Source organism: Rhodococcus sp. WS3, assembly GCF_003797085.1.
GTDB lineage: Bacteria > Actinomycetota > Actinomycetes > Mycobacteriales > Mycobacteriaceae > Rhodococcus_F > Rhodococcus_F globerula.
This window is the reverse complement of record NZ_RKMA01000002.1, coordinates 173,014-229,944: the sequence shown is the minus strand read 5'-3', so window position 1 is coordinate 229,944 and position 56,931 is coordinate 173,014. Positions and strand designations below refer to the sequence as shown.

General features: G+C 63.4%; 55 protein-coding genes and 3 pseudogenes (2 of these 58 cut by a window edge). 22 read left to right on the top strand and 36 right to left on the bottom strand.

The annotated features are described in order from the left end of the window. A protein-coding gene (locus tag EEB13_RS15255; RefSeq protein WP_187328570.1) for an acyl-CoA dehydrogenase family protein crosses the window boundary here: on the bottom strand, positions 1-1,032 show its 5' portion. 153 nt of this gene lie to the left of the window's left edge; only the first 1,032 of its 1,185 coding nucleotides appear in the window; the start codon lies at positions 1,030-1,032; the stop codon falls past the left edge of the window. Further along, on the bottom strand, positions 1,029-1,415 hold the full coding sequence (locus EEB13_RS15250) for a nuclear transport factor 2 family protein (protein WP_033232014.1): 387 nt from the start codon (positions 1,413-1,415) through the stop codon (positions 1,029-1,031). Before EEB13_RS15250 ends, EEB13_RS15255 begins: the two co-directional genes overlap by 4 nt. A gap of 201 nt (positions 1,416-1,616) precedes the next feature. On the opposite strand from EEB13_RS15250, the gene EEB13_RS15245 reads away from it, so the two are divergent. The 3 genes from EEB13_RS15245 to EEB13_RS15235 are packed head-to-tail and all read left to right on the top strand — an operon-like array spanning position 1,617 to position 3,199. Continuing rightward, positions 1,617-2,183: a VOC family protein gene (locus EEB13_RS15245; RefSeq protein ID WP_141485708.1), complete on the top strand. Its 567-nt coding sequence runs from the start codon at positions 1,617-1,619 to the stop codon at positions 2,181-2,183. 36 nt (positions 2,184-2,219) lie between these two features. Beyond that, on the top strand, positions 2,220-2,858 hold the full coding sequence (locus tag EEB13_RS15240; RefSeq protein ID WP_141485707.1) for a carboxymuconolactone decarboxylase family protein: 639 nt from the start codon (positions 2,220-2,222) through the stop codon (positions 2,856-2,858). Positions 2,859-2,902: 44 nt separating this feature from the next. Further along, positions 2,903-3,199 carry a putative quinol monooxygenase gene (locus EEB13_RS15235; RefSeq protein ID WP_141485706.1) on the top strand — a complete coding sequence of 99 codons (297 nt, stop codon included), beginning with the start codon at positions 2,903-2,905 and terminating at the stop codon, positions 3,197-3,199. 63 nt (positions 3,200-3,262) lie between these two features. Here EEB13_RS15235 and EEB13_RS15230 read toward each other — a convergent pair whose 3' ends face one another. After that, the gene (locus EEB13_RS15230; protein WP_141485705.1) at positions 3,263-4,477 is read right to left on the bottom strand and encodes a CaiB/BaiF CoA transferase family protein; all 1,215 of its coding nucleotides are present in this window, start codon (positions 4,475-4,477) and stop codon (positions 3,263-3,265) included. A gap of 132 nt (positions 4,478-4,609) precedes the next feature. Here EEB13_RS15230 and EEB13_RS15225 point away from each other — a divergent pair, with 132 nt between their 5' ends. Next, positions 4,610-5,383, top strand: coding sequence for a GntR family transcriptional regulator (locus tag EEB13_RS15225; protein WP_141485704.1), 774 nt, complete (start codon positions 4,610-4,612; stop codon positions 5,381-5,383). Here the strand turns inward: EEB13_RS15225 and EEB13_RS15220 are convergent. Beyond that, complete coding sequence (locus tag EEB13_RS15220; RefSeq protein ID WP_141485703.1) at positions 5,309-6,193, bottom strand: hydroxymethylglutaryl-CoA lyase; 885 nt, start codon at positions 6,191-6,193, stop codon at positions 5,309-5,311. The genes EEB13_RS15225 and EEB13_RS15220 overlap by 75 nt on opposite strands. A gap of 257 nt (positions 6,194-6,450) precedes the next feature. Between EEB13_RS15220 and EEB13_RS15215 the strand changes: the two genes are divergently transcribed. Together EEB13_RS15215 and EEB13_RS15210 are read left to right on the top strand one after the other, a co-directional pair. After that, positions 6,451-7,986, top strand: coding sequence for a class I adenylate-forming enzyme family protein (locus tag EEB13_RS15215; protein ID WP_141485702.1), 1,536 nt, complete (start codon positions 6,451-6,453; stop codon positions 7,984-7,986). Between the two features lie 71 nt (positions 7,987-8,057). Continuing rightward, positions 8,058-8,996, top strand: a complete 939-nt coding sequence (locus EEB13_RS15210) for an SMP-30/gluconolactonase/LRE family protein (protein ID WP_141485701.1) — start codon at positions 8,058-8,060, stop codon at positions 8,994-8,996. Positions 8,997-9,634: 638 nt separating this feature from the next. Here EEB13_RS15210 and EEB13_RS15205 read toward each other — a convergent pair. Next, positions 9,635-9,952 (bottom strand): hypothetical protein, encoded by a 318-nt coding sequence (locus tag EEB13_RS15205; protein WP_141485700.1) that lies wholly within the window; start codon positions 9,950-9,952, stop codon positions 9,635-9,637. Between the two features lie 189 nt (positions 9,953-10,141). On the opposite strand from EEB13_RS15205, the gene EEB13_RS15200 reads away from it, so the two are divergent. Both EEB13_RS15200 and EEB13_RS15195 read left to right on the top strand, forming a co-directional pair. Continuing rightward, positions 10,142-11,143, top strand: coding sequence for an LLM class flavin-dependent oxidoreductase (locus EEB13_RS15200; protein WP_141485699.1), 1,002 nt, complete (start codon positions 10,142-10,144; stop codon positions 11,141-11,143). A gap of 69 nt (positions 11,144-11,212) precedes the next feature. Beyond that, positions 11,213-11,833, top strand: coding sequence for a TetR/AcrR family transcriptional regulator (locus EEB13_RS15195; RefSeq protein ID WP_187328569.1), 621 nt, complete (start codon positions 11,213-11,215; stop codon positions 11,831-11,833). Between the two features lie 555 nt (positions 11,834-12,388). Here the strand turns inward: EEB13_RS15195 and EEB13_RS15190 are convergent. Both EEB13_RS15190 and EEB13_RS15185 read right to left on the bottom strand, forming a co-directional pair. Next, entirely contained in the window at positions 12,389-12,574 is a 186-nt protein-coding gene (locus EEB13_RS15190; protein WP_141485697.1) for a hypothetical protein, read from the bottom strand. Between the two features lie 238 nt (positions 12,575-12,812). Beyond that, positions 12,813-13,661, bottom strand: a complete 849-nt coding sequence (locus EEB13_RS15185; RefSeq protein ID WP_141485696.1) for an enoyl-CoA hydratase/isomerase family protein — start codon at positions 13,659-13,661, stop codon at positions 12,813-12,815. A gap of 250 nt (positions 13,662-13,911) precedes the next feature. On the opposite strand from EEB13_RS15185, the gene EEB13_RS32330 reads away from it, so the two are divergent. Continuing rightward, complete coding sequence (locus EEB13_RS32330; RefSeq protein WP_315985030.1) at positions 13,912-14,301, top strand: hypothetical protein; 390 nt, start codon at positions 13,912-13,914, stop codon at positions 14,299-14,301. 529 nt (positions 14,302-14,830) lie between these two features. Here the strand turns inward: EEB13_RS32330 and EEB13_RS15175 are convergent. From EEB13_RS15175 to EEB13_RS15090, 18 genes are all read right to left on the bottom strand, one after another. Further along, positions 14,831-15,607, bottom strand: coding sequence for an SDR family NAD(P)-dependent oxidoreductase (locus EEB13_RS15175; RefSeq protein ID WP_141485695.1), 777 nt, complete (start codon positions 15,605-15,607; stop codon positions 14,831-14,833). A gap of 54 nt (positions 15,608-15,661) precedes the next feature. Then, positions 15,662-16,402: an enoyl-CoA hydratase/isomerase family protein gene (locus EEB13_RS15170; protein WP_141485694.1), complete on the bottom strand. Its 741-nt coding sequence runs from the start codon at positions 16,400-16,402 to the stop codon at positions 15,662-15,664. Then, complete coding sequence (locus EEB13_RS15165; protein ID WP_141486176.1) at positions 16,402-17,568, bottom strand: acyl-CoA dehydrogenase family protein; 1,167 nt, start codon at positions 17,566-17,568, stop codon at positions 16,402-16,404. The genes EEB13_RS15170 and EEB13_RS15165 overlap by 1 nt, the downstream gene beginning before the upstream one ends. A gap of 14 nt (positions 17,569-17,582) precedes the next feature. Then, positions 17,583-18,341, bottom strand: coding sequence for an SDR family NAD(P)-dependent oxidoreductase (locus tag EEB13_RS15160; protein WP_141485693.1), 759 nt, complete (start codon positions 18,339-18,341; stop codon positions 17,583-17,585). Next, positions 18,341-19,546, bottom strand: coding sequence for a thiolase family protein (locus EEB13_RS15155; RefSeq protein ID WP_141485692.1), 1,206 nt, complete (start codon positions 19,544-19,546; stop codon positions 18,341-18,343). Before EEB13_RS15155 ends, EEB13_RS15160 begins: the two co-directional genes overlap by 1 nt. A 234-nt stretch (positions 19,547-19,780) precedes the next feature. After that, positions 19,781-20,587 (bottom strand): enoyl-CoA hydratase-related protein, encoded by an 807-nt coding sequence (locus EEB13_RS15150; RefSeq protein ID WP_141485691.1) that lies wholly within the window; start codon positions 20,585-20,587, stop codon positions 19,781-19,783. A gap of 72 nt (positions 20,588-20,659) precedes the next feature. Continuing rightward, a complete protein-coding gene (locus tag EEB13_RS15145) occupies positions 20,660-21,466 on the bottom strand; it encodes an ABC transporter ATP-binding protein (protein WP_141485690.1) in 807 nt (268 codons plus the stop codon). Next, positions 21,463-22,545, bottom strand: coding sequence for an ABC transporter ATP-binding protein (locus tag EEB13_RS15140; protein ID WP_141485689.1), 1,083 nt, complete (start codon positions 22,543-22,545; stop codon positions 21,463-21,465). Before EEB13_RS15140 ends, EEB13_RS15145 begins: the two co-directional genes overlap by 4 nt. Beyond that, positions 22,538-23,458, bottom strand: coding sequence for an ABC transporter permease (locus tag EEB13_RS15135; protein WP_141485688.1), 921 nt, complete (start codon positions 23,456-23,458; stop codon positions 22,538-22,540). The genes EEB13_RS15140 and EEB13_RS15135 overlap by 8 nt, the downstream gene beginning before the upstream one ends. Next, the gene (locus EEB13_RS15130; RefSeq protein ID WP_141485687.1) at positions 23,451-24,410 is read right to left on the bottom strand and encodes an ABC transporter permease; all 960 of its coding nucleotides are present in this window, start codon (positions 24,408-24,410) and stop codon (positions 23,451-23,453) included. Before EEB13_RS15130 ends, EEB13_RS15135 begins: the two co-directional genes overlap by 8 nt. Before the next feature lie 105 nt (positions 24,411-24,515). Beyond that, entirely contained in the window at positions 24,516-26,036 is a 1,521-nt protein-coding gene (locus EEB13_RS15125) for an ABC transporter substrate-binding protein (RefSeq protein ID WP_187328568.1), read from the bottom strand. Positions 26,037-26,250: 214 nt separating this feature from the next. After that, entirely contained in the window at positions 26,251-27,822 is a 1,572-nt protein-coding gene (locus tag EEB13_RS15120; RefSeq protein ID WP_141485685.1) for a sulfatase, read from the bottom strand. A gap of 84 nt (positions 27,823-27,906) precedes the next feature. Further along, positions 27,907-29,034, bottom strand: a complete 1,128-nt coding sequence (locus EEB13_RS15115; RefSeq protein WP_141485684.1) for an acyl-CoA dehydrogenase family protein — start codon at positions 29,032-29,034, stop codon at positions 27,907-27,909. Positions 29,035-29,087: 53 nt separating this feature from the next. Next, a complete protein-coding gene (locus EEB13_RS15110) occupies positions 29,088-30,620 on the bottom strand; it encodes an AMP-binding protein (protein ID WP_141485683.1) in 1,533 nt (510 codons plus the stop codon). A gap of 189 nt (positions 30,621-30,809) precedes the next feature. Then, positions 30,810-32,021: an alpha/beta fold hydrolase gene (locus EEB13_RS15105; protein ID WP_141485682.1), complete on the bottom strand. Its 1,212-nt coding sequence runs from the start codon at positions 32,019-32,021 to the stop codon at positions 30,810-30,812. Between the two features lie 50 nt (positions 32,022-32,071). Further along, positions 32,072-33,166: a homogentisate 1,2-dioxygenase gene (locus EEB13_RS15100; protein ID WP_141485681.1), complete on the bottom strand. Its 1,095-nt coding sequence runs from the start codon at positions 33,164-33,166 to the stop codon at positions 32,072-32,074. 37 nt (positions 33,167-33,203) lie between these two features. Continuing rightward, on the bottom strand, positions 33,204-34,391 hold the full coding sequence (locus tag EEB13_RS15095) for an acyl-CoA dehydrogenase family protein (RefSeq protein ID WP_141485680.1): 1,188 nt from the start codon (positions 34,389-34,391) through the stop codon (positions 33,204-33,206). A 1-nt stretch (position 34,392) separates the two neighbouring features. Next, the gene (locus tag EEB13_RS15090; RefSeq protein WP_141485679.1) at positions 34,393-35,778 is read right to left on the bottom strand and encodes a 4-hydroxyphenylacetate 3-hydroxylase N-terminal domain-containing protein; all 1,386 of its coding nucleotides are present in this window, start codon (positions 35,776-35,778) and stop codon (positions 34,393-34,395) included. A 66-nt stretch (positions 35,779-35,844) separates the two neighbouring features. On the opposite strand from EEB13_RS15090, the gene EEB13_RS15085 reads away from it, so the two are divergent. Together EEB13_RS15085 and EEB13_RS15080 are read left to right on the top strand one after the other, a co-directional pair. Then, entirely contained in the window at positions 35,845-36,621 is a 777-nt protein-coding gene (locus tag EEB13_RS15085; protein ID WP_315985029.1) for a TetR/AcrR family transcriptional regulator, read from the top strand. 123 nt (positions 36,622-36,744) lie between these two features. Beyond that, positions 36,745-36,936 (top strand): annotated as a pseudogene (locus tag EEB13_RS15080) (tRNA-dihydrouridine synthase); the annotation flags it as partial. On the opposite strand, the gene EEB13_RS31530 reads toward EEB13_RS15080, so the two are convergent. The 4 genes from EEB13_RS31530 to EEB13_RS15065 form a co-directional block, all read right to left on the bottom strand. Beyond that, positions 36,867-37,031, bottom strand: a complete 165-nt coding sequence (locus tag EEB13_RS31530; protein WP_187328600.1) for a hypothetical protein — start codon at positions 37,029-37,031, stop codon at positions 36,867-36,869. The pseudogene EEB13_RS15080 and the gene EEB13_RS31530 overlap by 70 nt on opposite strands. Positions 37,032-37,352: 321 nt before the next feature. Further along, a complete protein-coding gene (locus EEB13_RS31525; RefSeq protein WP_187328567.1) occupies positions 37,353-37,610 on the bottom strand; it encodes a hypothetical protein in 258 nt (85 codons plus the stop codon). A gap of 48 nt (positions 37,611-37,658) precedes the next feature. Further along, on the bottom strand, positions 37,659-37,898 hold the full coding sequence (locus EEB13_RS15070; RefSeq protein WP_141485678.1) for a hypothetical protein: 240 nt from the start codon (positions 37,896-37,898) through the stop codon (positions 37,659-37,661). 195 nt (positions 37,899-38,093) lie between these two features. Further along, the gene (locus EEB13_RS15065; RefSeq protein ID WP_187328566.1) at positions 38,094-38,282 is read right to left on the bottom strand and encodes a hypothetical protein; all 189 of its coding nucleotides are present in this window, start codon (positions 38,280-38,282) and stop codon (positions 38,094-38,096) included. Positions 38,283-38,362: 80 nt separating this feature from the next. Between EEB13_RS15065 and EEB13_RS15060 the strand changes: the two genes are divergently transcribed. The 4 genes and pseudogenes from EEB13_RS15060 to EEB13_RS15045 all read left to right on the top strand — a co-directional run. Next, a complete protein-coding gene (locus EEB13_RS15060) occupies positions 38,363-38,779 on the top strand; it encodes an enoyl-CoA hydratase-related protein (protein ID WP_141485676.1) in 417 nt (138 codons plus the stop codon). Between the two features lie 172 nt (positions 38,780-38,951). After that, on the top strand, positions 38,952-40,031 hold the full coding sequence (locus EEB13_RS15055; RefSeq protein WP_141485675.1) for a hypothetical protein: 1,080 nt from the start codon (positions 38,952-38,954) through the stop codon (positions 40,029-40,031). Between the two features lie 215 nt (positions 40,032-40,246). After that, positions 40,247-40,998, top strand: a pseudogene (locus EEB13_RS15050) (transposase family protein); the annotation flags it as partial. 204 nt (positions 40,999-41,202) lie between these two features. Then, positions 41,203-41,547, top strand: a pseudogene (locus tag EEB13_RS15045) (integrase core domain-containing protein); the annotation flags it as partial. Between the two features lie 5 nt (positions 41,548-41,552). On the opposite strand, the gene EEB13_RS15040 reads toward EEB13_RS15045, so the two are convergent. Beyond that, positions 41,553-43,097 carry a class I adenylate-forming enzyme family protein gene (locus tag EEB13_RS15040; protein WP_141485674.1) on the bottom strand — a complete coding sequence of 515 codons (1,545 nt, stop codon included), beginning with the start codon at positions 43,095-43,097 and terminating at the stop codon, positions 41,553-41,555. 417 nt (positions 43,098-43,514) lie between these two features. Here EEB13_RS15040 and EEB13_RS15035 point away from each other — a divergent pair, with 417 nt between their 5' ends. The 3 genes from EEB13_RS15035 (at position 43,515) to EEB13_RS15025 (ending at position 46,229) form a co-directional block, all read left to right on the top strand. Next, the gene (locus EEB13_RS15035) at positions 43,515-44,546 is read left to right on the top strand and encodes an LLM class flavin-dependent oxidoreductase (RefSeq protein WP_141485673.1); all 1,032 of its coding nucleotides are present in this window, start codon (positions 43,515-43,517) and stop codon (positions 44,544-44,546) included. A gap of 103 nt (positions 44,547-44,649) precedes the next feature. Continuing rightward, positions 44,650-45,294 carry a TetR/AcrR family transcriptional regulator gene (locus tag EEB13_RS15030; RefSeq protein WP_187328565.1) on the top strand — a complete coding sequence of 215 codons (645 nt, stop codon included), beginning with the start codon at positions 44,650-44,652 and terminating at the stop codon, positions 45,292-45,294. 227 nt (positions 45,295-45,521) lie between these two features. Continuing rightward, positions 45,522-46,229 (top strand): flavin reductase family protein, encoded by a 708-nt coding sequence (locus tag EEB13_RS15025; RefSeq protein ID WP_261984557.1) that lies wholly within the window; start codon positions 45,522-45,524, stop codon positions 46,227-46,229. Between the two features lie 52 nt (positions 46,230-46,281). Here the strand turns inward: EEB13_RS15025 and EEB13_RS15020 are convergent, their stop codons facing one another. The 4 genes from EEB13_RS15020 to EEB13_RS15005 form a co-directional block, all read right to left on the bottom strand. Continuing rightward, positions 46,282-47,349 (bottom strand): nuclear transport factor 2 family protein, encoded by a 1,068-nt coding sequence (locus EEB13_RS15020; protein ID WP_141485671.1) that lies wholly within the window; start codon positions 47,347-47,349, stop codon positions 46,282-46,284. Positions 47,350-47,364: 15 nt separating this feature from the next. Continuing rightward, on the bottom strand, positions 47,365-48,222 hold the full coding sequence (locus EEB13_RS15015) for an aspartate/glutamate racemase family protein (protein WP_141485670.1): 858 nt from the start codon (positions 48,220-48,222) through the stop codon (positions 47,365-47,367). A gap of 188 nt (positions 48,223-48,410) precedes the next feature. Continuing rightward, a complete protein-coding gene (locus tag EEB13_RS15010) occupies positions 48,411-50,069 on the bottom strand; it encodes a long-chain-fatty-acid--CoA ligase (RefSeq protein WP_116103315.1) in 1,659 nt (552 codons plus the stop codon). Between the two features lie 280 nt (positions 50,070-50,349). Beyond that, positions 50,350-51,189: a TetR family transcriptional regulator gene (locus EEB13_RS15005; protein WP_141485669.1), complete on the bottom strand. Its 840-nt coding sequence runs from the start codon at positions 51,187-51,189 to the stop codon at positions 50,350-50,352. 263 nt (positions 51,190-51,452) lie between these two features. Between EEB13_RS15005 and EEB13_RS15000 the strand changes: the two genes are divergently transcribed. The 4 genes from EEB13_RS15000 to EEB13_RS14985 all read left to right on the top strand — a co-directional run bounded on the left by EEB13_RS15000 (position 51,453) and on the right by EEB13_RS14985 (position 54,813). Beyond that, positions 51,453-51,821, top strand: coding sequence for a nuclear transport factor 2 family protein (locus EEB13_RS15000; protein WP_033232003.1), 369 nt, complete (start codon positions 51,453-51,455; stop codon positions 51,819-51,821). Positions 51,822-51,988: 167 nt separating this feature from the next. Then, entirely contained in the window at positions 51,989-52,558 is a 570-nt protein-coding gene (locus tag EEB13_RS14995) for a VOC family protein (RefSeq protein WP_051730321.1), read from the top strand. After that, positions 52,555-52,923, top strand: a complete 369-nt coding sequence (locus tag EEB13_RS14990; RefSeq protein ID WP_141485668.1) for a nuclear transport factor 2 family protein — start codon at positions 52,555-52,557, stop codon at positions 52,921-52,923. Before EEB13_RS14995 ends, EEB13_RS14990 begins: the two co-directional genes overlap by 4 nt. Before the next feature lie 450 nt (positions 52,924-53,373). Beyond that, positions 53,374-54,813, top strand: coding sequence for an ABC transporter substrate-binding protein (locus tag EEB13_RS14985; RefSeq protein ID WP_187328564.1), 1,440 nt, complete (start codon positions 53,374-53,376; stop codon positions 54,811-54,813). Between the two features lie 160 nt (positions 54,814-54,973). On the opposite strand, the gene EEB13_RS14980 is transcribed toward EEB13_RS14985, so the two are convergent. Together EEB13_RS14980 and EEB13_RS14975 are read right to left on the bottom strand one after the other, a co-directional pair. Next, on the bottom strand, positions 54,974-55,753 hold the full coding sequence (locus EEB13_RS14980) for an IclR family transcriptional regulator (protein ID WP_033232001.1): 780 nt from the start codon (positions 55,751-55,753) through the stop codon (positions 54,974-54,976). Further along, on the bottom strand, positions 55,750-56,931 hold the 3' portion of the coding sequence (locus EEB13_RS14975) for a long-chain-fatty-acid--CoA ligase (RefSeq protein WP_141486173.1). It continues 384 nt past the right edge of the window; 1,182 of the gene's 1,566 nt are visible here — the last part of the coding sequence; the start codon falls outside the window, past its right edge; the stop codon is at positions 55,750-55,752. The genes EEB13_RS14980 and EEB13_RS14975 overlap by 4 nt, the downstream gene beginning before the upstream one ends.

Genomic DNA, 56,931 nt, shown 5'->3' with positions numbered 1-56,931 from the left:
CACCTGGATCGCGCGATCGACGACGTCGTGCAGCATCCGAGCACCCCAGAACTTCACCAAGCCGATCTGGATGCGAGCATCCTCGCCGGCATCCATCACACGGGCCGCGTCGAGGGTCATCAGGCGGGCTGCGTGTATCTGCGCTGCGGATTCCGCGATGTACCGGTGAATCTCGCCCTTCTCGGCGAGCAGTGACCCGTGTACGTAGCGGGTGTTCGCGCGCTCACACATCAATTCGAATGCGCGCTGCGCCTGGCCGAGCCAGCGCATGCAGTGGAAGATCCGGCCGGGGCCCAGTCGGTCCTGAGCGACGACAAACCCCTTACCCCGTTCACCGAGGAGGTTGGCCGACGGAACGCGGACATCGGTGAGACGAACCTCGTAGTGATCGCTGGGATCGTGCCCCATGGTCGGTATCGAGCGGACGATCTCGAATCCTGGCGTGTCGGTCGGCACGATGATCGCGCTGATCCGGGAATGCCGCGGCGTCGACTCCGGCTCGGTTCGAGCGAATACCGAGCAGTACCCCGCATCTGCCACCCCGGTGGTGAACCACTTGTGCCCGTTGATTACCCACGTCTCGCCGTCGAGTTCCGCGTGGGTCTCGATCAGCGTGGGATCGGAGCCGGCAGTGTCTGGTTCGGTCAAACCGACCGACGGCAGGAACTCCCCCGCGACGATCGGCGGGATCCATCGCTGCTTTTGTTCTTCGGTTCCATGCTTGTGCAGCATCAGAGTGTCCTGCATCGACACCGAGCCGACTGCCAGCTGGCCGAATTCGGATCTGCCGATGACTTCGTTGAGGAACACGAAGTCGAGGAAGGGAACTCCCCCACCGCCGACGTCTGCCGGGTGCCCGAGCGCCCACAGGCCCAGTTCTTTTGCGCGCGAGCGAATTTGCCCGAGTGTTTTGTGTGCAACCTCGTCCTCGTTCGCGAGGACGGGTTCTGCGGGGACCACCTCGTCGTCGATGAATGCGCGCAACCGAGTGCGCAGTTCGGCGATATCGCCTTCGGGTTGGTTCACAGTCATGGGTGCCTCCTTGTGGCAGCAGCGAGTTGCAGGGGCCGGGTGGCGGCCGAGTCGACGTACTCGTCGATCCGAGAGATCCGCCCATTCTCGACGCGGACGAACAGACTGGCCGGCACCTCGAGGGGGCCGTGTCCGGGGAGGGTGCCGCGTACGACGTGCTGTTGCGCGAATCCGTCTGGCAGTACGTAGCGTCGGACGTCCTCGTAGCGAAAGTCTGCGAGAGTGCGGGAGAGCCACCGCAACGTGCGGAGGTTCTCCTCGACGGTCTGCTCCTGTCCGTCGTCGTTGTGCCAGATGCGCGCGTCCGGCGCATACAGTTCGGTGAGTGTCGCTTCATCGCCACCGGAGACTGCGGCGAAGAACCGATCTGCGAAGTCTTTCATGCGAAAATGATTCTCCTCGAGGCAGTTACAACACACAAGCCATAACCGGGACGGAGAAATCCGTACGGTCTCCCACCTCGCCCGCCCGGAGTGAGATGTTGACAGATGACTTACTCATGGACAAACTATCCAAGAACATGACATGACTGTCAAGTCACTTTATGGTCCCGCTCTCACCGATTCACCCCAGAAAGGCCCGCAATGACCGTCACCAATCCGAAGTTCGAATTCCGCGGAATCAACCATCTCGCGCTTGTGTGCTCGGACATGCAGCGCACCGTCGACTTCTACTCGGGAACCCTGGGTATGCCGCTGGTCAAGACGCTCGATCTTCCCGGCAACCTCGGACAGCATTTCTTCTTCGATTGTGGAAACGGCGACACGCTGGCGTTCTTCTGGCTGGCGGATGCACCCGACGCAGTTCCCGGAATCTCCGCCCCCGCCGGACTGCCTGACCGGGACGAGCTCGTCAGCGCTGTCGGGTCGATGAATCACGTTGCGTTTGCCGTCCCACCGGAGAAGTTCGACGAGTACCGCAAGCGGCTCAAGGCCGACGGCGTGCCACTGAGCATCACGCTCAACCACGACGACAGCCCGGAGGGTGCGTCGCGAGAGATCCATGAAGGCACCTTCGTCCGATCCTTCTACTTCCAGGACCCGGATGGTGTCCTTCTCGAATTTGCTTGCTGGACCAAGAAATTCACCGAAGCAGATGTCGCACACACGCCGAAGACCGCTGCAGACCGCACCGTTCCCAGCGCTTCCTGATACCCCGAGCTTCCTGAAAGCCCGAAAGGACCTTCCATGCCGCGTCTTCGCGAAATCCCCCGCGCCGAGGTAACCGACGAGAAGATCCTCTTCTTCTACGACCGTCTGTTCGGCACCGACAAGGACCCCGCCGTCGATCACGGCACCATCCATGCAACCCCCGGCGACTGGTGGACCGTCTTCGCTCAGTCCTCCGACGTTTTCCGTCATGCCGTCACGGGATTCACGCTGTACCGCAACGCAGACCTCGATCCCCTCCTGCGTGAACTCGGCCAGGCCCGCGCCGGGTACGCACGAGGCAGCCAATTCGTCTTCTCCCAGCATTGCAAGCAGATGCGCTCCCTGGGCATGACCGAAGAGAAAATCGCGGCCCTCCCTCACTGGCAGGTCAGCGACCTGTTCAGCGACATCGAACGCGCCGTTCTCGCGTACGCCGACGGACTCGTCTACGACGGCGGCCGCGTACCCGACGAGGTATTCGCAGTCCTGAAAACGCACCTGTCCGACAAGCAGATCTTGGAGCTGACGTACATCACCTGCATGTACGACATGCACGCCACCATCTGCCGAGCTCTGAAACTCGAATTCGACGATCGCCCCGAACTCATCGAGGAAGTTCGAATTCCCGACGGCGTCGTTGTCGCTGACCTGTCCGCCGACCTCTCCGGGGAATGACCCGCTAGTCTTCATCAAGACCACCCACTATGTAAGGACTGAACATGGAACTTGTTGCCATCCTGGAACTTTCATTCAAGCCTGATTCCCTCGACGCCGCACGTACGGTGATGACGCGAGTGCTCGAGGAAACACGAGCATTCCCCGGTTGTATTTCCGTGACGACGGTCGTCGACGGCAAAAGCCCCACCAAGTGGCGATTCATCGAAACCTGGGAATCGGCCGAGCACGACGCCGAATACCGCAAGTTCCGTGCCGGCGAGGGAGCTATCACCGATCTCGGCCCGCTGCTCGCAGGTGCACCTTCGCTGACGACGGGAACCATCGACCCACAGGTCTGATCGAACCTGTTCAGACGAAGGCCTCCTGTCGCGAAGTCACGACGCGAGGCCTTCGTCGTCATGTCAGCTGGTCGCTTGAACGGCGGTACCGGCCGACTTCAAGTCGGCCCATTGGCTGTCATCGACTCCGGCCAGTGCGGCGAGAACTTCGCGGGTATGTTCACCCAGACCCGGCCCCGGCACCGGAGTCGCCGGCTGCGACCTGGAGAACTTGGGCACGACACCGGCAGCGGGGACTGCAACACCGAATTGATTGACGAGACGGACCACCATGTCTCGCGCGGCATACTGCGGATCGGCGAGCATGTCCGGGGCCGTGTAGATTCGGCCGGCCGGAACACTGTGGTCCTCCATGGTCTTCAACAGCACATCGCCGCTCATCGCCGATGTCCACTCACCGATGACGGCGTCGATCTCGGCCATGTTGTCGCCGCGCGGGCCATGGGTTGCAAACTTCGGATCGTCAGCCAACTCGGGACGACCCATTGCAGTGCAGAGACGACGGAAGACGGTATCGGCATTGGCGGCGATGATGACCTCAGCTCCGTCCGACGTGGGATACACATTCGATGGCGCCACGCGGGGCAGCACGGATCCCGTACGACCGCGGGTGATTCCGCCGATTTCATGGTCGGCCATCGTTGATTCCATCAGGGCCGCCACTGCCTCGTAAATCGCGACGTCCACTTCCTGGCCGCGGCCACTGACCGACCGCTCATGGACCGCTGCAAGCGTTCCTATCACCGCGAACAATGCTGCCAAGGAGTCCCCGAGACTGATGCCTACACGGGTCGGAGGCAGTCCGGGGTTGCCCGTCGTATGACGAATTCCGCCCATCGCCTCACCGACGCTACCGAAACCGGCATCCGTCGAGCGCGGCCCGTTCTGACCGAACCCCGAGACGTGAACAAGGATGATGCGCGTGTTGATTTCCGAGAGGGTCGAGTAGTCCATCCCCCACTTCGCAAGCGTGCCGGGCCTGAAGTTTTCGAGGACGATGTCAGCTTCGGCGACCAGCTTGCGCACCAACTCGCGCCCGTCAGGCTGGCGCAGGTCGATCGCAACCGACTTCTTGTTCCGCGCAATCGAGGGCCACCACAGGCTTTCGCCGTCAACCGTGACGCCCCACCGCCGCATCGAGTCACCGGATTCGGGTGCCTCGATCTTGAACACCTCAGCCCCGTAATCGCCCAATAACTGCCCTGCGAAAGGACCGGCGATGAAGTTTCCCAGTTCGAGGACACGCAGGCCGCTGAGCGGGCCGGAAGATGTAATCATGGCAAAATTGTACACAATCTTACGTCAAGTCTCGGCAATATCCATGAAACAAGTCACTCCTGCATACAAAGACAGAAAGTTCGTCGGGATAGGCTTGTTTCGCATCAAACCCACATCAAACGAAGAGGCACCGTGGCAACCACACCGCAGGCACCGGGTCAGGTCGCGTACTCCCAGATCCGTCAGGCGATCGTCGAAGGACGCTACAAGCCTGGACAGCGTCTGATCGAACAACGAATCGCCGAGCAGTTCTCACTGTCCCGCACACCAGTGCGTGAGGCGCTTCGGAGACTCGAGGCCGAAGGTCTTGTGCTCAGCGAGCCAAACCGGGGATCTATCGTCCGAACCCTGTCCGTGGAGGATGTCTCGGACCTGTACGGACTTCGGGCCCGCCTCGAGGCGTATGCCGCTGAACTGGCTGCCTCGCGCATCGACCCCGCCACTCAGAAGGTTCTCGACGCAGGGATCGAAGCTTTTGCGCTCGCCCTGACACTCACTTCGGTTGACCCTGTCGAGCAAGTTCGAGCAGTGGACACAGCAAACAGCCAGATCCACCGGGCCATCATGGCCGGCGCAAAGCACGAGCGGCTGAGTCGACTGCTCGAACGGACCACCGACGTTCCGTTGGTCTTCCAGGCATTCCGTCAGTACGACCGCGCCCAGACCGAGCGGTCACACCTGTTCCATCAGCTGATCCGCGACGCGATCGTCGCCGGCGACGCTCGCCGAGCATCTGCCCTGATGCACGAGCACGTCCTTCAGGGCCGCGATGTGCTTCTCGCCCACCTCGCAGCAACCAGCAGCGACGAGGTGGACGAGTTGTTCGGCGTCTCAGCGTGGGAAACCGCCGGCGCGGGCGAGCTGGCCGGGAACCTGAGCCCCGAGTACCCCGCCGAGCCAGTCTGACGCCCTGATCAACTCGGGAAGCAGAGCACCCGTGGCGATTCCACTGCGGTCGAGGAGATAGACCAGATCCTCGGTCGCGATGTTGCCGGTGGCATCCGGAGCGAAGGGGCATCCGCCAATTCCACCGATCGACGAATCCAGCACCGTCACACCGGAATCGATGGCCGCGACAGCGTTCGCGTAGCCGGTGTTGCGTGTGTTGTGAAAGTGGGCGCGCAACCGAATTCCGGGTGCGATCGCCGCGGTCCCCGCGACCAGTCGGGCGACCTGCGCGGGCACTCCCACCCCGATCGTGTCGGCCAGCGCGATCTCGTCCACCCCCAACTCGGCCATCTGCCCAGCCAAGGCAAGGACCGCAGACTCGGACACCTCTCCCTCGAATGGGCAACCGAATGCGGTGGCGATAGTGGCCGACACCCCGATGCCGGCGGAGCGGGCATCGTCGACGAGATCACGCACTATGTTCACCGAGTCCGCGACCGACATGCGCTGGTTGCGCTGACTGAAGGTTTCGGACGCCACGACGACGACGTTGACCTCGTTCACGCCTGCTGCCACCGCGCGATCGAAGCCGCGGCGATTGAGTACGAGACCGCTGTACGAGACATCGTCACGACGCGGCACTCCTGCCATGACGGCCTCCGCATCGGCCATCTGCGGCACCGCGGCCGGGTGCACGAAACTGGTGGCCTCGATTCGGCGCAGACCGGACGCGATGGCGTGCTCGATCAGCGCAATCTTGTTTGCAGTCGAAACGTGCACTGCCTCGTTCTGCAGCCCGTCACGCGGGCTCACCTCGACGATCTCCATGGCATATCCCCTTCCTTGCAAGACTGCTCGGCGAACTACACACCGATCACGATTATTGTATACAAAAGAATTTTGCCTGGCCGAGACGGCAATTCCGCAAAATCTAGCCGTCTTCCATGCGCCTTCGCCATTGCACCTGCAATCAAGCGAGCCAGACCATTCAACCGCCTCCAGTCGGCGCTTGTGATCCATGGCACTCTTGAGTTAGATTGTGTGCAATTCACGGCCGCTTGATCTCGTTTCGACTGGAGCCCCACATGTTGTACAGCGATCTTCTACGGCGGAACGCCACTCGCTTCCCCCACAAGACTGCACTCGCAATGGATGACGGATCCGCTACCCGGACCTATGCCCAACTCCACCAGCGCGCACTACGCCTGGCCAACGGTTTGAGCGGTCTTGCAGCTCCCGGCGACCGAGTGGCCCTGCTGTCCGAAAACAATCTAGAGTACGTCGAGGCCTACTACGGTGTCCCGGCTGCCGGAATGGTCCTGACCCTGCTCAACTACCGGTTGCACCCCAAAGAGTGGGTCTGGATCCTCAACGATTCAGGGGCTCGGGTGCTGATGGTCGAATCGAAGTACCTCGAAGTAATCGCCGATTATCGATCCGAACTCACGAGCGTCGAGCACATTGTCGTGATCGGCGAGGGCGCAACGGGTTTCACGACCTACGAAAACGTCCTCCAGTCCACGTCGACGATTGCCTCACAGCTTCAAATCAGCGATGATGACGATGCCTGGATCCTGTACACGAGCGGAACGACGGGCAAGCCCAAGGGCGCCCGGTTGAGCCATCGCAACCTCAACACCGCCCTGATCCAGTCCGCAATCGAGTACGACCCGCGTCCGGATACCTGCTTCCTCAACGCAATGCCCTTGTGCCACATCGCGGGCTATCTGACCCCGCTACACCAGTTCCACGGCGGATCAGTGGTGATGATGTCTGGCTGGGACCCCGAACGCTGGATGCAGTTGGTGCAGGACAACCACGTAACCAGCGGCGGCTTCGCGCCGACCATGATGCAAATGCTTCTCGCACATCCGAAGATCAACGACTACGACCTGAGCAGCCTCGAGTGGATGGGCTACGGGGCGTCGAAGATCCCGGCAGATGTGTTGCGCCAGACCATTGATCGGTTCGGGCCTGTTGTCTATGCGGGCATGGGAATGACAGAACTCGGCGGCAACATGCTCACACTCGACAAGGCCGCACATGTCCGGGCAGCCAACGGCGAGGAGCACCTGCTCGACGCCGTCGGCAAGCCGATGTCCCTCGTCGATGTACGCGTCGTCGACCCGCTCGAAAATGACTGCCCCACCGGAGAAATCGGTGAGATCGTCGTTCGAGGCGACCAGGTGACCAACGGCTACTTCGGCAATCCGGAGGCGAATGCCCAGAGTTTCGAGGGCGGCTGGTTCCACACCGGCGACCTGGCACGTCAGGACGAGGAGGGCTTCCTCTACATCGTCGATCGAGCCAAGGACATGATCATCTCCGGCGGCGAGAACGTGTACTCGAGCGAGGTCGAGAACGCGATCTACACCAACCCTGATGTCCTCGGAGCTGCGGTCATCGGAACTCCCGATGAAAAGTGGGGCGAGATCGTCACCGCCGTCGTGGTCCGCAAGCCCGGCACCGCACTGACCGCCGACGACGTTGTCACCAGTTGCAAGTCGCAGCTCGCCGCCTTCAAGCAGCCCCGCAAGGTCATCTTCATCGACGAAATGCCCCAAACCGTCAGCGGCAAGATCCGGAAGAACGTCCTGCGCGATCAGTTCACGACCAACTGACGCTAACTCCTGCATTATCAGAACTCCTGCAGTACACGAACTCCCGCAGTACACGAACCGAGGAGAACCCGATGTCATTCACAGTTGTCACTACCGGACTCAAGTTTCCGGAGGGGCCGGTAGCACTGCCCAACGGCGATGCATTGGTCGTCGAGATTCACCGCGGGACGCTCACTCACATAACCCCGGACGGCACCAACACTGTGGTCGCAGAGGTCGGCGGTGGCCCCAACGGTACCGCTATCGGCCCCGACGGCCGCGCGTACATCGCTAACTGCGGCGGGATGATCGCCACCGAGGTGTATGGCTACGTCTTCGCTGGAGGTACCCCCGAGGATTACACCGGCGGCAGCATCCAGGCTGTCGATCTCGAAACCGGCGAGGTCGAGACGCTCTACACCGAGTGCGATGGCGTCCCACTCCGCGGGCCCAACGATATAGTCTTCGACGCGCATGGCGGCTTCTACTTCACGGACCATGGCAAGAGCAACGAACGCGGTACCGACCACGGCCGCCTCTACTACGGCACAAGCGACGGTTCATCCATCCGCCTGGTCGCCTCAGAAATGAATGGCCCCAACGGAATCGGACTCTCCCCCGACGGCACGCGCCTCTACGTCAGTGAGACCTACACCGCGCGTGTCTGGTGGTGGGACGTTACCGGTCCCGGCGAAATCGTCGGTGGCCAGACACTCGCCGGCTCCGGCGGTGGCAACTTCCTCTGGGGTTCGCCCGACTTCCGCTACTTCGACTCGCTCGGTGTCGAAGCCAATGGCAATATCTGCGTGGCATCACTGGCTACGCCTGGCATTTGCGTGATCAGTCCGGACGGCGAACTGGTCGAGTTCGTCAGCATCGACACCGACGGCGACCCCGGCATCACAAACATCTGCTGGGGCGGAGAGGACATGCGAACGGCGTACGTCACCGCATCGAGCACCGGCAAACTGCTCCGATTCGACTGGCCCCGAGCCGGTCTCGTTCTCAACAACCAGGGTTCCCTGGTTTGACGGACGCACCATCGGAAACGTGATGGCGTGGACTTGGCATAACAGCTGCCGCGGCCACGCCATCACGTCTATCCAGACCTACGCGGCTTAAATGCCCGTCACTGCATCGGTCACCACCAATCGCAGCGACGATGCGGCGTGGAGATGTCATCGAATACTGCGTTGTCTCCGATTCGCCAACGCCGAAAATCGGCCGAGATCCGAGATACCGTGCGGCGCCGCTCCCGCCGAAGGTCACGCCGGCGACCGTTGCCGTCGTAGCAGAGCGAGCAGGAGCAGATCCGGGTTCCCGTGAAAGTGAATGTCCAGCAGCAGGTTCCCTGTGACTGCGACGACCAATCGAACGACGACCAATCGAACACAGGGATAGGCGGAAGATCGCAGAGTCCACCGCGATGATCATGGGCAGCTTCGATACCCAACTCACGGAGAGTCAGGCGAACCCACAGCGGTGCGTGTGAATCAGTACGGGACAAGGCAGTGCCTTTCGGGCTCGTGCGCCCCGACCCGCTATCCCCGAATGAGGACGGACCGGGGCGACGGTTGGTCACCCGCGTCCAGTGCCTGCCGCAGCATGCACGTCCGTCCGAGTTGGGTCATGTCACCGATTCTGGCACAGTCCCCCGACAGATGACCTGTCAGCCGAACTCGATGTGCGCGCGAATCGCGCCGTCCTCTCGAAGCCAACCCTTCACGCCCGCGTACTTCACGCCCGCGTACTTCACCATCGCTTCGAAGCCGACCCGCCAGTCGTCCCCAGCGCCGGCCTCGCCCGCAAGCCGCGTAACCGCAGCCGCGGATATCCACGCATGACCATCCTCAACCTCACCCGCCGCAACAGCTCCGAGAGCCTTTCCCACCCTCTCGACGTCGTAGCCGATGGGAGCATGCACTGCGAAGGCCTTGAAAGTATCCCGATTCGCCAATCGAACACCACCGTGTTCATCTACCGTCACCTGCACGAGCATTCCTCCATTCAGAATATTTTCGACTCGCCGGGATGCGAGAAATCCACTGCCCCAACGTGTTAATTACTCACTCGCCTCGACGTCCGTTCGCGAACTTCGTCATCCTAGGTCTTGACGAACACAAAAACTGAAACTAACGTCAGTTTTAGTTTTTATTGAATCCGGAAGGAACATCGCATGGAAATCGGCATTCTGAGCCTCGGCGACCACGTACCCAATCCCCACACGGGAGTCCGGAACTCGCAGCAGGACCGTCTGCGCTCCATCGTCGACAGCGCCGTCGCAGGCGAGGGCATGGGCTTCTCCATGATCGCGCTGGGCGAGCACCACTTCAACGACTACATCATTTCCTCGCCCGAACTGATGCTCGCCGCGATCGCGGAGCGCACGGAGCGAATGCGTCTGGCTACCGCGGTGACCCTGCTCGCCACCGCGGACCCCGTCAAAGTTGCCGAGGATTTCGCGACCCTCGACCTGCTGTCCAACGGTCGTGCCGAGATCGTCGTCGGCCGCGGCATCAACCCGGAAACCTATGCGGCATTTGGCGGTCTGGACCCCAAGCAAGGTCACGCCATCATGGCTGAGAAGATTCAACTGCTCGATCAGCTCTGGAGCTCGAAGGAACCCTTCAGTTGGTCCGGCGAGTTCCGCGGCCCGTTGGACAACGTGCAACTCAAGCCCTCGCCACTCGCGGGCGCACCCCGCCTGTGGATGGGGACCGGCACCACCGAGGAGTCCGTGCGCCGCACTGCCACACAGGGATTGCCGTTGATGTTGCCGAGCATCTTCGCTCGCATCGATACCTGGGGACCGCTTGTGAATATCTACCGCGAGCTCATGGAGGAGCAGGGTAAGCAGCCGATCGTGGGCTCCTGCAGCTACATTCACGTAGCGGAGGACGGCCAGACCGCGCGCGAGCAGTGGCGCCCTTACCTGACCGGCTACGTCTCGTGGGCGCGCAATCTGCTCGGCAGCAAGGCTCCCGTCGACTACCAAGACCTGATCGAGGGAACCGCACTGTGCGGCAACCCGGAAGAGGTCCTTGATCGCATGGGCACGTTCAAGGACGTCATAGATCCCGACATCCACCTCGCCGCCTTCGACTGCGGTGCACTCCCCCACGAGATGCTCATCGACACGATGGCGCTGTTCGCCTCCGAGGTCATGCCCAAGCTGTAAGGGCATCGCCGTCAGCGATATCGCTACAATCCAGGCCTGCAGCGACAAGATCCAAAAGGGGCCATCAAGGTGCATACAGCGAGTACCGAGCATGTGGGCACGAAGGGGCAGCAGACCGAGCAGCTCATCAAAGCCGCGGCGCGCACCGTCTTCAAACGCGACGGTTACCTCAACGCCCGGATGACCGATATCGCTGACGAGGCCGGAAAATCTCCGGGAACGCTCTACAACTACTTCGACAACAAGCGGGAGATCCTCCACGCAATGTTGGAGGACTTCCTCAACCGAGTCCTCGCGGATGGGAACCCCGATCCGCAGGGCGTGTACACCTCGGAATCACTGAGATCCGCCGTCGCTGTGTTCTGGCGAACCTACACCGAGTTCATTCCTGAACTGGTCGGAATCACACACGCGGCGGCAGTCGAGGACGAATTTCTGCAAGCGTGGATGCAGATTCGCGGGGTCGGTGTCCGACAGATTGCCGGACGTATCAAAGTACTTCAGCGCGAAGGAATAACGGATCCAAGTGTGGATCCGTACGTTGCCGCGTCAGCTCTCTCGTCCATGCTCGAACACAGTTGTTATCTCTGGCTCGGTATGAACGCGCAAGGGATAGGCCGACCTAAGTCCGATGACGAGGCGATCGACACCATCACCTACCTATGGTCGCGTGCGCTGGGGATCGAATGACCTTCACAACGAATGAGCGCCGGTGATTTACCGGCGATCATTCGTTGCTCACCCCGTGTGCTCGACGGAGGCTTGGCCAACGAGCCTTACTCGACGGCATGGTCATGACGCCACTCGACAAAGGTTCGGTGCTCAATCAGAGAGAACCTCTGGCCTTTCGGCCAACATGGTTGCATCGGCTATCGATTGAACTATGTTGGCAATCAGATGGTTTCCGAGAGTGAATTCGTTTGCATGCGCCTGTTCATCACCCAATTCCCGCGCCCGGGGACCAACAACATCGATAAGCGAGTCGATTCTCGCAATCGCCGCGGAATCCCAAACACGTACACAGCCCGGATCACCAGGGAGCGCGCCCTTGATCAGTCGCTGACACGATTTCGATCGGTTCAGCCTGCGCGACAACATTCTAGATTGCTCATAGTATTCCAATCTGTCAAGACGGAACTGTGTCAAGCGATTTGGGGACACCTTGACTGGAATCGATTGAGATACAAACGGAATGGTGGCAACATCCGGCTAGTCGGAGCCGTCTCGCTGACAACTGCCTGGATATCATCGAGGACCTGACGTCGATTCATCGTCGGACTGTGCGTCCATCTCGGGGTTCATGTATCCGAGGACGTTCGACGTCGATTCGCTGTAGAAGTTGCCGTACATCCGTACGAAGTGGGACTCGCCGAGGACGTTGAAGCTGGTGTTTCCGATGTCGTAGTCGTGCTGGACGTACATCTGCTTCACGAGTTACAGGCACTGAAAACTCCATCAAATATCAACGGGCCGACGCACGCACCACCAAGGTCAGCTGGCACCGCACCCCGGCAGTGCACGCTACGTCGTCGAATAGTTATTCTGCACTCTCGAGCAGTAGCGGGCACTTGCAACTCGTTACGGCGAACTGGCCCTTATTTATCGGGCCGGCGTGTGTTTTCGGCTGTGTGCATCTGGCTTAAGCACCTGGCGGATCAGGAGACACGACTTAGTCACCCAGCCCCCACCGTGGTGTTTCCTTCTGACCGAAAGCCCTCAGCGCTTCGCGGTGATCGGCGGAATGGAAGCTCAAACCCTCCATAGCGATCGACGCTGTGAGAACCTGCTCGACCGACTGGCGTAGCAACAGGTTGACCGATGCCTTGGTCATCTCGACCGCCAGTCGCGGTCCGGACGCCAGTCGCGTTGCCATGTTGTGGACGGCATCAGCGAGTTCTGCTGATGGAAGTGCATGGTTGACCAGGCCCATCATCTCCGCCTGACGTCCCTTCACACGGTCGCCCGTCATCAGGAATTCCTTGGCCCGATGCGGACCGACCAACAGTGGCCAGAGCGCTGCTCCGCCGTCGCCGGCGACCACCCCGATCCCAACGTGTGGATCAGCGAAGACAGCGTTCTCGTCGATATACACGATGTCGGCCAGTAGGGCGATCGTGGCACCGAGACCGATCGCGGCGCCGTTGACCTTGGAAATCACCGGCTGACGCACCGCGAGCATGGACCGGACCAAATCGATCCCGCCCCGCAGGATCACCTCGTACCCCTCGCCCGTCGGCGCCTGCTCAGAAAGCCAGTCGAAGTTGCCGCCAGCGCAGAACGCACCGCCAGCTGGATCGCCGGTGAGCACGACAGCGCGTACCGCCGACTCCCTGTGGATTGCAGTGAAGACGTCGGCGATTTCCTCGTGCATATGGCCGTCGACAGCATTGCGATGCTCGGGATTGCTCAGGATCACCGTGGCAATCGCGTCGGCGAACTCCAAGCGCAACCGCTGGTAATGATCGCGCTCCAGCCGACGGGCAAAGGACGGTGAGACTGTGGAGGTCGCTGTGCTCATCAAGAAACTCCTCGTGTGTGACCCGACCAGTGACGTTCTCGCAGCTCTCGCTCGAGAATCTTTCCGCTGGCATTCCGGGGAAAGTTGCTCGACCAATTCGATCGAGCGTGGTCGTTTGAATCCGGCCAGATGACTCCTGCACCACGACGATCGAGTCCCGCGGATACCCTGCGAGACAAGACCTTTACGGCCGTAATACTTTCGTAGGCATCGTCGATTTATTGGGCTGTGAGTCAGGGATGATGGTCGGATGAGTCGTGGTGACGCCGCGTTCGATGTACAAACGGCACCGCTTTCCCGGGAGACCATCGCGCACTGTGTGTGGCTGTACTACAGGTTCGCTTTGAGCTTGCGCGACGTCGCCGAACTGATGCTCGCCCGCAGCATCGGCGTCTCGCACGAGACGATCCGCACATGGTGCGCGAAGTTCGGGTCCGCATACGCGCGTGGCCTGCGCCGCCATGCTCCCGAACCTGGCGATAAATGGTTTCCCGGCGAGGTGTTCGTCAAGATCGGCGGCATCTGGCACTACCTGTGGCGGCGGTCGATCGGGACGGCAACGTCCTCTTTCGTCCTGATCCAGTCCCGCCGCAACGCGAAGGCGGCGAAATGCTGCTTCGGCAAACTGATGCGCAAGTAGGCTCGTACGCCAAGGGTGCTGGTGACCGACACGCTCGCCAGTTACGTTGTGGCGCAAAAGACCTGATGCCATCGGTTGAACATCGCCGCTCGAAGTATCTGAACAATCGCGCCGAACTCCAATCAACCGACCAGGCAGCGCGAACGCGCCATGAAGTAATTCGGCTCACCGGGTGTTGCGCAACGATGCCTGGCGGTGTTCAGTGCGATTTCGCCGCATTTCCGGCCTGGCAGACACCGACTGACGTCCGCCGACTACCGCTCCGAAATGACCGACCGATTCGCCACCTGGAACGATGTGACCGGCGTACCCGCCGCCGCCTGAACCGGTGTCCCACCAACAGGATCCGCCCAAGCATACCCGAATGCTGTTGATTCTTAGTTGCGTTCAGCTAAGTTGACAGAGCCCGCGCGGATCCTGATCGCGATCCTTTCACCGCGCCAGCGCCGTCGCGAGCGGGCCGCATTCGGCTAGTCGCCAATGCCGAACACGACCCGGGCAACAATACGGTCCCGGCGGTGCTAGCTGCCTACTTCGGCTGGAGGCGTACACCCGCGTCGATGCGGACAACCTCACCGTTCATGTAGTTGTTCGAGACAAGCTCCCACGCCAGGCTCGCAAACTCCTCCGCGTGGCCCAGGCGACGGGGGAAGACCACGTCCTTGGCGAGATTCTTCTTGAACTCGACGGGGTCCGGCACCGTGTTGTAGATCGGGGTGTCGATCAGGCCGGGCGCGATGGTGTTGACGCGGACGCCGACAACCGCGAGGTCGCGGGCCAGCGGCAGCGTCAGGCCGACGACGCCGCCCTTCGAGGCGCTGTACGCGACCTGCCCGACCTGGCCGTCGAACGCCGCGATCGACGTGGTGTTGATGATCGCGCCGCGGGCACCGTCCGAGTCGGCCTCATTGTGGGACATGGCGGTCGCCGCGAGACGAACCACATTGAAGGTGCCAATCAGGTTGACCTCGACCACCTTCCGGAACGCGTCGAGGTTGTGCGCGGAGCCGTACGTGCCGTCCCTGCCGACTGTGCGCGCGAGGCTGGGGATGCCGGCGCAGTTCACGACCACCTTCAGGGGGCCTGTGGCCACGGCCGCGTCGACCGCCGCGATGACCTGGTCGGCGTCCGCGACGTTGGCCGCCATGAACTGGCCGTCGATGTCCGCGGCGACGCGCTTGCCGTTCTCCGCGTCGAGGTCCAGGATCGTGACCTTGAGGCCCTTCTCCGCGAGCAGTCGGGCGGTCGCCTCGCCGAGGCCGGAGCCGCCGCCGGTGACGATTGCTGAGCTTCCTGCGAATTCCATGATCAATTCTCCTTGTTCGCTATCGGTGTGAGTTGTGCTGAATTACCGGCCTGGTCATTTGCCGAAGCCACGGATCGCGTCCTGCGCCTCGGCGGACAGGATCACCGCGACCTGGTTGGCGATCTCGTCCCCGAGCGCCGTCGGCAGATCGACCGCCCAGGCGTTGCACAGGAGCTCCTTGGTACCGGCGACTGCCCGCGGTGCGAGTTTGCGGAAGCGGTCAGTCAAGGCCGCCACCTCCTCCATGAGCCGCTCGACGGGCGCCACCGCGGTGACCATGCCCCACTCCAGCGCCGTTGCGGCGTCGAGCGAGTCGCCCAGGATCGCCAGCTGCCGGGCCCGCCGGTCGCCGACCAGCCGCGGCAGCAGCCAGCTGGCCCCGCTGTCGAGGGAGAGCCCGCGTCGGATGAACAGCTGTAGGAACTTCGCGCGCTCGCTGACCACCACGAAGTCGCAGGCCAGGGCGAGGTTGGCGCCGGAGCCGGCGGCGATGCCGTCGACCATTGCGACGGTCGGGAACGGGGCCGAGTGCACGCGCTCGACGCACCGGTTGGACACCCGGATCCGGTCGGGCAGCCCGTCGAGGTCGTCCAGCAGCCCCTCCACGTCGGACCCGCCGCAGAAGACCCCGCCGGCGCCGGTGATGACGACGGCCCTGGTGTCGGGGTCTACGACCAGCTCGGCCAGCAGAGCGTCGAGCGTGCTCCACATCGCATCGGTCATCGCGTTGAGCTTCTCCGGCCGGTTCAGCGTGATTGTGACGACGCCCTCATCGCGCTCACAGTCGACGCTCATTAGTTCCCCGCCGGGACGGGAGTATCGATCGACCGGCCGATGATCTCCTTCATGATCTCGTTGGTGCCCGCGTAGATCGTCTGCACCCGGGCGTCGAGGAAGGCCTTGGCCACCGGGTATTCCTCCATGAAGCCGTACCCACCGTGCAGCTGCAGGCAACTGTTGACCACCCGCTGCTGCAGGTCCGTCGTCCACAGCTTCGCCTTGGACGCGTCCTCCGCGGTGAGCTCGCCCGCGACGTGCTTGCGGATCAGGTGGTCGACGTATACCTGCGCGACCTCGGCGGCCGTCGTCAGCTCTGCGAGCACGAACTTTGTGTTCTGGAACGAGGTCAGGCGCTGGCCGAAGGCCTTGCGCTCGCGGCAGTAGTCGATGGTCCAGCCCAGCACGGCCCGCGATCCGGCGATCGCGGAGACGGCCAGCGCAATCCGCTCCTGGGCGAGGTTGCGCATCAGCGTCGCGAACCCGGTTCCCGGCTCGCCGAGCAGGTTCGCCGTGGGCACCCGGGCGTTGTCGAAGAACAGCTCGGCGGTGTCTTGGCTCTTGAGCCCGATCTTGCGCAGCGCCCGGCCGCGCTCGAATCCAGGCGTGCCGGTCTCCACCACGATCAGGCTCAAGCCGCGATGCCGCTGCGTCGGGTCCGTCTTGGCTGCGACGATCACGAGGTCCGCGTTGATGCCGTTCGTGACGAAGGTCTTGGACCCGTTGATCACGTAGTCGTCACCGTCAAGCAGCGCGGTGGTCGCGATCGAGGCGAGGTCCGAGCCGGTGCCGGGCTCGGTCATCGAGATCGCGCCCATCAGCTCGCCGGTCACCATGCCCGGCAGCCAGCGCGCCCTCTGCTCATCCGTCGTGGTGCTGAGCAGATACGGCAGCACGATGTCGTTGTGCAGGGTGATGCACATGCCTGAGCTGATCACGTTGGCGCGCTGCAGCTCTTCGGAGATGATCGCGTTGTAGCGAAAATCCGGCTCGCCCAATCCCCCGTACTCGGGGGGCACAGCCATGCCCAGGAAGCCGTTGTCGCCGGCCGCCCGGAACATCGATTTGTCGATGCGCCCCTGAGACTCCCACCGCTCGTGATGCGGCACGATCTCGGCGGCGACGAAGGCCCGGAAGCTGCTGCGGAAGTCGTCATGAGTTTGGTCGAAAATCTCACGCTGCATTGCCATAGTTGCGGTCATCGGGCCGTCCAGCCGCCGTCAACCGCAATGTTCTGGCCGGTAATGAAGGATCCGGCCGGACCGGCGAGCAACAGCAAGGCGCCGTCGAGCTCCCCATTTTCCCCCGGTCGCCCCAGGGGCGTATTGCGCCTGATCCAGCCGCTGGCGGACTCGTCGGCGAGCATCTTGTCGGTGAGCTCGCTGGGGAACCAGCCGGGCGAGATCGAGTTCACGCGCACGCCCTGCCTGGCCCATTCGCAGGCCAGATGCCGGGTCATGCTGATCACCGCGCCCTTAGCCGTGCCATAGGCGGCCTGCGGGACGGGTGCCGACGCCACCATGCCCAGAACGGACGCGATGTTGACGATCGAGCCGCCGCCGCGTTCCGCCATAGATTTACCGGCCAGTACGCTGAGTTCGAACAGCGCGGTGACGTCGATGTCGAACGTCTTGCGGAAGTCTGCCATCGGCTGCGTCATGGCGGGAACCGCGTCGGCCCAGCCTGCATTGTTGACGAGGATGTCGATCCCGCCGAGCTCGTCGGCGCGCGTTATCAGAGCCTCAAGGTCTGCTGTCTGGGTGATGTCGCAGCGGTGCGCAAGAATCCCGGCCTGCTGCTCCGCAAGCGACGCAAGCAGTTCGGTGCGCCGGGCTGCAGCGATCACGGTAGCGCCAGCGGCAGCGAGCACAGCGGCGAAGTTGCGCCCCAGCCCACTCGACGCACCGGTAACGACGGCAATCTTGCCGGTCAGGTCGACGATATGACTGGCGCTCATCACAGAGCCTCGATGATGGTCGCGTTCGCCATGCCGCCGCCCTCGCACATCGTCTGCAGGCCGAAGCGCCCACCCGAGCGCTCAAGCTCGTGCAGCAACGTGACCATCAGCTTCGCGCCCGAGGCACCCAGCGGGTGGCCGAGGGATATGCCGCCACCATTGACATTGAGTTTGCTGGAATCGACGCCCATCTCGCGTTGCCAGGCCAGGACCACCGGCGCGAACGCCTCGTTGACCTCAAATAGATCGATGTCGTCGATGGTCAGGCCGGCGCGGTCGAGCACCTTGCGGGTGGCGGGGATCGGCGCGGTGAGCATCTCGACGGGGTCAGAGCCGACGACGCTCATGTGCCGGATGACGGCGCGCGGGCGCAGCCCGAGGTCGCGGGCCTTGGCCGCCGACATGATCAGGACCGCGGCGGCGCCGTCGACAATCTGCGAGGAGTTGCCGGCGGTGACGCGGCCCTCGGGGATGAAGGACGGCTTGAGCCCGGCCAGCGCCTCAATTGACGTGTCGCGGATGCACTCATCGGCGGCGAGGGTCTCCTCGGACACGGCCACCTCGCCGGTCTCACGGTCACGGACCTTGCGGGCCACCGGCACGATTTCGCGGTCAAACCGACCCTCGTCCCGCGCACGCGCCGCATTTTTGTGGCTGGCCAGCGAGTAGGCGTCGATCTCGGAGCGGTCCAGCTCCCATCGGTCGACTACCATTTCTGCCGAAATACCTTGCGGCACAAGGCCAGTGTGGCCGTGAGCGGTGCGGTCTGCGTAGCGGGCCTGGGCCGCGTCGCCGTAGACCGCACGGATGTCGCCGCCCGGCGCGTTGGAGAACATCGGCACGGTGGACATGCACTCGACGCCGGCCGCGACGACTACGTCGCAGCTGCCGGACATGATCGCCTGTGCCGCGAAGTGGATCGCCTGCTGCGAGGAGCCGCACTGGCGGTCGACGGTAGTCGCCGGGATCGTCTCGGGCCAGCCGGCGGCCAGCACGGCCGTGCGGCCGATGTTGGTGCTCTGCGGGCCGTTCTGCGTAACACAGCCCATGATCACGTCGTCGATGATCGCAGGATCGATCCCGCTGCGTTCCTGCAGCGCGACGAGGGTCTGTGCGACAAGCTCGGCGGGGTGCCAGCCCGAGAGTGAGCCGTTGCGCTTGCCGGCTGCGGTCCGTACCGCGTCAACGATGACTGCTTCCGCCATGAGTTCTCTCCAATGTCTCGATCAGCCGGGGCCGCAGCCCGTTCCGGCGGGGTGAATAGAAAAGCAAGGTGACGAAAAGGGGCGGGCCGGAAAATGCTCCGCAATCGCGGGGCCGCGCCCGGGATGTCACCTCGCTCCAAAATGTAACTGAATTCAGTTTCAGTATTGGACAGCCGTGACTTTATCGTTGACGCGTCGATCCGTCAACCCCTGGGGAGGGTGCTCGCCGGCGACTCAGCTACCCGTCCACTGGGCGGGGCGTTTGTCCAGAAATGCCTGCACGCCCTCGACAACATCGTTGCTGGCCAGAACCTTTTCCATCGCGGCGTCAGATAGTGCCCACGCCGCGCTTTCCGAGCCCGCACTGCGCACCGCGACCTCACGAGACTCCTGCACCGCTAACGGCGCATTGGCGCAAATCTGCTCCGCCAGCTCTAGCGATCGCTCCAGTACGGTGCCGGGCTCGCACAGCACATTCACAAGTCCGAAGCCTGCCGCCCGCTCCGCGGAGATCGGCTCGCCGGTGAGCAACGCCTGCATCGCGATGTTGGGCGGCACCTTCTGCCCCATTCGGAACAGTCCGCCCGCGCCGGCGACCAACCCGCGCTTGACCTCGGGCAACGCAAACGATGCCGAGGTAGAAGCCACCACCAGGTCGCAGGCGAGCACCAGCTCGCAGCCGCCGGCAAAGGCCGGGCCGTCGATCGCGGCGATCACCGGGGTGCGGCGGTCACGCCCGACCAACCCCGCCAGGCCGGCGTCGCCGATGTTGAGCTCGGAAATACGGCCCTCGTTGATCACGCGCAGGTCCGCCCCCGCGCAAAACACCGGCGCAGTCGCCGCGAGAACAACCGCCCACACGGAGGGGTCTGCCTCGATGGCGTCGATGGCGTCATTCAAGCACTGAGCCAGCTCGATGTTGATGGCATTGCGTGCATGCGGGCGGTCGAGGGTCAGCACGACGACGTTGCCGACGCGCTGCTCCCGCAGCCCGTCCACCGAGACGCCCTCGTCCAGAGTTGTCGTGGCCTGCGTGTTCATAGGTTTTCCTCTCAAAAATTCGTAAATGTCAGGGGCGGGCCGCGTGCAGGAAGCTGCTGTCGAGGCGTGGCTCTAGACCTGCACGGCGCCGACGTGTGGGACGGCGATGCGCGGCACGGCGGAGAGCAGAGTACGGGTGTACTCGGTCTGCACCTTGTCGACGGTGAGCTGGTCCGTCGGGCAAATTTCCATCGCCTGTCCCCGGTTCATCACCAGCACACGGTCGCTGACCAGCCGGATCACGCCGATGTCATGGCTGATGAAGATGTAGGACAGGCCGATATCCTGCTTGAGGTCCCGCAAGAGCTCGAGGATCTGCGCCTGCACCGACACGTCGAGCGCCGAGACCGACTCGTCGAAAACCATGAGCTTCGGGGCTACCGCGAGTGCGCGGGCGATGGAGATGCGCTGGCGCTGCCCGCCCGAGAGCTGCGAGGTCCGCGAGTCTCCCGCCGCCGGATCCATCCCGACGCGTTCGAGTAGCTCCGGCACCCGGGCCTTGGCCTCGGCCTTTGCGACACCGTGCCAGAGGCGGAGCGGCTCGGCGATGATCTCGCCGATCGACATCGCCGGGTTCAGCGACGTGTACGGATCCTGGAAGATCATCTGGACGTCCCGCCACAGCTGGCGGTCGACGGACCAGTGCTTGTAAACCTCCCGGCCGGCGATCGTCACCGAGCCGGAGTCCGGTCGCAGCAAACCGCAGATGATGCTGGCCAGAGTCGACTTCCCCGAACCCGACTCGCCCACAATCCCAAGCGACTCGCCGGCTGCGACAGACACCGAGATGTCCTGGACCGCCTTGGTGACCTTGCCGCCACCGAGGCGGAAGGTCATGTGGACCGAGTCCACGGTGAGCAGGGGCGCGTCCGTGGTCATCGGTTTCCGCCAATCAAGATCGGGGACTCGAGGAAGGTCAGGTCTAGCCCGGCGCGCGAGTTCGCCAGGTGGCACCGCGCGCTGCGTCCGGTCAGCACCTCGATCAACTGCGGTGCGTCTGCCTCGCACTTGTCGAAGCGCAGGTCGCAGCGGCCGGCGAACTTGCAGCCGTGCTCAACCTCTCCGGGCTGCGGGACTCGGCCGGGCAGCGCGCGCAGCTCGTCGATGCTGGCGACTCGGTCCGGCGCGCAGCCGAGCAGCCTGCCAACGTAGGGGTGCAGCGGCACAGCCAGCACCTCATCGACCCCGCCAGTCTCGACTATCTCGCCCGAGTACATGACCATCAGGCGATCGCAGCGCTCGCTCACCACAGCCAGGTCGTGCGAGACCAGGAGGACGCCCAGGTCCAGCTCGGTGCACAGCCGCTGCAGCAAATCCATCACGCCGCGTTGGACCGTCACGTCCAGCGCCGTCGTCGGCTCGTCCGCGATCAGCACCGCCGGGTTGCAGGCCAATGCGATGGCGATCATCACGCGCTGGCGCATGCCGCCGGAGAACTCGTAGGGGTACTGCTTCGCCCGGGCGGACGCGTCGGGGATCTCCACCCGCTCGAACAGCTCGACGGCCCCGAGAGCCGCGGCGCGACGGGACAGGCCCGGCTGGTGGATGCGCAGCGCCTCGGCAACCTGGGCGCCGACCCGCATCGACGGGTTCAGACTCGTCATCGGGTTCTGGAACACCACCGCAATGCCGTCGCGGCGTGAGCCCCTCCCGATGTTGGCGGCGGCACCCTCGACTAGCCTGCCAGCCACCTCGATATCGCCGGACACGCGCCGGATCTTCGTCGGCAGCAGGCCCGCCATCGCGAGCCCGGTCAGGGTCTTGCCCGATCCGGACTCGCCGACCAGGCCCACGATCTCGCCCCGGCCGATCGACAGGGACACATCACTGACCACCGGGACGGGCCCGCCGGGCCTGTCGACCACGAGGTTCAGTCCGCGGATCTCGGCCGCGCTGCCCTGGCCGGAGCTCACGGCCCCAGAGCCCATGCCCCCGTCCCACATGCGAATGTCACTCATCGGACTTTCCTTTCACAGCCAGGTCGCCCAACATGTTCAGAGCGAGGATGAGCAGGATCAGCACGGCTGCGGGTACGAGGACTACCATGGGCTTGCTGGCGAGCATCGCTGTGCCGCCGGTCAGCAGGGTACCCAGGCTCGAATTAGGCTGCTGCACACCGATTCCGAGGAAGCTGATGCCGGTCTCGACCACCAGTGCGAGCCCCAGCAGATAGCTGATCTGCACCAGAACCTGCTCACGGACGTTCGGCATCACGTAGCGCCACAGGATCCTCGTGTGGGAGCAGCCCGAGAGCCGGCCCGCCGCCATATACGGCGCGGCCACCACCGAATCTGTCGCGGAGCGCACCACCCGCAGGATCCGCGGCGCGAACAGGACGCCCAGCACCACCATCTGGCCGTAGATCCCCGTCTTGAGCGAGGACTGGACCGTGATCAGCATGACCAGGGCCGGCACCGTCAGCACGACGTCGGCGAACCGGCCGAGAAACCAGTCGATCCAGCCCTTGCGGTAGCCGGCGATGAGGCCGAGCGGGATCCCGACCACCGCCGCGACAGCGATCGCGGTCATTGCGGCGAACAGGGAGGTTCGCGTGCCCCAGACGAGCCTGCTCAATTGGTCCCGGCCGAGCTGGTCCGCGCCGAGCCAGTGCTCGCCGGACGGGCCGGCGAGCACGCTCGTCAGGTCCTGGGCGTTCGGGTCCTGCAGCGGGAGGAGCGGCGCGAGGATAGAGAACAGCAATGCCAACCCGACGAAGCCGATCACGATCGGGGCCCCCGGTCGCAGCCACGCCGATTTGCGGGCGCGCGGCGCGGGCCGCACCGTACGGTCGGGCGGACCGCTCCCCGCGCTCTGTCCGGCGGCGGCCGGGTTCAACGAGATCTCGCTTGTGGATATCTTGGTCTCAGGCATTTTGTGCCTCTCCCACTGGGTTGAGCCAGGTCGAGATCACGTCGGCGATCAGGTTCGCCCCGATCACCACAAGTGCGGTGATCGCGACCAGCGCCTGCACGATCGCGAAGTCCTGGCTGTTGATCGAGCTGATCGTCAAAGTGCCGACCCCCTGGATCGCGAATACGGCCTCGACCAAGATCGCGCCGGTGACCAGCGCGCCTATCTCGATGCCGATCACGGTGATCAGCGGCGCGGCCGCGTTGCGCACGACGTGCTTGAAGAAGATCGCTGGCTCGGAGAGATTCTTCATCCGCGCGGTCCGCACATAGTCCGCCTCGTACTCCTTGAGCAGCGACGCGCGGAACGTGCGGACCTGCTGGCAGATCAGGGCCAGGCTCAGCGCGAGCACGGGAAGCGCCAGGTACTTGACTGCCTGGCCGACTCCGTCCCCCAGCATCCGGTAGCCCGCGGCGGGGAAGATCTTCAGCCACACCGAGAAGACCAGCACCAAGATCAGGCCCAGGAGGAAATTCGGAATGGCCATGCCGACCATCGCGATCGCCCGGAACACCCGGTCCAGCCAGCCGTCCGGCCGAAGTCCGATCACGAGGCCCATGATCACCGAGCAAAGGACAGAGATGGACATCGCGGAGCCCACCAGCAGCACCGTCGGCGGCAGGTAGTCGGCCAACAGCGAGGTCGTGGTCCCCTTCTGGTGTAGCGAGGCGCCCAGGTCACCCTGCAGCGCATTGCCCAGCCAGGAGAAGTATTGCGTGAGGACCGGTCGGTCCAATCCCAGATCCGAACGGATCGCAGCGATCTGCTCCGGCGTCGCCGTGTCGCCCGCGATGGCGCTGGCGGGGTCGCCGACCTGGAACATCATCACGTAGGTGAATAGCGTGACGACGAGGAGAATGGGTACCGCGATCAAGCTTCTAGTAACGACTTTGCGCAACAGGAGTAATTTCATTTCCGCACTTCCGTAATTCGGGCTGGCCGGCGGTTCCGAACTGGTCTAGCCGACCGGCCCCTAAGCGAATCTGCGTGTGCCGCTAACGACGCGTCCGCAGCGAGATCACCCGTTAAAGACCCCGCGCAGGGACACGAAGTTCAGGCCCCAGGGCTGCGACCAGCCCTTGATCGACGGCGCCACAGCGAAGGCGTTGAACTGTGAGACCAGCGGGATCATCTGGCCATTGCCCACGGCGTCGCCCGAGATCTGGCGGTAGGTCTTGACGCGGGCGTCGTGGTCGGTCTCAATTTTTCCCGCGGCGGCGGCGGCCTCGACCTTGGGATCGGGCAGCTGCGCGACGTTGTACAGACCCGTCGGGAGGAGGATCCGCTCGACGTCCAGGGAGGGGTCGAACGCGTTTCCGGTCGCGCTCAGCATCATCGCCGCGTTCTTCTCACCGGTGAATCGGCCCACGGCCTGCGCCGGCGCCAGCGGCGTCAGCGTGACATCCAGCCCGATCTTCGCCCACTGGCTCTGCGCATAGCCGGCCAAGTCGGACATCTGCGCGAATCCCGCATTGTGGATCAGCTCGAACTTGGAGCCGACAGCCCCGGCCTCCTCCACGAGCTTCTTCGCCTTGTCCACGTCGAAGGGCGTCAGGCTCAGGCCCAGCGCGGGATCGCTCATCACCGATCCGGGTGCGAAGAACTGGCCCACCGCGTCGCACTGGCCCTCCCACACTCCATCGCAGAAGGACTTGCGATCAAGCGCCATGCTCATTGCCTGACGTACGCGAAGGTCGTCGAGCGGCTTGATATCCGAGTTGAGCAGGAAGACGAAGTTCTGATTGCCCTTGCCGACGTCCGCATTTTTGCCCGCATTCTCGGCGGTCTGCATCATGCGGGTGGGCAGGGTGGTGATGTCCATGTTGCCGGCGAGCACCGCGTTGAGCCGCGCGTCGTCCGGCATCATCTCGATCACGAGGCTCTTAGCCCCGATCGCCTCCGGATTCCAGTAGCCGTCGTTGGCCTTGTAGACGACGCGGCTGGGCTGCACGCTCTCCACCGAGTACGGGGAGATGCCGACGGCAGACTTCGTGAGATCAACCTTCCCAGCGATCGCGTCCTGGGAGATCATCATGCCCTCGGGCCCGGCGAGGGTGGCCGGCAGCGCGCCAACGCCTGCGGCCGAGCGGAACCTGACGTGACTGTCGTCGAGCTTCTCAACGGCCACGCCAGCGAAGCCGGTCTTGTTGGTGCTGCCGGGCAGGTTTATCGACCGGTCGACATTCGCCAGCACGGTGTCGGCGCCGAACTTCGCACCGTCCGGGAACGACAGCCCCTCGCGGAGAGTGAAATCGATGTAGAAGCCGGCGTCATCCTTGCCACCCACCCACTCGGTGGCCAGCTGCGGGTTGATTGAGCCGTCGCCATCCTTAAGGGTCAGGCTGTCGTAGATGGGGTCCGTGTACGTCCACTGATGCCGGAACGCCAACAGGTCCGGGTCCAAGGTCTCGGCCGCGTACGACATGCCGAGCACGACCTGCCCCTCACCGCCCCCGCTGCCGCCGTCCGCGGTGGATCCGCAGCCCGCGGCCAATGCCAATACCGCCGCCGAGGCTGCCGTGGTTACAAGTTTTTTCATCCTGATCCTCTGATCAATTCCGCCGGGTAGCGGCGCCTGCAACCGGTCGGCTGGAGGCTCGCGCGTCATATGTGATGACCCTCACACAACATTTCTGATTCTAACTTCATTTTCAGTTTCGTCAATGGGATTGGGCCAATTCGCCAAAACTGAACACTCGTCTAGCTCAAAGAGCGCTGCCGCCGGCGTCTGGCACAGGGGGTATGAGGCGTGGCTACGCCATCGCCTGCACCGTCAGCCCGGGTATCCGCGGGGGCACCAAGCTGTCGTACAGGTCCGCCACGAGGTCCGACCGCAGGCCGACCAGTGCCGGATCGTTCCAGCGGTTGCGCCACTGGTGCGGATCATCGACAAGGTTGTACAGCTCACCCTCGGTGCCGTCGTACACGATCCGCTCCTGGGGCGGTGCCACGCCGAAACGGTGATATCGCTGCACCGAAGACAACCCCCAGCCCTGGAGCGAGGCTTCGTAGACGGTGCAGATCCACCCGTCGCGGATGATCGTCCGCATGCGATAGCCGTTGTCCAACTGGCTATCCCACTCGCACAGCGCCCGCTCCCGGCCCGATCCCGGCGCGGTAGGCAGCGGCTCGCCCTCCATCCACTCCGGCACCGCCACCCCCGCAATCTGGCAGAAGGTGGCGGCCAGGTCCACCTGGCCGACGGGCTCGGACACCACGGCCGGGACGACTCCCGCGGAGGGCGCGGGCCGCCAGATCAGGGGCAGCCGCATCAGCGAGTCGACGTGGTACGGGCCCTTGTAGAGCAGCCCGAAGTCGCCCTGGAACTCGCCGTGGTCCGTGGACAGCACGATGTCGGTGTCCGCGCCCCAGTCCCGGCTCTCGACATGCCCGATGATCCGCGCGCAGGCCTCGTCGAGCATCTCGTTCTCGATGTGGATCAACGCGGAGATCTCTCGCAGTTGATTGCCGGTCAGCTGCGCCGGGATGAAGTTCCCCGGCGCCGCGTCGACATTCGGCACCCGCCCCTCGTACCAGGCCAGCCAGTGCGCGGGCTTGTCCGCGAGCACCTCGCGCACACGGTCGGCGGAGCCCGGATGCCCGGCCGGCAGGTCCAGGTCCCGCCAGTCGACCCGATGCCGCTCCGACGCCGGCGGATCCCACGGGTGGTGGGGGTCCGGAAAGCTCACCCAGCAGAACCAGTCGTCGTCGGGATCCAGCGTGTCGAGCCAGGCGACGACGCGTTCCGCGATCCAGTCCGTGTGATAAGCCTCGCGCGGGACGGGGTTGTAGTTGATCTCTGGGGCCCCGGTCTCCCCGCCCGGGCTAGCGTCGAAGGTGGGGACGAAACCGTCGAGTTTGTCCGGATGCTCCAGAGTGAGCCAGTTGTTGTAGTGCGAGCTGCCGTAGGGCCCGTGGCCCGCGAACTCGACATGCTCAAACCCGCGATAAGGCCCGGTCCGCCCCTCACGGGAGAGCCGATTCTCCTCCCATTTTCCGTCGGGGTCCTGGACCGGCTCGAAATGCGCCTTGCCGATCAGCGCCGTCCGATAACCCGCGTCCCGCAGCACCGCGGCAACGCTGGGCGCGTCAACCGGCAGCGGGATCCCGTTGGCGATCACGCCGTGCGTCCTCGGGTACTGGCCCGTCAATATCGTCGACCGGGCCGGCATGCAGACGGTGTTCTGCGCGTACGCCCGCTCGAACCGCACCCCCGCGGCGGCGAGGGCATCTGCCGCCGGGGTGCGCGCGATCAGCCCGCCGTTGCACCGGAGCGCGTCATAACGTTGCTGGTCCGTTGTGATGAAGAGGATCTTTCGTCCCATATCGACACCCATTCCTTGTGAGTAACGCTACGTCCCCCCATATCCGAGATCCCCCGCGCACCTCGGCGCCGAGACCCCGCGGCGTCAGGCTGTGAGCAAATCCTGGCAGCCGCGCGCGGTCGCCGCGTCCTCCATGTCCCGGACGGAGCCGAACCAGGCTGCCGAGGACCTCGCCCGACGGAAGTACAGGTGCGCGTCGTGCTCCCAGGTGAAGCCGATGCCACCGTGGACCTGGATCAAGGTGTCGGACGCCGCGAGGGCCGCGCGCGATGCGACCGCTCGAGCCAGCGGAGCGAGCCTGGCAAGGTCCTCCGAGTTCCCCGCGGCCGCGGCCTTGCCGCATAGCCCCACCAAGCCGCGCGCCGCCTCGACATCCACGACGGTCTCCGCCAGCCGATGCGAGATCGCCTGGTAGGTGCTGATGATGCGCCCGAACTGAGTGCGTTCGGCCGCGTACGCGGCCGCGCGGGAGAGGCACCCGGCCGCCACGCCTGCACTCTCCGCGGCCAGATGCAGCAGGGTGATGTTCTGGATCCACTCCCAGTCAGCCTCCGCACCAACCTCGGTGAGCGCCACACACGGCACCGACCGCAGTGCGACATCCGCAAACGCCTGAGAGAAGTCCGTCGCGGCGAGGGGCGTCCGGGTGATGGACGAACCCTGAGCGGGCAGGTCCACCGCCACCAACTGCGAACCGCCATCCGCACCGGCCCACACCACCACCACGTTCGCAGCCATGCCATCCGGCACAGCCCGCAAATCCGCGGTGATCGTCAAGCGCTCGCCGTCACGATTCACCCGGCCCTGCCCGTCGGAGGATGGCCCTTCCGGGTTCACGGAAACGGTCGCCACGAGGCCTTCGGTCGCGATCTGGCGGAGCCACTCTTCCCGTTCGGGCGCGGCCGAACGGCTGACCTGCAACACATGCGCGGCGGTCAGGGTCGAGCGCACCGGCGCTGGAGTCAACGCGGTCCCTGCCTCCTCAAGAACCGTGCATGCGTAGTCCGCGGTCAAACCCATGCCACCAAGGCCATCTGAGACCCCAATGCCCGCGACCCCGAGATCGCTCGCCAAAGACTGCCAACGCACGGCATCGAAACTGTCGGCGCCGCCCTCCGCGATGGCCCGAACCTCGGCCAATGCCTCCCCATCTGCAAAATAGTTGCGAAGTGCCGCGCGAATCTCACTATGTTGAATATCAGGCTGTTCCATGTTTGTCCCTAAATCTCAAGAAACGCATTCGAGTCAAGCTTCGATTTCTCCGGCTACACGGAGACCTGCTTCAGCCGACCCCGCAGGATCTTCCCGGTCGCGTTGCGCGGCAGCTCGTCCAAAATACGAATATCCTTGGGGCACTTGAAGTGCGCGAGCCGCTCCCGGCAATACAGCCGCACCTCCTCCGGATCCATCGACTCGGAGACGACGACGGCCGCGGAGACCCGCTGGCCCCACACCTCGTCCGGCAGCCCGAACACCGCGCATTCGACGACGCCCGGCATTTCCAAGAGCACCGCTTCGACCTCTGCAGGCTGGACGTTCTCGCCGCCGGTGATGATCATGTCGTCAGCGCGGCCGACGACGTAGAGATAGCCCTCGTCGTTCAGATAGCCCATGTCCCCGGTGGCCACCCATTGGTCGGGGCTGATCGGATCCGCAGTCAAGCCGTCGCCCTGCCAGTAGCCGAGCATCACCGACGGCGATTTGATCATGATCTGGCCCTCGACCCCGGCGGGCACCGGCACACCGCTGAAAAGATCCCAGATCTCAATCTGATTTCCCGCGAACGGACGTCCGGTCGCAAGGTATCGGGTGGGGTGCGGCCCCTCCAGCTCATGATCGGCCGGCTCGAGTTGCGCCACCACGCCGCCAGCCTCCGTCAATCCATAGATCTGGGAGAATCTGCACTTGAAGACCTCGAGGGCCGCGCGCAGGATCTTCTCCGGAATCGGAGACGTGCCGTACCCGATGTGCTCGAGCGAGAGCTTCGCGGCCGTCTCATCGTTCATCGATTGCAGGACCATCTGGATGAGGGTCGGCACCATCAGCGCATGGGTGACGTTGTTGCCTTCGAGAGCGGTCAGCAGTCCCTGCGGAGTCGAATCGCTGGTGAACACCACCTTCGCTCCGCGGGATAACCCGTACTGCACCCAGCAAGAGCCCGCGACATGGAACACCGGGGGGACGACGAGCGCCGTGGTCTCCGTCGTCATCTCACACGACGTTCTCTCGTACTGCGCTAGCTCGTTGCGCGCCCGGCCGATCGCGGCCGCCTTCGGCAGCCCCGTCGAACCGGATGTGAACCAAAACAGCGCCACGTCGTCGGGTTCGGGGATTAGCGTCGCGTCGTCGGCCACCGACGAGGAGGACCACGGGATTTCCGTGCGTGGGCCGAGCACCAGGATCCGCGACTCGTCCGCCTGGAAAGACCGAGCCAGCTCACCCAGAGCGACATCGGCAATGACCAGATCCAACTCGACATTCTCGATAGTACGGCGCAGCTCGTCCGCCGTCAGCCGCCAGTTGAGCCCGGCCAACGCAGCGCGCCTGCGCCAGGCCGCTAGCAACAGGATCGGGAATCCGATGTCATTGCTGCCTAGCCAACCAACCCGGCTGCCGACACCGATGCCGCGGCGGGCAAGGTCACTGGCCGCGCGATCGGCGGCGTCGTCGAGCTGTGCCCAGGTCAGCTCTCGGCCCAGGCCAACGAACGCGACCGCGTCAGGCCGTTCCCGACGGTATCGTCGCACGCTGTCATCGATGGTCTCGGCCACACCGAGCCATGGATCTGCTGTGTTCATTCACACTCCCGATTCATGCCAGCCCGTCGCCGGCGGGTGCATGCCGCCGACTCCGTGAGGGCACTGATGATTGGCACCCATCCACAATGCGGTGTCACACGTCACTTTCTAAAACTAAATTTAGAATTACCGGCTGCGCGGTGGCCGTCAAGTGCGACCCAATTGCCACTGACGGCCACCGCCCGTCGGCTACGAAAAATCGTGCCGCGCTAACCAGTCCCCCACCACGCCGACAGCCTGGTTCAATGGGCCGCGCTGCGCCGGTCCGTCGTAGTAGTGCGTCGCGCCCGCAATCGTGTGGCACTCCTTGTCGGGGTGACCAATGGCGTCGAAGAGCCGCTGGGTGTGGCTGGGAGTGCAGGCGTCGTCAGCACTATTGCCGATGACCAAGGCGGGGACGGCGATGTCGTTACCGCACCGGATCCCATCCGCACGCGCATCGTCGTAGCTCCACTGGGAAAGCCAGCTACGCAGTGTGCAGAACCGGGCCAGTCCGACGGGAATCATGTTCGAGACCTGCGGATCGCCCAGATAGCACGTACCCGGCTCGCGGTCATTCGGATCCAAGGTCGCATCCAGCCAGCGCGGATCCGCCATCGTTCCGTGCACCACGAATCCAAACTCATCATGGGGGCGTCCCGACGCCTTGATCTCCGCGAGCTTCGCCTTGACCCAGGCCGTGATCCGCCGGTTGCGCGCGATCTGCGCCGCCCGATATCGCTCCACAAATTCCGCGGTGTACGGCGGCTGATTCGGGTTGTCCGGGTTGTAGAGGTCTAGCTCCGGGTCTCTCTTGGAGGGATCCGACTCGTCGAGGATCGACGCGTCCATCCATTCCGTGAGCGAGCCGTGCCGGCTGATGTGCGCGGCCATCAGCATCATGCCGTCCGCAGCCGGCAGGTCCAACGTCGCCAGATCGGGCCCGTCGCCGTCCGCGCTGGTAGACACCGTGACGTGCTGCGCTTGCTGCTGGTAGTACAGCGACAACGCACCGCCGCCGCTCCAGCCCGCCAGCACAACCTTCTTGTAGCCGAGGCGCTCCTTGGTGTCGCGCAGGCACGCGCCCATGTCCTGGACGACCTTCTCCATGATCAGCGCGGAGTCGACGCCCCGGTAGCGACTGTTGCAGTAGATGACGTGGTGTCCGGCGCGGGCCAGCGCATTCATCATCGGCAGATAAGCTCCACCGCCGATCGGATGCATGAACACGATTGCGGTGTCCGACTCGACATCGCGCGGCTTGAGCAGGTAGCTCTCCAGTGCAACCTGGCCGCCCGGGCCGCCGTAGGTGTCGCGGTAGGGCGAGGTGTCATTGAAAATAATCAGGTACGGGATGCGGTCGTACTTGTGACGGGGAGCCTCGGGGGTTGTGGTCTCAGGCGTTGCGACTGGTGCACTCATTGCTAATCTCCTCAGGTGTGCGGTGGGTAAAGTGCTTCTCTGGCCTAGCTCTAGTTCTCGGTCCTCGCCACGCCTAGGACAGCTGCGGACGGAGTCAGACGACGCCGGGTATCGATCGCGATAATTTCCCAGCCCACGCTGCTATCGACATCATGGCGACGACGCGAACGCTCCCGCGCGCGCTCGGGGGCGCCGTGGTGCATGCCCTGGGGTGCGTGCGAGATCAGGCCCTCGGGCATATCGATGCCGAACACATTTCCGCCGTGGTAGAAGGCGATCTCGTCGTAGTCGACGTTGCGGTGATACCAGGGCTGACGTTCGGTCCCGGGCACGCCCTCCGCCGGGCGCGGCAGGAAATTGAGCACGTAGACGCCGGTGGCCTGCATGAACAGGTGCACGGTCGGCGGCAGATGCACACTGTCCGAGAGGAGGGGGTTGTAGTCCTCGATGTTGAAGGTGAACGGGAAGTTGTCTCCACGCCAGCCGACGACGTCGAGTGGGTGGTGCGGCCCGAAAATCGTGGTGGGGCCGCCGTCGTGCATCAGACGGGTCTCGTACTCCTCCCGCCCGTCGTCCCGCATCTCCACGGGCTCGGGAATCTCGACCTGCGCGGGGTCGAAGGGGAAATGTCGTCCCAGCACTCCTGCCGGCGGCACCCGGAACTCCTCGGTCGCCTCGATCATCAGCAGGAACGTCTCGCCGTCGGCGGGCACCTGACGGAAAGTTGTGGCCTTGGGCAGGTAGACGTAGTCCCCCGGCCGGTAATCCAACGGCCCGAACTCGGTCTCGAAACGGCCGGTCCCCTTGTGGACGAAGGCGAGGACATCGCCGTCGATGTAGCGGGTGTGGAACGGCATCGCCGCCGTGCGCCGGCTGAGCAGGATGCGGCAGTCGACGTTGCTGAACAGCAGCAGCGGCTCGCCCCGCTCATCCGTCAGGTCAGTCGGCGACAGACCGTTGCAATCCGCGTCGATTGCACGCAGCGGCCCTTCCGCGCGAAACACCGTCGGGTCGTTGCGGCGGTAGAAGTGCGCCACCCGACCCGTGAAACCAGCACGGCCCAGCTCGTCGTCCTTGAGTCCGTCCAGGTCCGCGTGCACGCGCTTGGGCGTGGTGCCGCGACGAAGGTGAACAAATGATTCCATGTGATCCTCCAAAAAGTGGGAGTACAAATCGGGCCGGTCAACGCGGCAGGCGCAGGCCCCGGTTGGCGATCAACCCGCGCTGAATCTCGTCGGTACCGCCAGCCAGGTGCAGGCCGGGCACGCCGAGGATGAATTCCGACCAGGCATGAGTGTTGAACACGCCGGTATCCACGAAGGCGCGATGACCGAGCAGGTCGGCGGCGAGCGTGCTCACCTCGTCGAGGGCACGCGTCATCAGCATCTTCTGCACGGAGCCGGAGACCTCCGCAATTCCGTCCAACCACTCATCATCAGCACGGTCCATTGCCGCGCGCATTGCCAACACCGCGCCGACCGTCTGGGCCACCCGCACGCGCAGGAACGGATCTCCGCCGCCGTCCTGCTGTTCAATCAACCCGGCCAGCCGATTGAGCACCGTCGGCGACAGCGGGCCGCCCGCCCCACCCATCGAGCCCCGCTCACTGCTGAGGCTGGTCAGGGCCACGCGCCAGCCCTCTCCCGGGGCGCCGATGCGGGCGCTGTCCGGGACACGGACCTCGTCGAGGAAGACCTCGTTGAACGCGGCGCCACCCGTGATCTGGCGTAGCGGGCGAACCGTCACGCCCGGGGCGTGCATGTCCACCATGAACATCGTCATGCCTGAGTGCTTGGGCGCGGTCGGATCCGTGCGGACCAGCGCCTCACCGAGATCCGCAACGTGACCGTGGGAGGTCCACACCTTCTGGCCGGTGATCACCCAATCGTCACCCTCTCGCACGGCCTTGGTCGAGACGCCCGCGAGATCAGAACCTGCTCCCGGCTCCGAGAAGAGCTGACAGCCCACCTGGTCGCCACGGAACAGCGCGGGCAGGTACCGCTGTCGCTGCTCCGGTGTGCCGTACTCGAGGATCGCTGGCGCCACGATATGGAGGCCGACGAACAGGTTGTGCCGGGTCGGCAGGTCAAAGGAGTCGATAAGGGATTCCAGCCGATTCGCGTCGTCCTCGTCGAGCTCCCGCCCGCCGTACTCAGCGGGCCCGTCCGGCCAGGCCAGTCCCGCATCGAACAGCCGGCTTTGCACCTGCCGCGCGATCGCGAGCACCTGAGCTTCGTCTGCACCGGACTCCTCCACCGCCGCAATACGGTCCGATTCCGAGCCGTCTCCGCCCGCGATGGGGAACTCCGCGCAGATCTTCCGCAATACGGCTTCTGCACCGGCGAGCACGTCTACTTCAGCAGTCGTCATCTCAAGCCCACGCAGTCAGGCCGGCCGTCTCGAGGGCAATCGCCTTCGCGTGGTCCATGTCGTAGTGCTTGCGGGTGACCAGTCGCTGCGCGTACAGCCCGCCGCCGGACTGCATCATGGTGACCAGCTCCCAGCCGCCGAGCGCATCGGCAGTCATATCGCGGATGGCGTGGAACAGGCGGGCTCGGTACTCACCCTCGACGCCGTCCATCGTGCGCATGTACTTGCGGATGTCATCGCCCGTCTCGGGGTTATTGAGGTCCGCGACAGACGGCGCGGTAACGATCGAGCCGCCCCCAATATCGTGCAGGTGGCGGACCATGGTGCTGAATTGCTCCGCGCCGTAATGCTTGGCCGCATTGGTGTAGAGCTCGCTCGGGAAGTACCAGCCCTCGGGCGACGGTTTCGCATTGGCGATGGCCGCCTCCAGGCCCGCGCGCACGAGGCTCGAATAGATCACCATTTCGGCGATCTTCTCCTTAATATGCACAATCTTTTCCGTACCATTCGCCTCCGCGATCAGCTGGGCGAGGCCGGTGAGAATATCGCCGCGCTCCGCGAGGTGCGCGGTGCCACCGAGGCGCTCCCACAGCCCCAATGCGTGGGCGAAGGTGCCGGAGTGCTCGGTCTCGCCAGCGAGGAAAACGCGCTCGTTGGGCACGAAGACGTCATCGAAGATCACGAATCCCTCAGGCGTGTTGTGCCGGGAGCTGCGTGGGAAGTCCTCGCGGCGCTCACTGGGGGCGTAGTTCGTGTTGATAATGCGTACGCCGGGGGCGTTAACGGGGACTGCGCACGCGACGGCCCAATCCTCCTCGCCGGCCTTCATCATCTTGGTCGGCATCACCAGCAGCTCGTGGCAGACCGCCGCCGACGAGATGTGCAGTTTGGCACCCCGAATGACGATGCCGTCTGGTCGACGTTCGACGATCCGCGTGTACACGTCAGGATCGTCCTGCTTACCGGGAGATAGCCGGCGGTTGCCCTTGCCGTCGGTGATGGCCTGCACGCAGCGCAGGTCGTTGGCCTTGCAGTATTCGAAGTAGGCCTCGATGCGGGCGGCCTCGACCGGCATCGCATCGCGCATCCGGGCCGCTGCCGTCAGGTAGGCCAGTAGTCCCTGTGAGGTCGTCACGGTGACCATGTCCCACTTGAGAATGTTCTCCAGGACCACGCGGAGATCTTCGACTGACTTCGGGATAGCGAAGTACGGGCCGCACGCGTCCGCACCCGGCTGGTAGTTCGCCTCATATCCCTCGGCGATCAGCCGGACTGTGTCTTTGAACTGCCGGTGGGTGGTCAGGTCCCCCACCTTCGCCCCGTCTGCGTAGAGCTGCCGCCCGTCATTGAGGGAGTCCAGATACTGAGCCTGCGTCTTCATCGCCATTGGGTTTCCTTACGATTTTGAGGAGTACAACAAACCTGAAACTGACTTTAGATTTAGAATCTAAGAATGGCAAGCGTTTGGCGAAACGAGGTAAGTTACATGCACTGGTTCAAGACAACGCCCATCGGCGGCGTCGGTGCGCACGACTCCAACAGCCGCGCGAAGAGCATCCGAGCAGAGAGGGTCGGCGTTTCGGTGACCTCAACCAAGCAAGTTCAGCAGGAGGGGCCAACGGCCGCCACCACCAAAGGCCGTCGCACCGAAGCCGCATTCATGGATGCGGCCCGCGAGGTCTTCCGCGAGAAGGGCTATTTCAACGCCAAGATCGCCGATATCGCCAAGGCCGCCGGTCGCTCGCCGGGCTCGTTCTACAACTATTACGAGAGCAAAGAACAGCTACTCGATGCCCTGCTCGACCAATTCGCAGATGAGGTCCGCACCGAGTCGGTACGGACGCGGCACCGCGGAGACCCGTATGAAAACGTCCTCGACGCCGTGCGCGCGTACTGGTCTGCGTACCAGAAGTACCTGCCCGAGATGATCGGCGTCTTCCAGATGTCGATGACGGATAAGGCATACGCGAAGCGCTGGCGGGACAATCGCTCAGCCGGAATTTTGTCCGTCATCGACGGCATCACTCGAGCTCAGCGGGACAACTACGCGAACGACGTAGATGCAGAGGCCATGGCATCAGCCCTGGTTTCGATGCTGGAATCCTACTGCTGGGTCTGGATGGCCACCGAAGGTGACGCGGTAGTGCAGCGCCCCGACGACGAAACCAGCATTCGCACTCTCGCCACCATCTGGCATCGGGCACTGTTCTACAAGGAACCCGCGAGCTAGCCATCCGCCGGCGTCCCGCCTCGCAGTGCTGCGCCGCCCTCTCGTCGACGCCTTCCGGGGCGTTGCCGCAGCCGCCCGCACAATGGAGGTCGCGACTTCCTCGAGACCCGCGCGGCCGTCACCATCGGCCCCTACGAACTGAGCAGCCCGGTGTCCTCGCACCGATGGCCGGCGTGACGGACGTGGCGTTCCGGACGGCTGTGCCGCGAGCTCGAAGAGGAAAAGACCGGCTCCACCGCAGGGCTTTACGTGTGCGAGATGGTGACGGCCCGCGCGCTGGTCGAGCGCCATCCGACGACGATGTACATGACGACCTGCACAAGCACCTGCTCGGCGTCGTCTACCTCGCCACCGGCACCATGCCCGCGCAGATCGTCGACCACGAACTGCTCTGGAACGCCCATCGACATGGCACAGCGCTACGCCGCCCCTGGGATGGGGGCGGCGTGGCGCTGTGCCCTCTGCCAGCGTGACGCCGGCGGCGACTAGCTGTAGTTCTCAGGGAGGTTGTGAACGGCGTGGCATGACGACATAGGCGAGGGCCTCCGACATCGGCGTGAGTTGCCGCACAAACACTGATCACCAAGAGACCCTCATGACACACGCCAACACCTATCTCTCCGACGATGCTCGCGCGGCGACCTATGCGGGGTGGTTACATCATGACAATCATCATCCGGCAAGACGCCTATCGAGCGCCTAGACGTTCACAACGTCCCCGAGAACTACAACTAGGCCAAGTGGCATTCCTGGATGAGGGTGTTGAGCCGTCCGTGTGGGCTGGGGTTGTGGATGGAGGTCGTGCCGGCGGCAGCCATGGGCTCAGTCGTCGTCCCCGACAAGGGGCGGCGCACCCCAGTCTGCGTCAGGGCCTCGGCGGGTTGCGCCGCTCTGCGCTTGACGAGCCGGAGATTCAATTCGGCCTGGACCTCGGCCAGGATCTCCATGGCATCGTCGAACAACTGCTGGGACTCGGGGCTGTAGCGCACGATCTGGGCACGACGGTCGCCGGGATCGGGGCGATCGTCACGATCCCTCTACGCTCCAACTCGGCTAGCCAGGTTGCTGACCGCCTGCTGGGTCAGCCCGATATTGCCTGCCAGCGTCGAGGGTCGACGCACGCCGAACGCCAGGTTTGCCAGGTTTGCCAGGTTTGCCAGGATGAGAGACTGGGCGCGGCCGACATCGGTCCACCCGTGTCGTCGCAGCCCTCCGGCGAGGGCCTCCTCGAACCAGTAGTGGGCACGCAGCAGGTCCATCATCATTGTTGGTTGCACACTATCTCCTATCTGCGGCCAGTTGCCGAGATTGTTGGCGGTCCACACCCTACTTTCCCTCAGTGTTGAGACGGCCATGCCGAGCTGATTCGTCTCCGATCGCGCTCTCCGCAATGCCGGTCCCTATTGCGGATTCCCTGTCCTCCACTCGACTTCGCAATCGAGTCATGGCAAAATCTAAAACTGAATCTAGTATTAGAAATACTGGCGGAGCAGTCCCTTGGAGGAGGCCAGCACATGGCCCACGATCACCGTGTCGATGCGTTCGGGCACGAGCTGTGCCGGGTGTTCGGCATGACGGAGGCCGGTGGCTTGGTCACCTGCCTCCCGCCCCAAGACCGCCTCCTCGAGGGCGAGCGCAGTGAGCGGCGGGCCAACCATCACTTGAGCGCCTCCGCCGCCCGGGCGGCGAACCCGCCGGGCGACCGCCACAACGGCCCGACCAGGCAGCTAGGAGACCTGTCATGCCCCGGAACTTCACCGTGACCCACGAGAACAGCGTCGCCGTCGCGACCCTCGACGTGCCCGGACGCACCATGAACGTGATCGACGCCGCCGAGTTGCGCGACGCCGTAGAGGAGGTGCTGGCCGACGTGAGCGTCGCCGGCATGGTGATCGCCTCCGGCAAGGAGGGGTCCTTTGGCGGCGGCGCAGACCTGACCACGCCGCCAGCGCTGGCCAGCGACCCCGGTTCCGAGTCGTTCCTGCTAGCCACCCACGACCTCATGGAGCGGATGCGCGGCGCGGCGAAGCCAATCCTCGTGGCGATCAACGGATACGCACTCGGCGGCGCCCTCGAGGTGTCGCTGGGCGGCAGCACCTTGATCGCCAGCGACCGCACCACTCTCGGGGACCGCCCGGGGCGCGGCGAGCGTCGCTGAGCGGATCTCACGCCAGCAGCCGACCATTCCCCGCGGGCGCCACCCTGACCGCGCTGGCCGCCTCCAGCGGGCTGGAGCGCCGGGAGCGCCCGGGCCTCTGACCCCTGGATTCGCCGCTGGGCCAATGCCTTACGGTCCCATCCCCGTTCGACCCCTACACAAGGAGCAGAGAATGACCATTCGCATCATCCAGTGGGCCACCGGTTCGATCGGCAGGGTCGCGCTGCGGCACGTGATCGATTCCCCGGAGCTGGAGCTGGTAGGGCTCAAGGTGCACAGCCCCACCAAGATGGGGCGCGATGCTGGCGATATTGTGCGGCGCCCTGCCACTGGAGTACTCGGCACCGACAAGCTGGAGGAGATCCTTGCCCTCGACGCGGACGTCGTCCTGCACATCCCGCTCAACGGCGAGTCGCCCGACCAGCACGTGGGTGACCTGGAGCAACTGCTGCGCTCCGGCAAGAACGTCATCACCACGGTGGGATTCACCTACCCGCGGGCGGTGGACCGGGTCCGCGCCGCGCGACTGGAGGCCGCAGCACAGGCCGGTGGCGTCACTCTGATGGGCACCGGGATGAACCCGGGCTTCATGGCCGAGCGGCTGGGGGTGCTGCTCACCGGCATGTGCACCCAGGTCAACGGACTGAGCGTGCAGGAGACCTACGACTGCACCCCGGTCGCCTCCCCGGGCTTCATCTACGACCTGTGTGGCTTCGGCGTGAGCGAGGAAGAGTACTGGGCCACGGCGAGCAACCGGCGCGAGTTCTTCGGCAGCATCTTCGGCGAGACGCTCGGCTACCTCATCGACACACTGCAGCTGCCGGTGGACCGCATCGAGGAGGAGCACCGGTCCGTGATCGCTGAGGAGGACGTGCAGACCGCGGCCGGCCCCATCCCGGCCGGGACTGTGCGGGGCGTCGTGTGGCAGTGGCACGCGATGAAGGACGCCGAGAAGGTCATCACGGTCCGGATGGTGTGGTTCGCCGGCGAGCCTGAGGAGGGCTGGAACGACGGCTGGCAGATCCGCATCGAGGGCGCGCCCCGGGTGCACATGGACCTGCAGTGGCTCGACCCGATCGGCCTGCCGGAGCGGTCCAAGGCCGTGCAGTACGCGACGGCGGGCCCCGTCGTCCGAGCGATCCCCGAGGTGGTCAAGGCGGCGCCGGGGATCCTGGTCCCCCCGACCTTTGCAACCTTCCGCGGCGCTGGGGCGCCGGACAGCGCCACGCTGCTCGACCCCGCCCACAACTGATCCCGGCCGCGGATCCGGGCCTCCGCCTGTGTCCGGGGGACATCGAAGACGTGAGGAGACAAAGTAAGACCGACAAACAGTGAGGTTTTCTCGCCAGGGTTGCGTGTGTGACGGGTGAGGCATCGCACCGACGGCGTGTCATGACATGAATGTGGGGTCCTACCTGGTAATCATCGGTTTCGACGAAGAACCCGACACGCCAAGTAGGACCCCACGTGATTAGCCATCGTGCCACGCTCGACGTGCCCAAGGAAACCCTCGAGTTCCTGTCACACGCACTCGACGCCCACCGCACGCAAGTCGACACCCGCCCCTGGCAACGGGCAGCGACACCATATGAGCAGGCAGTAATGGTGTTGCGCTGGTTCCGCGCGGGCACCAACATCGCCGCCCTTGCCCGCGACGCGGGCATCTCGCAGGCCACCGGATACCGCTATCTACATGAGGTCCTCGAACATGGCATCGCGGTGGGCTGGGAATTCCTGTGCCTGGACGGCACTCTGATCGAGTCGACCCGTACGGGCAAGTGTTCCGACGCCGGCCACGACCTGTGGTATTCCGGAAAGCATTACCGCCATGGCGGCAACATTCAGGTCCTGGCCGACCCCGCAGGGTTTCCCCGTGTGGGGCTCGGCCGTGGAGCCGGGCTCCGTCCATGCCATCACCGCCGCCCGTAGCCAGGGCATCCTCGGAGCCCTCTACGTCGCAGCGGACAAAGGGGTGCCCTCCTTGGTGGACAGGGGGTGCGTCGGCTCTGGTATCGGCATTATGGTGCCGACCAAGGGCCGTAACCTGCGCCGCTGCCGCAACACGCTGCTCTCCGCGATGCTGGCACCAGCTGAACGTGCGAACGCACTGCTCAAGGCCCTATGGAAAGCGTTGCGCCGTGTCACGCTGTGTCCGTGGCGAATCGGTCCGATCACCGCAGCCAGCACTGGTGCTATCGCACCTTCAGGCCCTCGCCTGGCGAGATAACCTCAGTGTCGATCCGATCGAGGGCATTGGGAGGCGCGTGCCGCCGGCGGCGACTAGCTGCAGTTCTCAGGGAGGTTGTGAACGGCGTGGCATGACGACATAGGCGAGGGCCTCCGGTATCGGCGTGAGTTACCACACAAACACTGATCACCAAGAGACCCTCATGACACACGCTAACGCCTACCTCACCCCGTCCGCGTTCTATCTAAGGGCACGGACGTTCTTCGCAGCCCACGGGATCCTGATCTCCGCAGCGTTGACGGACAACGGATCCTGTTACTGCTCAAAGGTTTTCAACCCAACCCTCGGTGAAAACGTGAGACATCGGTTCACCCGGCCCTATCGTCCGCAAACGAACGGGTAGGCCGAAAGGTTCAACCGGACCCTGGCCGCCGAGTGGGCGTACGCCAACACCTATCTCTCCGACGATGCTCGCGCGGCGACCTATGCGGGGTGGTTACATCATGACAATCATCATCGACCCCACTCCGGGATCGGCGGCAAGACGCCTATCGAGCGCCTAGACGTTCACAACGTCCCCGAGAACTACAACTGGCCTGCGGCCACCTCACGCAAACGGCTGTTCAAGACATGCTCCGCGAGCTTCCCTCGCATGACCTTCCCCGTCGCGGTCCGCGGCAGCTGCGGGACCAACCGCAGATCCTTGGGGCACTTATACCCGGCCAGGTTCTGACGGCAGTGCGCCATGATGTCGTCCTCGGTGATCTCGTCCGAATCGACCACTACCGCGGAGGCGATGATCTGGCCCCACTTATCGTCGGGAACTCCGAACACAGCGCACTCGGCGACACCCGGCATGAGGACGATGGCGGCCTCGACCTCGCCCGGGTGCACATTCTCTGCGCCGGTCACGATCATGTCGTCCGACCGGCCCTCGACGAACATGTAGCCGTCCTCGTCCATATAGCCGAAGTCACGAGTATTGAGCCAGCCATCGACCAAAACCCTGGCGGTCTCGTCGGGTCGACCGATGTACCCCTTGGTCATGGAGGGCGCTCGGAACCACAGTTCGCCCGACTCTCCAATCGGCAGGTCCTCACCTGTCACGATGTCCCGCGCCTGTACCTCCACATCCTTTCCAGGCCTGCCGGCTGATGTGAGCTTGCTGCCGCCGCCCGCACTGAGGTCATGATCGGAAGACGCGAGAAAGGTGACCGCGCCGCCAGTCTCAGACATGCCGTAGACCTGGCAGAAGTCGCAATCGAGGACCCTCACAGCCTCCTGCAACAGCGGCAGCGCGATGGGAGAGGCGCCGTAGGCCACATGCTTCAGAGCGGGCAACGGGGTCGGACTATCTCGCAGCCAATGGACGACGCTGTGGATGAGCGTCGGCACCATGACCACGTGGGTCACCTCGTGATTGCGCAGGGTCTCGACGATCCCGCCCGGCGAGAGGTCATCCGCGAACACCACGGTCCCACCTGCAATCAGGGTGTAGCCCATGCAGATGGCGCCGGCAGCGTGGAAGGTCGGCGGAACAATGAACATCGTGGAGGTGGCCTCCAGTTCATGCACTGTGCCATAGGTATATGCGGCGGTGACCGCATCCAGGTTCAGTGGGACCGCCTTCGGCGCTCCGGTGGTTCCTGAGGTGAAGTAGATCGTCGTCTCGTCATCGATCTCCGATTCCAGGACCGCAGCCTCCGCGGTGGCGAAGTCCACGTCCGCACCGGGCAGACTTGTCCGGTCCAGCACCGTGTAGTCCGCCCCCGGCGGCGTCATCTCCGCGGCGCTGGCTGCCAACTCGGCGCCGACGAAGATGTACTCAAGACCGATCTCGACGCCGGACTCGCGCACATTGCTGGCCGGCAACCGCCAGTTCATGTTGGCGACAGACGCTCTCCGCCGCGCGACGCCAAGGATAATCGCGGGATACCCGGCGCAGTTCTGCGTGAGCACTCCCACCCTGGAACCAGGGCCGATGCCCTTCTGCCGCAGCAATTCGGCCACTCGGCTGGCCGATTCATTCAACTCTCGCCACGTGATGGACATGTGCGGGTCCACCACCGCCACCCCATCGGGGTTGGTCCGAGCATGCTCCCGCACGGTCGTGTCAAATGTTTTGTTCACACTGCCTCCAAGCAGTTGGTTGACCTTCGGAATCTACGAGCTTGCGCGCATGCCGGACCGGCACCGCCCTGACTTCCACCGGCCAGGAGAGCGTCGCCATACGTCCTGCGTGATGTTGGCGGGACCACCCAGGCCACAGAGGTGAGAGTAACGTCACCATCACGGCATTTCAAGAGCTGACTCACGATCAAAGTTTTCAGCAGAACCCCGGCCGCGCCACGCTTCCCCCTCGCCGACCCAGGCTCACAGGCAACGCCGAAACCGCAGAACAGTGAACGTGTCGCCCCAGCTCAACCCTTAATTTCCGCCAACAGGGGACCCGGCCAGGGTTACACCTCGGGGTTGACAAAATCAAAAAGGTGACAGTAACGTCACCATCACCTTGCTTCAAGGGTTACCCCACGATTGGAGATTTCAATGGAACTCGGACTGCTGAGCTTGGGCGATCACCTCCCCGATCCCACAACCGGAAAGCGCATCAGCCAGGGAGAGCGTCTGCGGTCGATCGTGGACGCTGGAGTGCGCGCGGATGAGCTCGGTTTCAACACCATTGCCATCGGCGAGCACCACTTCAACGATTACATCGTGTCCTCGCCGCTGATGATGCTGGCGGCGATCGCGGCGCGCACCGAGCGCATCCGCCTCACCACCGGGGTGACGATCCTGCCGATGCATGACCCGGTGCGTTTGGCGGAGGACTTCGCCACTCTGGACCAGTTGTCCGGCGGGCGTGCCGAGCTGGCGCTGGGCCGGGGAATCTCATCGGACGGGTATGTGGAGTTCGGGGTGGATGCGAGCAGTTCCCGAGAGATCCTCACGGACAAGCTCGAACTGCTACGCAAGCTCACCAGCAGCGAGCAGCCGGTGAACTGGACCGGCGACTTCCGGCCCGACCTCACGAATATCACGATGCAACCGCAGACTGTCCACGGCACGCCCCGCATCTGGATGGGCACCGGTATGAGCGAGGAGTCCGTGCGCTGGGCCGCCGGCCTGGGACTTCCGCTGATGCTGCCCAGCATTTTCCGCTCCGCCGAGGAGTGGAAGGGTTTGGTGGCCTTGTACCGCGAACTCATGGCGGAGTCGGGGAATTCCGAGAACGCTTTCGTCGGCGCGTGCAGCTACGTGCATGTGGCGGAGACCAGCCAGGAGGCCCGCACCACGTGGCAGCCGTACGTCGAGTCGTATGCCAACTGGGCCAACCATATGCGTGGTGTGACCACCAAGATCGACTTCAACCGGCTTATCGACGGGCCGGCCTACTGCGGCAGCCCCGCCGAAGTCACCGAGCGGATGCTCTCGATGAAGGAGGCCCTGAATCCCGATCTGCACCTGTCCGTTTTCGATATCGGCGCCCTGCCGCACAGCAAGCTCATTCAGACCATGGAGCTGTTCTCCAGCGACGTGATGCCGCAACTCACGGGCGTGAAGACCTCCGTCTCCGCCTAACCTGCCTCAGTCTCCGCATAACCTAAGGTGTCGTCTCGGGGGCCCGGTCCAGGGCCCCCGGCACGTTCCACTGGAGACGAAGGCGCGAGGAGCACATCACATCGTGGACACCACAGCTGCTGACACCCCAAGACGTTTAGGCGCTAGAGGGGAAAAGACCAGGACAGAGCTCAAGAACGCCGCCCGGACTGTCTTCGCCCGCATCGGCTACCTGAACGCGACGGTGCCAGATATCGCACAGCAGGCATCCAAGTCTCCAGCCGCCTTCTACAAGTATTTCGACAACAAGCGTGATGTGCTCGAGGTCCTCCTCTACGATTTCCTCGAGGATTTCACAACTAGCACCAAGCTCTTGGGCACCCCCGACCTTTCTCGGTATGAGGACCTATACCGGGCAGTCGAGTCCTTCTGGAACGCCTATATGGAATATCGCGTGGAATGGGTCGGCGCGATTCACGCCTCCGCCGTGGACACAGAGTTCCTCGACACCTGGCTGCGACTCCGCGATATCGGGGTGCAAAGAATCGCCCACTTCGTGAAAACCGCACAAGCGAACGGGCACTTCCCCCAGGACCAAGACCCCATTGTGACCGCATCCAATTTGTCCGCGATGCTCGAGCACTCCTGCTACCTGTGGGCCGGGATCCAAGCGTCCTCGCTCGGCCGCCCCACCGACCCCGCCGAAGCAATCAGCTCGATAGCCACTCTGTGGCACCGCTCGATCTGGGCGCCCGGGAATCAGCAGTAGTGCCTCCGCTCCTTTTCACCGTCGGACGCGGGCCGATGCCGTCTATCCCAGGCAAACCTCTCCCTTGCACCCACGACCACGTCCGCAGGTGAACGCCTCCACAAGCTTCGCCGGCGGGGAAACAGGAGTACGAGATGTATATCGCCGTAAGCATGGACGCGGGGATCCCAACCGCACGCCTCAGGGAGTTTGACGACTGCGGATCATTCCGGGTGGTCTCAGTGGGAATGACTCCGAGCGAGGTGGGCCCTGCCCTCTCAGCGTTGGGCATCGGCCTGCCTCACAATGGCACGGAAGCCTGCGTCGCCACCGACTGGATCCGATCGCAGGCCCCAGTTCGCGAGGATCAGGGATGGGCCGCTCGATTCCAGTCGATGCTCGACTACGCCGACACCAAAGGGTGGATGGCCGAGAATGGGCAATTTGTCATCGGCCACATCGACACCGGTGAACCGGAAGGGCTAGACGCCCAGACCCTCCGGCGAGGATTCGGGAGGTCCCCGAGCTCAGTCACCGCCGTCTGCTCGCATAGCAGTTCCGGACCTGTCGGAATGGTCGTGAGCACGATGGTGCCGGTGTCCTTGGATCCCCCGATCGTGTCCATCTGTATTCAGCTGACATCACAGACATGGCCGACGCTTCGAGACACCGGACGCCTCGGTCTCAGCGTGCTCAGCGAGGGCAATCATGCCGCGGCGATGTCACTAGCCGCCAAGGACGGAGATCGATTCGGGGGCCTGGACTACTCGACCTCCGAGTCTGGCGCAGTCCATATCACCGACTCGTCACTGCGGATGGAGGTATCAGTTCAATCTGAGATCGTCGCCGGCGATCACCTGATCGCGCTCCTAGACGTCCATTCCCTTGATGAGGGCGGGGCGGTGGCGCCGTTGGTTTTCCACCAGAGCCAGTTGACGGCACTCTCAAGTTGTTGAAATCTGCTGGTCTGGGATCATGCGGTGGTGTCGTCGACAAAATTATCCCAGATCAGCCGATTTCAGAAACTTGCCCCCGCATGCTCGACGGGGTGTGAGCCAGCGAGCCTTCCGCGACGTCGTGGTCATGACGCCACTCGACAAAGGTGCGGTGCAGGGCCATGAGCCAGCGACCGTCGCGACGCTCGAACCGGTCGATGTATCGACCACCCGCAACACCCTCGTAGTCCTCACTTCGGCCGTCCCAGAACGTATTTGTGGGAGCTGTGGGCGGAACACGGTGATAGGCGGTGACGTAGGTTTCAACTTCAGCGACGTCACCGTCAAAGGAAAACAGCATGTTGCCCGTCTGGTGGTGAGTCCGTTCGAGGGAACCCATCGACACGCGTGCGTTCTCCACCATCTTCTGCCAGGGCAGCTCGTTTCCGATGAAGACAGTTTTCCCGTCCTCGTGAAATACGCTCGTCATCAGTTCCCAGCGGTTCCGATCGACGGCGTGGCAGAAGCGATTGACAACATCTGCGATTTCGGCGCGGTCAACAAGCCGACTGGCGTCCACTTGTCCGAGACCGTCTGTGCGCCATGACTCTACGACAGATCCCGAGATACCGTCCTCTCGCTGTCCCCGTGCCTGCGCAGTGACAGCAGCCAGGCCGCCTTCTCGCGACGGACGGTGATTGCGCCACTCCGCGAGCAGGCGTCGGTCCGCAATGCGCCAGTTGCCGTCACGGAGCTCGAACCGGTCGATATAGCGAGCACCGAGCATGACTTCGTATGCCTCACCCGTGCCACCGAACGACCCACCGGCAGGCGCATCATGCGGCACGGCGTGGAATGCCGTCACATACGTTTCGACGTGTGCGACGCTCCCCTCGAAAGCAATCATGATGTTGCCGACTTGGTGGTGCGTCGCGTCGACCGGTTCGAGAAGCGCGGAGCCTTGCGCAACGAATTCGCGCCAGCTTCCGCCGATCGAGGACAACCGACAAGTCGCGTCCTCAGGGAAAACCGAATCCATCAACCACCAGCGCCGACGATCCGTCGCATGGCAGTACCGGTGGATGACATCTTCGATTTCGGCTCGGGCCACTACTGATTCGAGTGTGTACGCAGTACACATGGACCTCTGTCCGTCCTATACTTCGGCGGGCTCACTTGCCGGCAGATTGCACGAAGCGGTGCCGTCGTCGTTGAGCACGCACACCGGGCAGTCTTCCTGATCGGCTCCGAGTGAGAGATCCGCCGCCTGCACCATCTCGGCGAAGAGATCCGCTCGCTCCGACAGTGACACCCGTGGGTCCCGTGCCGGGCGCAAGCCGAGCGCGATCATCGTCTCGAGTTGCCGGTAGCCGGCCGTGGTCGGGTCCACGATGGGGACACTCGAGCGGGCAGCGAGGATTTCGGCGACCGGGCTCATGCAGTTGCAGCCCAGGATGACCGACTTGGCGCCGTCCTTCACCGCAAGCTCGATTTCGGCAAGGATGCGCTCGATCATGTGCTCGCGCCCGGCCTTCATCTGGGTAAGGAAGTTGTCGTCCTCGGCCAGAGTGCTCTGCTCGGCGTGCGTCGAGACGTAACGTACCGAGATGCACTGCCGCCCAATGGGATTATCACGAAGGAGGCGATCGTAAACGAAGTCCATCGTTTCCGGCCAGATCGTGACGATGCTGAACTTTTCGCCGAGCGCCGCTGCTGCCAGGAGACTGGCCTCGCCGCTGCCGACCACCGGAATATCGGTGGTCGCGCGTACTGCAGCCAGACCGTAGTCCGGTACGCCGCCGATCAGCACGCCGTCGTACCCGTTGCGAGCGGCCCGCATCGCGGCCTCCCCGTAGGCGACATCGGAGAGCAGTAGGTCTGCTGCGTCAACGGGGGTTACCCGGATTTCCGTCTGCACCAAGTCGACGGCGTAGCCGGGCGCGATCAGATGCTCGGGGACCGGACTCGTCTGCTGACTGGTTTTCAACTCCACGTAGGCAATCCGCTTGGTCAACTGACGCTCCTTGATTCATGGGTGATGTGAGGCACTACCGGCGACTCGTGTGACGAGGCTATCAGAAAGCATTTCTACTGTGAAGAATAGACTCCGATATTCCAGAACAGCGAAAAAGATTGCGTAACAGACAGATACAACAAAGCCCGGGCAGTGCGAAAATCGCACTGCCCGGGTTTCAACAGCGTCTAGACGCTCCGATAGAGGTCACCGTGCTGAACGCGCATGACCTTCTTGTCCAGCTTGCCGACACTGGTCCGTGGGAGGTGGTCGACGTACAGGATCGTGTCGGGAAGTTGCCACTTGGCGAATGCGCCTTCGAGCAGCGCGTGGACCTCGCCCAGCGCGACGTCCTCACCGTCGGTGGTCACCATGATGACGACTGGACGTTCCTGCCATTTCGGATGCTCGACACCGATCACTGCGGCCTCGGCGACCCGGGGGTGGGCAATGATTGCGTTTTCCATATCGATCGACGAAATCCATTCGCCGCCACTCTTGATGACATCTTTGAGCCGGTCAGCTAGCTTGAGGTAGCCGTTTTCATCGATAGTCCCGATGTCGCCGCTTCGCCAATAACCGTCCAGGAATCGGTCGGCGTCGTCATCAAGCTTGTGGTATCGCGCGGTGATCCACGGTCCCCGCAGCAGGACCTCGCCCTGACTGTTGCCGTCGTGCGGCAAGTCGTTGTCTTCGGGGTCGACGATTCGCACATCGACACCACCCGCGGGAAGACCCTGATAGCGCTTGATGTTCCACCATTCGTCTTCCGTGACCTTGCCCTGCAAGGTAACCTTACGGCCGTAGTTCACGAAAGCCATCGGGGCAGTCTCGGTAGCCCCGTACGCATGAATGAAGTCGGCACCGGTCAAGTCGTAGAACCCGCGCATGAGGGTGAGCGCCGGCTCGGTAGCGCCGGACAGCAGACGGGTCCGGCTGAAGTCCGGTTTGACGTCAAGCGTCTTGATGTAGTCGAGCATCGGCTGGAAGATCGCCGGCGCACCGTTCGCGACGGTCACACCTTCGGCGATCATCACGTCCGCCAGCATGTCAGTGTCCCCTGCCGAATAGCGTCCGGGGAGAACAATTTTGGCTGCGACGTAGACGGCGGACTGCGGCAGACCCCAGGACTGGCTGTGGAACATCGGCGTGATCAGCATGACCGCGTCAGCGGCGCTCATCCCGTAGGACGAGGCCTGCGTCAGAGTGTGTAGGTAGATCGCTCGATGCGAGTAGTAGACGCCCTTTGGCCGACCGGTGGTCCCGGTCGTGTAGCAGGCGCTGTAGGCGGAGCTCTCGTCGATCATCGGCCAGTCGATCTCCGGCGACGCAGTCGCTACCAGGTCTTCGAAATGGCGCACATTCGGCAACGTGGTGACAACCTCTGCGAGAGGCTTGTCGGACATCACCACCCAGGTAATCTCCGGCGCGAACGGTGCCACCGACTCCGCGACGCTCAGCAGACTCTCGTCAACCAGGACGACGGACGCGCCGCCGTGCGTCGCGACGTAACCCACATCTTCGGGAGCCAGGCGCAGGTTCATCTGCAGCATCACCGCTCCGGTGCCAGGAATGGCCCAGTAAAGCTCGAAGTGCCGCTTGGTGTTCCAGTCCAGGATCCCCACCACATCGCCGGGTGCTACACCCAGATTGGTCAGGGCGTTCGCAATCCGCTTGATACGCGCATAGGCGTCGGCGTACGTGTAGCGATCCCATCCGCCGTCGCCGGTGCGGTAGACGATCTCCCGCTCAGGATAGTTACGTGCCGAGTGGCGGATCAGCGTAGTCGTGTTGAGCTGATACGAGTCGTCATTCGTCGACGGGTGTCCCTTGACAATTGTGGTCATTATTCACTCCTCGGGTCCAGTGCTAGTGCGGGCGACCTAGGAGGGTCCGGATGCTGACTCCATGCGCGAACCGCATCCCGGGTTGTCGTGAGCCCTGAACGTGCCGCCTGGACTTGATATTTGGTGAGGCTTAACGCCCATCAGTTGCATTATTCTGCAATGCAGAAGCTCTCTCTGCACCTAGAATCGCATAGGCCAAGTGCGTTAGTCAAGGAATGAGCCCGAAACCTGAAGCAGCTACGACACTCTCAACCATCTCGTCAGGTGGCGAGCGAATGCGTCATCGAGCACCGGTAGATCTTGCATCAACCATGGCCAGTGCAAGATCGGCGTACTCCCTCGCGATTTCGACCGGCGACGGGCTGATCCCCGGTTGGTACCAATCCGCAACGGCAACGCACATCGTGACGATCGCTGTGGCGGTTGACGTCGCCGGGACGGTTCCGGCTCGCCCCGCATCACGGCACGCCTCCACGGCCGACTGGACGATCTCCCGAACTTGCCGTCGTAACTGCAGATGCATCAACCTGCCAGGCTCGTCGAGCGAACGGAGTTCTGTGGACGCGAGCACGGCCGAGGCCTGTCGGTGGGTGTGGAACAGGATTACGCACTCGACAAGATTGGCCACACGCTGATCAGGCGATTCTGCTTCGGCATCTGCAGCCACGCATCGACTTATGAGCTCTGCCATCGCGCTCTGCAGCAGTTCGGTGAGCAGAGCATCCTTGCTTTCCACGTGGTAGTAGACGCCAGCCATCGACAAGCCACACCGGTCGGCAATCATCCTGACTGTCGCAGCGTGGTAGCCCACTTCCACAAAGACATCCAGCGCCGCCCGAAAGACCGGGGTGAGGTCCAACCGTTCAAAGTCTCGCCAGTCCTCGAACCGCTGTCCGGTGGGCTCAGGTGGACGCAGATCAAGCTCTACCCCGAGCGCCTTCGCGAGTGCCTCCAGACGCTCCGCACCCGGCAGGCTCTTCCCGTTCTCGAACTCGCTCAGCGAGGACGCACTCATGCCTATTTGTTGAGCTAGCTGACGGAGCCCGACCTTGCGCTCGATTCTCGCCGCGCGCATCCTGGCTCCGAGCCCGTCTCCAACGATTCGTCCCGCCTGCACCATGAGTACCACGCTATCCCGCCGACACTCGACCACCTGGTTGGACGGCCGTTATGGCGGACGACGATCTGTCATGACATGGAGATAGAACCACTGTCGCACGCATCCGTCAGCTGACGTTCGAAATTTAGCGATCGGTAGATCTTGACGAACCGAACAGCTGGTAATACGGTCCTCCTGGGACGCATAAGCGATGTACGTCACAGTCCCCCTTCCCCTGTTCGTAAGTTCGACGCCTTCCGTGGCGTCCAGTCAGGAGCACCGCAATGAGCGACATCCTCGAGTTCGCAGACCGGTTCTTCAACGCCGTCGAGGGTGGTGACATCGACGCGGTGGCCGGCTTCTATCGCGACGACGTGACCGTCTGGCACAACTTCGACAACCTCGACCAATCCCGGGACGACAACCTCGCAACCCTCGCCGGAATCTCCGGCCGCTACGACGCTTTTGCCTATGTGGACGTCCGCCACACCGCCGTCGAAGACGGATTTCTCCGCCAACACGTCATCAAAGCGACTGTCGGCAAGAAGACCGTCAATGTCCCCGCGGTCCTACGCGTGTACGTCGATGGCGGGCAGATCCACCGCATCGAGGAGTACTTCGACCGTGGCCAGCTTGACGTCGTCTTCAGCTGATGCGAACCGCGACAAGGCCTTCGAAGGAATATCACGCAACCATTGATCACGATCGGCCATCTGTTCGTCATCTAGCGATCGATAGATCTTGACGAACCGAACACTTGGGAATACTGTCGAATCGAGGCAGCGGCGCGATGCGCGTCACAAAGCAAAGAGAGTGTGAAATGACAAATACAGAATTTGAACTCGGCGGCGTATGTCACTTGGCGCTGGTGTGCCAGGACATGGAGCGCACCGTCGACTTTTACACCAACGTCCTGGGCATGAAGCTGTCCATGACGCTCTCCCTGCCTGGTGGTGGCCAGCATTTCTTCTTCGACATGGGCGGCGGCCAGTTCATCGCGTTCTTCTGGTTCGCCGACGCCGCCCCCCACGCTCCCGGCATCGCGGCGCCCGCGGCCATTCCCGGCATCGGCAAGGAAATCGCGTCGGCGCACGGCTCGATGAATCACGTCTCGTTCAAGATCCCGCTCGACAAGTTCGACGAGTACAAGGCCAAGCTCGAAGCCAAGGGCGTCCAGACCGGACCGATGCTCAACCACGACATGTCTGAGCGTGGGATCAGTTTCGGAGAGAGCGACTCGACCTTCGTGCGGTCGATCTATTTCTTCGACCCGGACGGGATCTTGCTCGAGTTCGCGGCCTGGACTCGCGAATTGCGCGAGGACGACGTCAAGCACGCGCCCCGGACCGCCGACGGCGGCCTCGGCACCCCGGTTGGCGCCGCCAAATGAGCGAGATGCTCGATCTCGCCGACAAGATGTTCGGAGCCCTGGTTCTCGGCAATGTCGCCGTCCTCGACAAGATCTATCACTCGGACGTGAAAATCTGGCACAACTGGGACGACGCCGAGCAGTCCCGTGAGGACAATCTGCGCATCCTCTCCGGCATTCCCACGCGCTACGACGAGTTCCACTATGACAACCCGCGCTGCACTGTCCTCGAGGACGGCTTCCTGCGTCAACACGTCATCCGGGCGACTATCGGGGACAAGACCGTCAACGTCCCCACGATCTTCCGGGTATTTGTCGACGGCGGAAAGGTTCGCCGTATCGAGGAGTATTTGGACGCAGGCCAACTCCGCAAGGTCTTTGCCTGAAAAGAACGTGATCACACGAAACAGCCCCGCCGATCCAATCCCCTCGGCGGGGCTGTTTCGTGTCCTGCCTTGCTGCGCAGGAAGATTCATTCGGTACCGAGATCACAAAAGGCCGCTGCGACCCCTCCAGCTTCCCATTTTTCTCTCAGAAAGAACTTACTTCTGCTAAGTTCGACGTGATGTGAGTCTCCCTTGGGGTTCGTCGGGGCCGACGGCATCCAATTCCCAGCCTCAGCGTGAACGCGCAGTCAGGTCTGTAGACACACCCTCCGAAGGATGGCAATGAAGCGAATAACTTATCGGCGGACGCTTACCGCCTTGGCCCTCATTTCGACTTGCGGGCTCCTAGCCGCCGGATGCGCGTCCTCCGCCGGCTCATCGGATGGCACTGGCGCGCCAAAGCTCGTGAGGGCTGGGGTGATTGGCGAGCAGTCGGATGAGGGACGCGCTATGGAAAGTGCGACTTTGACTTATGCATCGCATTCGCTGACCAATACCCTTGACCCGATCAAGGGCAGGACGTCTGCCTGGCTCGGAGGTACGGAAATGGCTGCCATTTACGACGTCCTGGTGCGATGGGATCCAGAATCCGCAGAAATTGTGCCTCAGCTAGCCGAGTCGATCACAGAGGCTCCCGATCGACTCTCCTGGACCGTCAGACTTCGTGACGGGGTCACGTTCAGCAATGGCGACACTCTGGACGCGTCGGCCGTTATTGCCAGCACCAATCGTATGACCGAGGGCAATGCCACGAACAGCGATCAGTTCCGGGCGAACGTGCGGTCTGTCGAGGCGACCGACCCGAGTACCGTGACGTATAACCTGAAGAATCCGTGGAGTGACTTCCCGACCCTCCTGACCTCAGGTTTTGGCATGATTACCCACTCCGACTCGTTCAGAGACGGGAAATTTGTCGAACCGATCGGAGCTGGCCCATTCACTGTTGAGTCCGTCAATCCCGGATTTGAACTCGTTCTTGCGCCACGCGAAGACTATTGGGGCGGGAAGCCGCGAATTGGCGAACTCAAGTTTGTAGACCTTCAAGGCGAGCAGCCGATGGTCGACGCGCTCAAGGCTGGCGAGGTGCAGATGGCGTATCTGAGGGGAGGCGAGGCCATCGACACGATGCGGGCCGATTTCCCCGGTTACTACGAGCCGGTAAGCATGGTCGACAACGGACTTCTCAATATCAGGGAAGGTCGTGCGGCGCACGATATCCGGGTCCGACAGGCAATTGCGAAAGCGATCGACCCCACCGTGATCAATGAACGGTCCAGGAAGGGCCTGAACTCGCCGGGACTCGAAATGTTCCAGGAGTGGTCCACTATGCATGGGTCGATCCCGGGCCCTACTCCGGACATCGAGGCCGCTCGCAAGCTCGTCGATGAGGCAAAAGCAGACGGATACGATGGAAAACTGACGTTCGCCGCGCTGTCAGATCCAGCATCGACCGACCTGGCGTTGGCGATGCAGTCGCTGCTCCAAAATGTCGGCTTCGAAGTCGAAATCCAGCCCAATGCAACAAAGAACGACATCGCCAAAGTTTTTTATGTCACCCATGACTTCGACGTGAGCGTCGCCGGCACAGCGGTGCCCGACTCCGCCCCGCTCCTGCGCCTTCAAGGCCTGCTCACGACTGGATCCAGTCAAAACGTCAGTGGCTACAGCAATCCCACTATGGATGAAGTGATCTTTCAGATTCAAACTGCCGGCACAGAAGACGAGCGCCGGGCTGGATTCGAGAAGATGCAGACGATCCTCAACGAGGATGTGCCGATCCTGCCTTTGGGTTCGGGCGCAAACTTCATTACCTGGGCACCTAACGTCCACGACGCAAAGTCGGGCATGGATGGATTGACGCTCTTCGACAAGGTCTGGATCTCGGACTAGGCCGTAACCTTTCGCGGGCCCTGTCACCTTTGCCGAAAAGCAAAGTGGCAGGGCCGGGTTGGTCATGATCACAAAAAATAGCCCCGCCGATCGATTGGATCGGCGGGGCTGCACTCCTTGGTCTACCCTGCTGCGCAGGAAGATTCACTCCGTGCAGAGATCACAGGAAGAATGCTGCAACCTCGTCTACTGCTTGGGCCAGGGCGGCGGCGATCTCTTCACGGGTCACGTCGGACATCCGGCTCTTGGGCGTGGACACGTTCAACGTGTAGCGCGCCCCGCCGTACTCGCCGAGCGAGACCGACACCGACGTAACTTCATCCTCGGACTCTTCGTTGCTAGTGGCAAACCCGACCCGGCGGACCTCCGCGAGCTGGCGCAGAAGCGCCGACCGCTTGGTAATCGAGTGTGACGTAAGGCCCTTCAGCTTCTCATCGGGGTACAGCTCGCGCACCGCACGGTCATCGAGCGTAGCGAGCAGCGCTTTGCCGGACGATGTGCAGTGCGCCGGCATGGTCATCCCCATGCGGGACCCCACGCGCACCGCTCGCGCACTCTCGACCGAGTCCACAAAGGTCACCGTGTTCCCGTCGAGGCGGGCCAGATGGACCGTCTCACCCAGGCTGGCCGAAAGCCGTTCGAGCACTGGATGTACACGGGCCCTGACGTCTGTTTGGCGCAGGACCGCGAACGCGATCGTCGTCAGGGCGGGGCCCGGTTCGTAAGCCCGTGAACCCTCGACCTGACGGACGAATCCGCGGTACTGAAGCATCGCCAGCAGTCGGTGCGCGGTCGACGAGGCAACCGAAAGGTACTCGCTCACCTCGGTCAGCCGGATACTGCGACGCTCGCCCAGCAGCAGCAGGATTCGCAGGGCGTTGTCGACAGACTCGATCGGGTACTGCGGTCGGTTCGCAGTTGTATCTTCCTTTGCGGTCACGCAGGTAGCGTAACGGCAGGAGCGCGCAGAACATTCTTGGTGACCTTGCCGGACGCGTTTCGCGGCAGCATATCGACCAGCACGAGGCTGGTCGGAAGCTTGTAGCGCGCCAACCTCTCCCCTGCCCAGGCGCGCAGCGACTCGATGGTCAACTCCGCCGCACCCGGTTTCAGTGCGACCACCGCGACCGGGGTCTCGCCCCATGTTTCGTGAACCTGGCCGATCACTGCAACCTCGGCGATGCCCGGGTGACCGGCAAGCGCATTCTCTACCTCGGCGCAATATATGTTCTCGCCGCCGGAGATGATCATGTCCTTCGCACGATCTACGACGTAGATGAAGCCCTCGGCGTCCTTGCGTACCAGGTCACCGGAGTGAAACCAGCCTCCGGCGAAGGCCTGCGCCGTTGCCTCCGGGTTGTTCCAATACTCGGTCATCAGTCCCGGCCCACGGTAGACGATCTCGCCGACCTCACCGGGTTGCACATCCACCATGTTTTCGTCGACTATGCGTGCCCAGACACCGGGTACCGGGCGTCCGACGGAACCCAACTTACGGCGAGAATCCTTGGCCTCGAGCACACATGTCACTGGGGACATCTCGGTCTGCCCGAACAGCGCAATGCTCGACGCACCGGGAAGCACCTCGCTCATCTTGCGAAGCAGCGAATCGGTGGCAGGCGCTGCGCCCCAGGAACTGACGCGAAGCCGAGACAGATCGCGCGGCGCCCGCTCCTGCTCGTCGCAGACCGCCTGCCACTGAGTCGGTACGAGGAATGTCGAAGTGACCTGCTCGCATTCCGCGACGTCGAGGAGTGCCCCCGCGTTGAACGAGACACTCGGAAGGACAACCATGGTGGCGCCCATCAGAATCGCCGGCGCCACCAGGCCAAGAGTCCCGATGTGGAACAGCGGTGCGGCGCACAGGCTTACCTCGTCGTACATCTCGAACCGGAACGCCATCACGTTCGTGGCCGACTGCGCAGCCAAGTTGCGATGCGTCAGCACGGCGCCCTTGGGCCGTCCGGTGGTTCCCGACGTGTACATGAGCAGCGCTGGTTCGCACTCGTCGATCGCCGCGACCAGTCCGCCCGAACCGGAATGTGCGAGGAGAACGTCGTACGCCGATGCGCCGTCAGAGCCCTCGCTGCCGACCTGGAAGACCTGAACCGGACCCGC

Excerpts from the sequence above, each read along its gene's own strand:
- EEB13_RS15250 (WP_033232014.1), bottom strand. The coding sequence starts at position 1,415 with ATGAAAGACTTCGCAGATCGGTTCTTCGCCGCAGTCTCCGGTGGCGAT.
- EEB13_RS15245 (WP_141485708.1), top strand. The coding sequence starts at position 1,617 with ATGACCGTCACCAATCCGAAGTTCGAATTCCGCGGAATCAACCATCTC.
- EEB13_RS15240 (WP_141485707.1), top strand. The coding sequence starts at position 2,220 with ATGCCGCGTCTTCGCGAAATCCCCCGCGCCGAGGTAACCGACGAGAAG.
- EEB13_RS15235 (WP_141485706.1), top strand. The coding sequence starts at position 2,903 with ATGGAACTTGTTGCCATCCTGGAACTTTCATTCAAGCCTGATTCCCTC.
- EEB13_RS15230 (WP_141485705.1), bottom strand. The coding sequence starts at position 4,477 with ATGATTACATCTTCCGGCCCGCTCAGCGGCCTGCGTGTCCTCGAACTG.
- EEB13_RS15220 (WP_141485703.1), bottom strand. The coding sequence starts at position 6,193 with ATGGAGATCGTCGAGGTGAGCCCGCGTGACGGGCTGCAGAACGAGGCA.
- EEB13_RS15215 (WP_141485702.1), top strand. The coding sequence starts at position 6,451 with ATGTTGTACAGCGATCTTCTACGGCGGAACGCCACTCGCTTCCCCCAC.
- EEB13_RS15210 (WP_141485701.1), top strand. The coding sequence starts at position 8,058 with ATGTCATTCACAGTTGTCACTACCGGACTCAAGTTTCCGGAGGGGCCG.
- EEB13_RS15200 (WP_141485699.1), top strand. The coding sequence starts at position 10,142 with ATGGAAATCGGCATTCTGAGCCTCGGCGACCACGTACCCAATCCCCAC.
- EEB13_RS15185 (WP_141485696.1), bottom strand. The coding sequence starts at position 13,661 with ATGAGCACAGCGACCTCCACAGTCTCACCGTCCTTTGCCCGTCGGCTG.
- EEB13_RS32330 (WP_315985030.1), top strand. The coding sequence starts at position 13,912 with ATGAGTCGTGGTGACGCCGCGTTCGATGTACAAACGGCACCGCTTTCC.
- EEB13_RS15175 (WP_141485695.1), bottom strand. The coding sequence starts at position 15,607 with ATGGAATTCGCAGGAAGCTCAGCAATCGTCACCGGCGGCGGCTCCGGC.
- EEB13_RS15170 (WP_141485694.1), bottom strand. The coding sequence starts at position 16,402 with ATGAGCGTCGACTGTGAGCGCGATGAGGGCGTCGTCACAATCACGCTG.
- EEB13_RS15165 (WP_141486176.1), bottom strand. The coding sequence starts at position 17,568 with ATGCAGCGTGAGATTTTCGACCAAACTCATGACGACTTCCGCAGCAGC.
- EEB13_RS15160 (WP_141485693.1), bottom strand. The coding sequence starts at position 18,341 with ATGAGCGCCAGTCATATCGTCGACCTGACCGGCAAGATTGCCGTCGTT.
- EEB13_RS15155 (WP_141485692.1), bottom strand. The coding sequence starts at position 19,546 with ATGGCGGAAGCAGTCATCGTTGACGCGGTACGGACCGCAGCCGGCAAG.
- EEB13_RS15150 (WP_141485691.1), bottom strand. The coding sequence starts at position 20,587 with ATGAACACGCAGGCCACGACAACTCTGGACGAGGGCGTCTCGGTGGAC.
- EEB13_RS15145 (WP_141485690.1), bottom strand. The coding sequence starts at position 21,466 with ATGACCACGGACGCGCCCCTGCTCACCGTGGACTCGGTCCACATGACC.
- EEB13_RS15140 (WP_141485689.1), bottom strand. The coding sequence starts at position 22,545 with ATGAGTGACATTCGCATGTGGGACGGGGGCATGGGCTCTGGGGCCGTG.
- EEB13_RS15135 (WP_141485688.1), bottom strand. The coding sequence starts at position 23,458 with ATGCCTGAGACCAAGATATCCACAAGCGAGATCTCGTTGAACCCGGCC.
- EEB13_RS15130 (WP_141485687.1), bottom strand. The coding sequence starts at position 24,410 with ATGAAATTACTCCTGTTGCGCAAAGTCGTTACTAGAAGCTTGATCGCG.
- EEB13_RS15125 (WP_187328568.1), bottom strand. The coding sequence starts at position 26,036 with ATGAAAAAACTTGTAACCACGGCAGCCTCGGCGGCGGTATTGGCATTG.
- EEB13_RS15120 (WP_141485685.1), bottom strand. The coding sequence starts at position 27,822 with ATGGGACGAAAGATCCTCTTCATCACAACGGACCAGCAACGTTATGAC.
- EEB13_RS15115 (WP_141485684.1), bottom strand. The coding sequence starts at position 29,034 with ATGGAACAGCCTGATATTCAACATAGTGAGATTCGCGCGGCACTTCGC.
- EEB13_RS15110 (WP_141485683.1), bottom strand. The coding sequence starts at position 30,620 with ATGAACACAGCAGATCCATGGCTCGGTGTGGCCGAGACCATCGATGAC.
- EEB13_RS15105 (WP_141485682.1), bottom strand. The coding sequence starts at position 32,021 with ATGAGTGCACCAGTCGCAACGCCTGAGACCACAACCCCCGAGGCTCCC.
- EEB13_RS15100 (WP_141485681.1), bottom strand. The coding sequence starts at position 33,166 with ATGGAATCATTTGTTCACCTTCGTCGCGGCACCACGCCCAAGCGCGTG.
- EEB13_RS15095 (WP_141485680.1), bottom strand. The coding sequence starts at position 34,391 with ATGACGACTGCTGAAGTAGACGTGCTCGCCGGTGCAGAAGCCGTATTG.
- EEB13_RS15090 (WP_141485679.1), bottom strand. The coding sequence starts at position 35,778 with ATGGCGATGAAGACGCAGGCTCAGTATCTGGACTCCCTCAATGACGGG.
- EEB13_RS15085 (WP_315985029.1), top strand. The coding sequence starts at position 35,845 with ATGGCAAGCGTTTGGCGAAACGAGGTAAGTTACATGCACTGGTTCAAG.
- EEB13_RS31530 (WP_187328600.1), bottom strand. The coding sequence starts at position 37,031 with ATGTCGATGGGCGTTCCAGAGCAGTTCGTGGTCGACGATCTGCGCGGG.
- EEB13_RS15060 (WP_141485676.1), top strand. The coding sequence starts at position 38,363 with ATGCCCCGGAACTTCACCGTGACCCACGAGAACAGCGTCGCCGTCGCG.
- EEB13_RS15055 (WP_141485675.1), top strand. The coding sequence starts at position 38,952 with ATGACCATTCGCATCATCCAGTGGGCCACCGGTTCGATCGGCAGGGTC.
- EEB13_RS15035 (WP_141485673.1), top strand. The coding sequence starts at position 43,515 with ATGGAACTCGGACTGCTGAGCTTGGGCGATCACCTCCCCGATCCCACA.
- EEB13_RS15025 (WP_261984557.1), top strand. The coding sequence starts at position 45,522 with ATGACTCCGAGCGAGGTGGGCCCTGCCCTCTCAGCGTTGGGCATCGGC.
- EEB13_RS15020 (WP_141485671.1), bottom strand. The coding sequence starts at position 47,349 with ATGTGTACTGCGTACACACTCGAATCAGTAGTGGCCCGAGCCGAAATC.
- EEB13_RS15010 (WP_116103315.1), bottom strand. The coding sequence starts at position 50,069 with ATGACCACAATTGTCAAGGGACACCCGTCGACGAATGACGACTCGTAT.
- EEB13_RS15005 (WP_141485669.1), bottom strand. The coding sequence starts at position 51,189 with ATGGTGCAGGCGGGACGAATCGTTGGAGACGGGCTCGGAGCCAGGATG.
- EEB13_RS15000 (WP_033232003.1), top strand. The coding sequence starts at position 51,453 with ATGAGCGACATCCTCGAGTTCGCAGACCGGTTCTTCAACGCCGTCGAG.
- EEB13_RS14995 (WP_051730321.1), top strand. The coding sequence starts at position 51,989 with ATGACAAATACAGAATTTGAACTCGGCGGCGTATGTCACTTGGCGCTG.
- EEB13_RS14990 (WP_141485668.1), top strand. The coding sequence starts at position 52,555 with ATGAGCGAGATGCTCGATCTCGCCGACAAGATGTTCGGAGCCCTGGTT.
- EEB13_RS14985 (WP_187328564.1), top strand. The coding sequence starts at position 53,374 with ATGGAAAGTGCGACTTTGACTTATGCATCGCATTCGCTGACCAATACC.